The sequence below is a fragment of the Pseudomonas sp. JH-2 genome, from assembly GCF_036231725.1.
GTDB classification, from domain to species: domain Bacteria; phylum Pseudomonadota; class Gammaproteobacteria; order Pseudomonadales; family Pseudomonadaceae; genus Pseudomonas; species Pseudomonas delhiensis.
Map to the genome: position 1 here is coordinate 1 of NZ_JAZAQP010000043.1, position 52,971 is coordinate 52,971.

Annotated in this window: 41 protein-coding genes and 1 pseudogene; 25 read left to right on the forward strand and 17 right to left on the reverse strand. The window is 68.9% G+C overall.

Annotation, left to right across the window (positions count from 1 at the left end):
- Window positions 1–831: 831 nt before the first annotated feature.
- From VV867_RS23810 to VV867_RS23825, 4 genes are all read right to left on the reverse strand, one after another.
- Window positions 832–2,223: a PhoH family protein gene (locus VV867_RS23810; protein ID WP_089389571.1), complete on the reverse strand. Its 1,392-nt coding sequence runs from the start codon at window positions 2,221–2,223 to the stop codon at window positions 832–834.
- Window positions 2,224–2,536: 313 nt separating this feature from the next.
- On the reverse strand, window positions 2,537–3,553 hold the full coding sequence (locus VV867_RS23815) for a histone deacetylase family protein (RefSeq protein WP_109932254.1): 1,017 nt from the start codon (window positions 3,551–3,553) through the stop codon (window positions 2,537–2,539).
- 11 nt (window positions 3,554–3,564) lie between these two features.
- A complete protein-coding gene (locus tag VV867_RS23820; protein WP_328567716.1) occupies window positions 3,565–4,794 on the reverse strand; it encodes a Zn-dependent hydrolase in 1,230 nt (409 codons plus the stop codon).
- Window positions 4,795–4,810: 16 nt separating this feature from the next.
- On the reverse strand, window positions 4,811–6,100 hold the full coding sequence (locus tag VV867_RS23825; protein ID WP_328567717.1) for an MFS transporter: 1,290 nt from the start codon (window positions 6,098–6,100) through the stop codon (window positions 4,811–4,813).
- Between the two features lie 169 nt (window positions 6,101–6,269).
- Between VV867_RS23825 and VV867_RS23830 the strand changes: the two genes are divergently transcribed.
- The 14 genes from VV867_RS23830 (at window position 6,270) to VV867_RS23895 (ending at window position 25,904) form a co-directional block, all read left to right on the forward strand.
- Window positions 6,270–7,226, forward strand: coding sequence for a LysR family transcriptional regulator (locus tag VV867_RS23830; RefSeq protein ID WP_328567718.1), 957 nt, complete (start codon window positions 6,270–6,272; stop codon window positions 7,224–7,226).
- Between the two features lie 57 nt (window positions 7,227–7,283).
- Window positions 7,284–8,063, forward strand: a complete 780-nt coding sequence (gene yaaA / locus VV867_RS23835; RefSeq protein WP_328567719.1) for a peroxide stress protein YaaA — start codon at window positions 7,284–7,286, stop codon at window positions 8,061–8,063.
- 853 nt (window positions 8,064–8,916) lie between these two features.
- Window positions 8,917–10,227 (forward strand): GDP-mannose 6-dehydrogenase, encoded by a 1,311-nt coding sequence (algD, locus tag VV867_RS23840; protein WP_328567720.1) that lies wholly within the window; start codon window positions 8,917–8,919, stop codon window positions 10,225–10,227.
- A gap of 133 nt (window positions 10,228–10,360) precedes the next feature.
- A complete protein-coding gene (alg8, locus tag VV867_RS23845) occupies window positions 10,361–11,845 on the forward strand; it encodes a mannuronan synthase (RefSeq protein ID WP_328567741.1) in 1,485 nt (494 codons plus the stop codon).
- A 58-nt stretch (window positions 11,846–11,903) separates the two neighbouring features.
- Window positions 11,904–13,073 (forward strand): alginate biosynthesis protein Alg44, encoded by a 1,170-nt coding sequence (locus VV867_RS23850; protein ID WP_109932265.1) that lies wholly within the window; start codon window positions 11,904–11,906, stop codon window positions 13,071–13,073.
- Window positions 13,074–13,083: 10 nt separating this feature from the next.
- Entirely contained in the window at window positions 13,084–14,481 is a 1,398-nt protein-coding gene (gene algK, locus VV867_RS23855) for an alginate biosynthesis TPR repeat lipoprotein AlgK (RefSeq protein ID WP_328567721.1), read from the forward strand.
- An 83-nt stretch (window positions 14,482–14,564) separates the two neighbouring features.
- Window positions 14,565–15,998: an alginate export family protein gene (locus VV867_RS23860; protein WP_442965050.1), complete on the forward strand. Its 1,434-nt coding sequence runs from the start codon at window positions 14,565–14,567 to the stop codon at window positions 15,996–15,998.
- Window positions 15,999–16,183: 185 nt separating this feature from the next.
- Window positions 16,184–17,794 carry a mannuronan 5-epimerase AlgG gene (gene algG, locus VV867_RS23865; RefSeq protein ID WP_328567722.1) on the forward strand — a complete coding sequence of 537 codons (1,611 nt, stop codon included), beginning with the start codon at window positions 16,184–16,186 and terminating at the stop codon, window positions 17,792–17,794.
- A gap of 11 nt (window positions 17,795–17,805) precedes the next feature.
- The gene (locus tag VV867_RS23870) at window positions 17,806–19,239 is read left to right on the forward strand and encodes an alginate O-acetyltransferase (RefSeq protein WP_328567723.1); all 1,434 of its coding nucleotides are present in this window, start codon (window positions 17,806–17,808) and stop codon (window positions 19,237–19,239) included.
- Window positions 19,240–19,297: 58 nt separating this feature from the next.
- A complete protein-coding gene (locus VV867_RS23875; protein ID WP_425343514.1) occupies window positions 19,298–20,368 on the forward strand; it encodes a mannuronate-specific alginate lyase in 1,071 nt (356 codons plus the stop codon).
- 283 nt (window positions 20,369–20,651) lie between these two features.
- A complete protein-coding gene (locus tag VV867_RS23880; RefSeq protein ID WP_328567725.1) occupies window positions 20,652–22,214 on the forward strand; it encodes an MBOAT family O-acyltransferase in 1,563 nt (520 codons plus the stop codon).
- 13 nt (window positions 22,215–22,227) lie between these two features.
- The gene (locus VV867_RS23885) at window positions 22,228–23,400 is read left to right on the forward strand and encodes an alginate O-acetyltransferase (protein WP_328567726.1); all 1,173 of its coding nucleotides are present in this window, start codon (window positions 22,228–22,230) and stop codon (window positions 23,398–23,400) included.
- Window positions 23,401–23,429: 29 nt separating this feature from the next.
- Window positions 23,430–24,107 carry an alginate O-acetyltransferase AlgF gene (gene algF, locus VV867_RS23890; RefSeq protein WP_328567727.1) on the forward strand — a complete coding sequence of 226 codons (678 nt, stop codon included), beginning with the start codon at window positions 23,430–23,432 and terminating at the stop codon, window positions 24,105–24,107.
- Window positions 24,108–24,458: 351 nt separating this feature from the next.
- Window positions 24,459–25,904, forward strand: a complete 1,446-nt coding sequence (locus tag VV867_RS23895; protein ID WP_109932280.1) for a mannose-1-phosphate guanylyltransferase/mannose-6-phosphate isomerase — start codon at window positions 24,459–24,461, stop codon at window positions 25,902–25,904.
- A 410-nt stretch (window positions 25,905–26,314) separates the two neighbouring features.
- On the opposite strand, the gene codA is transcribed toward VV867_RS23895, so the two are convergent.
- From codA to codB, 3 genes are read right to left on the reverse strand one after another with little or no spacing between them, the layout of a single operon-like run.
- Window positions 26,315–27,556 (reverse strand): cytosine deaminase, encoded by a 1,242-nt coding sequence (gene codA / locus VV867_RS23900; protein WP_328567728.1) that lies wholly within the window; start codon window positions 27,554–27,556, stop codon window positions 26,315–26,317.
- Window positions 27,553–28,782: a PucR family transcriptional regulator gene (locus VV867_RS23905; RefSeq protein WP_328567729.1), complete on the reverse strand. Its 1,230-nt coding sequence runs from the start codon at window positions 28,780–28,782 to the stop codon at window positions 27,553–27,555. Before VV867_RS23905 ends, codA begins: the two co-directional genes overlap by 4 nt.
- The gene (gene codB / locus VV867_RS23910; protein WP_328567730.1) at window positions 28,779–30,038 is read right to left on the reverse strand and encodes a cytosine permease; all 1,260 of its coding nucleotides are present in this window, start codon (window positions 30,036–30,038) and stop codon (window positions 28,779–28,781) included. The genes VV867_RS23905 and codB overlap by 4 nt, the downstream gene beginning before the upstream one ends.
- Window positions 30,039–30,349: 311 nt before the next feature.
- Here codB and VV867_RS23915 point away from each other — a divergent pair, with 311 nt between their 5' ends.
- The 5 genes from VV867_RS23915 to VV867_RS23935 all read left to right on the forward strand — a co-directional run bounded on the left by VV867_RS23915 (window position 30,350) and on the right by VV867_RS23935 (window position 33,820).
- Complete coding sequence (locus VV867_RS23915) at window positions 30,350–30,814, forward strand: multidrug transporter (protein ID WP_275628746.1); 465 nt, start codon at window positions 30,350–30,352, stop codon at window positions 30,812–30,814.
- 75 nt (window positions 30,815–30,889) lie between these two features.
- Window positions 30,890–31,720 carry an SDR family oxidoreductase gene (locus VV867_RS23920; RefSeq protein ID WP_275628745.1) on the forward strand — a complete coding sequence of 277 codons (831 nt, stop codon included), beginning with the start codon at window positions 30,890–30,892 and terminating at the stop codon, window positions 31,718–31,720.
- Window positions 31,721–31,722: 2 nt separating this feature from the next.
- Complete coding sequence (locus VV867_RS23925; protein WP_328567731.1) at window positions 31,723–32,100, forward strand: hypothetical protein; 378 nt, start codon at window positions 31,723–31,725, stop codon at window positions 32,098–32,100.
- A 97-nt stretch (window positions 32,101–32,197) separates the two neighbouring features.
- A complete protein-coding gene (locus VV867_RS23930) occupies window positions 32,198–32,869 on the forward strand; it encodes a tyrosine-protein phosphatase (protein WP_328567732.1) in 672 nt (223 codons plus the stop codon).
- Window positions 32,870–32,932: 63 nt separating this feature from the next.
- Window positions 32,933–33,820, forward strand: coding sequence for a TIGR01459 family HAD-type hydrolase (locus VV867_RS23935; protein WP_109933318.1), 888 nt, complete (start codon window positions 32,933–32,935; stop codon window positions 33,818–33,820).
- A 310-nt stretch (window positions 33,821–34,130) separates the two neighbouring features.
- Here VV867_RS23935 and VV867_RS23940 read toward each other — a convergent pair whose 3' ends face one another.
- The 6 genes and pseudogenes from VV867_RS23940 to VV867_RS23965 form a co-directional block, all read right to left on the reverse strand.
- Window positions 34,131–35,090: a FecR domain-containing protein gene (locus tag VV867_RS23940; RefSeq protein ID WP_328567733.1), complete on the reverse strand. Its 960-nt coding sequence runs from the start codon at window positions 35,088–35,090 to the stop codon at window positions 34,131–34,133.
- Window positions 35,087–35,596, reverse strand: a complete 510-nt coding sequence (locus VV867_RS23945; RefSeq protein ID WP_328567734.1) for a sigma-70 family RNA polymerase sigma factor — start codon at window positions 35,594–35,596, stop codon at window positions 35,087–35,089. The genes VV867_RS23940 and VV867_RS23945 overlap by 4 nt, the downstream gene beginning before the upstream one ends.
- A 281-nt stretch (window positions 35,597–35,877) precedes the next feature.
- Window positions 35,878–37,011 (reverse strand): ABC transporter permease, encoded by a 1,134-nt coding sequence (locus tag VV867_RS23950; RefSeq protein ID WP_328567735.1) that lies wholly within the window; start codon window positions 37,009–37,011, stop codon window positions 35,878–35,880.
- 9 nt (window positions 37,012–37,020) lie between these two features.
- A complete protein-coding gene (locus tag VV867_RS23955) occupies window positions 37,021–38,193 on the reverse strand; it encodes an ABC transporter permease (protein WP_328567736.1) in 1,173 nt (390 codons plus the stop codon).
- On the reverse strand, window positions 38,175–39,146 hold the full coding sequence (locus VV867_RS23960; RefSeq protein ID WP_328567737.1) for an HlyD family secretion protein: 972 nt from the start codon (window positions 39,144–39,146) through the stop codon (window positions 38,175–38,177). The genes VV867_RS23955 and VV867_RS23960 overlap by 19 nt, the downstream gene beginning before the upstream one ends.
- A gap of 28 nt (window positions 39,147–39,174) precedes the next feature.
- Window positions 39,175–39,706, reverse strand: a pseudogene (locus VV867_RS23965) (phosphate-starvation-inducible protein PsiE).
- A 168-nt stretch (window positions 39,707–39,874) separates the two neighbouring features.
- On the opposite strand from VV867_RS23965, the gene VV867_RS23970 reads away from it, so the two are divergent.
- Entirely contained in the window at window positions 39,875–40,153 is a 279-nt protein-coding gene (locus VV867_RS23970) for a DUF3509 domain-containing protein (RefSeq protein ID WP_328567738.1), read from the forward strand.
- Window positions 40,154–40,393: 240 nt separating this feature from the next.
- Complete coding sequence (locus VV867_RS23975) at window positions 40,394–40,651, forward strand: YebG family protein (protein ID WP_009616064.1); 258 nt, start codon at window positions 40,394–40,396, stop codon at window positions 40,649–40,651.
- A gap of 378 nt (window positions 40,652–41,029) precedes the next feature.
- Here the strand turns inward: VV867_RS23975 and VV867_RS23980 are convergent, their stop codons facing one another.
- Window positions 41,030–42,058: a Glu/Leu/Phe/Val dehydrogenase family protein gene (locus tag VV867_RS23980; protein WP_089389836.1), complete on the reverse strand. Its 1,029-nt coding sequence runs from the start codon at window positions 42,056–42,058 to the stop codon at window positions 41,030–41,032.
- A gap of 173 nt (window positions 42,059–42,231) precedes the next feature.
- Between VV867_RS23980 and VV867_RS23985 the strand changes: the two genes are divergently transcribed.
- A complete protein-coding gene (locus VV867_RS23985) occupies window positions 42,232–43,041 on the forward strand; it encodes a SirB1 family protein (RefSeq protein WP_328567739.1) in 810 nt (269 codons plus the stop codon).
- 642 nt (window positions 43,042–43,683) lie between these two features.
- Here VV867_RS23985 and VV867_RS23990 read toward each other — a convergent pair.
- The 3 genes from VV867_RS23990 to VV867_RS24000 all read right to left on the reverse strand — a co-directional run bounded on the left by VV867_RS23990 (window position 43,684) and on the right by VV867_RS24000 (window position 49,514).
- Window positions 43,684–46,203, reverse strand: a complete 2,520-nt coding sequence (locus VV867_RS23990) for a LuxR C-terminal-related transcriptional regulator (RefSeq protein ID WP_328567740.1) — start codon at window positions 46,201–46,203, stop codon at window positions 43,684–43,686.
- A gap of 159 nt (window positions 46,204–46,362) precedes the next feature.
- On the reverse strand, window positions 46,363–47,733 hold the full coding sequence (locus VV867_RS23995; RefSeq protein WP_089389607.1) for a DUF1329 domain-containing protein: 1,371 nt from the start codon (window positions 47,731–47,733) through the stop codon (window positions 46,363–46,365).
- A 23-nt stretch (window positions 47,734–47,756) separates the two neighbouring features.
- The gene (locus VV867_RS24000) at window positions 47,757–49,514 is read right to left on the reverse strand and encodes a DUF1302 domain-containing protein (protein WP_109933330.1); all 1,758 of its coding nucleotides are present in this window, start codon (window positions 49,512–49,514) and stop codon (window positions 47,757–47,759) included.
- Between the two features lie 228 nt (window positions 49,515–49,742).
- On the opposite strand from VV867_RS24000, the gene VV867_RS24005 reads away from it, so the two are divergent.
- The 3 genes from VV867_RS24005 to VV867_RS24015 all read left to right on the forward strand — a co-directional run bounded on the left by VV867_RS24005 (window position 49,743) and on the right by VV867_RS24015 (window position 52,541).
- Window positions 49,743–50,549, forward strand: coding sequence for an AraC family transcriptional regulator (locus tag VV867_RS24005; RefSeq protein WP_256595932.1), 807 nt, complete (start codon window positions 49,743–49,745; stop codon window positions 50,547–50,549).
- A 184-nt stretch (window positions 50,550–50,733) separates the two neighbouring features.
- On the forward strand, window positions 50,734–52,155 hold the full coding sequence (locus VV867_RS24010) for an NAD(P)/FAD-dependent oxidoreductase (protein ID WP_275628733.1): 1,422 nt from the start codon (window positions 50,734–50,736) through the stop codon (window positions 52,153–52,155).
- Between the two features lie 41 nt (window positions 52,156–52,196).
- Window positions 52,197–52,541: a cupin domain-containing protein gene (locus VV867_RS24015; protein WP_275628732.1), complete on the forward strand. Its 345-nt coding sequence runs from the start codon at window positions 52,197–52,199 to the stop codon at window positions 52,539–52,541.
- Window positions 52,542–52,971 lie beyond the last annotated feature (430 nt).

Here is a 52,971-nt window from a genome sequence, read left to right on the forward strand (position 1 = left end):
CCCTCTCCCGCTTGCGGGGGAGGGTTAGGGAGGGGGGGGCGGAGTCAGGCCCAGCGCCGGTGCATCGTCGAAGTCCGCAACCCTCTCCCCAGCCCTCTCCCTGAAGGGAGAGGGGGCCGTTCGGAGCACTCGGGCAGCACGTCGCTCGCCGGTTGGCCCGGAATCGATCACGGATACCTCCGGCTGGCTGCATGGCCCCTCGTTCTGCCCAACGGTTCTCTCTCCCGCTTGCGGGGGAGGGTTAGGGAGGGGGTGCGGAGTCAGGCCCAGCGCCGGCGTGTCGTCGAAGTCCGCAACCCTCTCCCCAGCCCTCTCCCTGAAGGGAGAGGGGGCCGTTCGGAGCACTCGGGCAGCACGTCGCTCGCCGGTTGGCCCGGAATCGATCACGGATACCTCCGGCTGGCTGCATGGCCCCTCGTTCTGCCCAACGGTTCTCTCTCCCGCTTGCGGGGGAGGGTTAGGGAGGGGGTGCGGAGTCAGGCCCAGCGCCGGCGTGTCGTCGAAGTCCGCAACCCTCTCCCCAGCCCTCTCCCTGAAGGGAGAGGGGGCCGTTCGGAGCACTCGGGCAGCACGTCGCTCGCCGGTTGGCCCGGAATCGATCACGGATACCTCCGGCTGGCTGCATGGCCCCTCGTTCTGCCCAACGGTCCCCTCTCCCGCTTGCGGGGGAGGGTTAGGGAGGGGGGGCGGAGTCAGGCCCGGCGCCAGTGCATCGTCGAAGTTCGCAATCCTCTCCCCAGCCCTCTCCCCGAAGGGAGAGGGAGCTGTCCGTGCAAAGGGGAAGAATCGAGTGAGCCGGCCAGCCCCGCAGGAATCTGGCCGGGCCGGTGCTTACAAATGCGCCTCGGCGAACTCCGCCAGCACCGAGCGCGGTACCCCCTGCAGGGTCACGTGCACGCCGTGGGGGAAGTCCTTGAAGCGTTCGGTCAGGTAGGTCAGGCCGGAGCTGGTGGCCGACAGGTAGGGGGTGTCGATCTGCGCCAGGTTGCCCAGGCAGATCACCTTGGAGCCGTTGCCGGCGCGGGTGATGATGGTCTTCATCTGGTGCGGGGTGAGGTTCTGGCACTCGTCGATGAGGATCAGGCTCTGCTGGAAGCTGCGGCCGCGGATGTAGTTCAGCGACTTGAACTGCAGCGGCACCTTGCTGAGGATGTAGTCGACGCTGCCGTGGGTGCATTCGTCGTCCGAATGCAGGGCCTCTAGGTTGTCGGTGATGGCCCCCAGCCAGGGCTCCATCTTCTCGGCCTCGGTGCCGGGCAGGAAGCCGATGTCCTCGTCCAGGCCCTGCACGCTGCGGGTGGCGATGATGCGCCGGTAGCGCTTGGTGACCATGGTCTGCTCGATGGCCGCGGCCAGGGCCAGGATGGTCTTGCCCGAGCCGGCGGCGCCGGACAGGTTGACCAGGTGGATGTCCGGGTCGAGCAGCGCGTACAGCGCCAGCGACTGGTACAGGTCGCGCGGGCGCAGGCCCCAGGCTTCCTGGTGCAGCAGCGGCTCCTGGTGCAGGTCGAGGATCAGCAGCTCGTCCTGCTGGATGCCCTTGATCCAGCCGACGAAGCCCTGCTCGTCGACGATGAACTCGTTGATGTGCACCGCCGGCAGGTTGTCGGTGAGCTGCACGCGGTGCCAGGTGCGGCCGTGGTCCTGGCGCGTCTCGACCTTGCTGACGCGGTCCCAGAACGAGCCGTTCAGCGAGTGGTAGCCGCGCGGCAGCAGGGCCACGTCGTCGATCAGCTGGTCGGTGTGGTAGTCCTCGGCCGCCACCCCGCAGGCGCGCGCCTTCAGGCGCATGTTGATGTCCTTGGTGACCAGCACCACCCGGCGGCTGCTGTTGCGGCTCTGCAGCTCGACCAGTTGGTTGATGATCTTGTTGTCGTTGAGGTGCTCCGGCAGCCAGGTGATGGGCTCGGCGCGCTTGCTCATGAGGATCGACAGGCTGCCGCAGGGGCCGCTCTTGCCACGCTGGATGGGTACGCCATCCTCCACCTGCTCCGGGCTCGCCTCGCCGAGCACCTGGTCGATCAGGCGGATGGCCTGGCGGCATTCGGCGGCGACGGAGTGCTTTCCGGTCTTGAGCTTGTCGAGTTCCTCCAGCACCGTCATCGGGATGGCGACGTGGTGTTCCTGGAAGTTGAGCAGGGCGTTGGGATCGTGGATCAGAACGTTGGTGTCGAGGACGTAGAAGATCGGCTGGCTGGTGCTGGAACGTCCGTGGTCATCCATACGCGTGTCACCTCATTCTGGGGGCGTTACGACGGAATGCCGTGACAGCGCTCCGCCGTGCGGTGAGACGCCGGCTCTCGATGCCGGGGCTCGAGAGAGGTGCAAGCAAGGGACGGGCCGGGGCCGCCACCTGTCTGCAGGGTTCGGCGGTCTACGGCTCCAGAAATACAGGAAAAAACATGACGATAAAAAGTCTTTTTGCTTCTCAGAAAACTTTTTTTCGTCCGACGACGAAATACCTTGGCGAGGGCCCCGCGGAGCGCTAGTTTTAAAAGTCCTACCGCCCGCGAACCCCCTGCCATTTTTCGGCAAATCAGTCCCTTAGCCCGCCGAAGAACGCCTGTGCGTTGCGCTCGAGCGTCTGCAGGTGGTAGCCGCCTTCCTGCACGATGACCTGCGGCAACCCCAGCGACGCCACCTCGCGCCCGAGCCGGGCGAAGCCCTCGGTGCTCACCGCCACCTTGGACTGCGGGTCTTCGCGGTAGATGTCGAACCCCAGGGACAGCACCAGCGCCTGTGCCCCGAACTGGCGCACCGCCTGCAGCGCCTTGCCCACCTGGGCGAAGAACTCCTCCTCGCTGGCGCCATGGCGCATCGGCAGGTTGAGGTTGAAGCCCTCGCCGCGGCCCTCGCCGCGCTCGTCGTCGAAGCCGGCGACCACCGGGTAGAAGTTGGTCGGGTCACCGTGGACCGAGACGTAGAGCACGTCGTCGCGGCCGTAGAAGATTTCCTGGATGCCCTGGCCGTGGTGCATGTCGGTATCGAGGATGGCGACCTTGCCGAACCGCGCGCGCAGCTCGGCGGCGGCGATGGCGGCGTTGTTCAGGTAGCAGAAGCCGCCGGCGCCCTCCTCCCGCGCATGATGGCCCGGCGGGCGGCACAGCGCGTAGGCCGAGGGCGCGCCGTCGCGCACCGCCCGCGCAGCCGCCACCGCGCTCTGCGCCGACCAGTAGGCCGCGCGCCAAGTGTGCCGGCCCACCGGGCAGCTGCCGTCGGCGAGGTAGCGCGCCGCCTGGGCGAGGATGCCGCGCAGCGGGTTGCCCTCGCGGATGAACACGTTGGACATCACCTCGTCGCCCCAGTCCTCCGGCACCTGGTGCCAACGCTCATAGGCGTGCTCGAGAAAGTCCAGGTAGGCGGCGCTGTGCGCCGCCAGCAGCGGTTCGCGGCCGAAGTCCCGCGGTTCGTCCAGCGCGAAGCCCAGCGCGCGGACGGCCGCCAGCAGGTGCTCGGCGCGCTGCGGGACCTCCTGCGGGGTGCGCATCTGGCCACGGGAAAAGTAGCTGCGCGGCACGTGCAGCAGCTGGTCGGGGTGGAAGAAGGTCTGCATGGCTGTCTCCTTCAGTCGATCCGGCCGGCGCGGGCCAGCACGGCGTTGAGCAGGACGTCGGCACCCTGGGCGGCGTGGGCGGGGATCACGTCCTCGGCCTCGTTGTGGCTCAGGCCGCCGACGCAGGGGATGAACACCATCGCGGTCGGGCAGTTGCGCGCCAGGTGGATGGCATCGTGGCCGGCGCCGCTGACGATGTCCTGGTGCGAGTAACCCAGCGCCCGCACCGCCTCGCGCACGTGGCCGACGCAATCGGCGTCGAAGGGCGTGGCCGGGCTGAGCCAGTGCAGGCCCGCCTCCAGCGCCAGCCCGCGGCGCGCGGCGATGGCCTCCAGCAGCGCACGCGCCTCCTGCTCCATGGCGCCTATCACCTCGTCCTGGTGGTGGCGCAGGTCGATGGTGAAGTCCACCTGCCCGGCGATGGTGTTGCGCGAGGACTTGGCGATCGCCAGCTGGCCCACGGTCACCAGGCCGTGGGGCGCGAAGCGCTGGGCCAGCGCCTCCAGCGCCTGGATCATCTCGGCGGCGCCGAACAGCGCGTCGTGGCGCAGCGGCATCGGCGTGGTGCCGGCGTGGGCGGCCTGGCCGCCCACGCGCACGTCCAGCCAGCGGATGGCCTGGCCGCCGGTGACCACGCCGACGTCGACGGCGTTGTCCTCCAGGATCGGCCCCTGCTCGATGTGCGCCTCGAAGTAGGCATCCAGCCGGCGCCCCAGCGGCAGGTCGCCCTGCCAGCCGAGCGCCCGCAGGGCCTCGCCGACGCTGATGCCCTCGGCATCCCGGGCGTTCAGCGCGGCGTCCAGCGCCATGGCGCCGGTGAAGGCCGCCGAGCCGAGCATGGCCGGGGTGAAGCGCGCGCCTTCCTCGTTGGTCCAGACCGCGACCTCCAGCGGGCGGCGGGTGCGGATGCCCTGGTCATTCAGGCTGCGCAGCACTTCCAGCCCGGCGAGCACACCATACACGCCGTCGAAGCGGCCCCCCTCGGGCTGGGTGTCGAGGTGGCTGCCCATCACCACGGGGTCCAGCCCATCGTCCTCGCCGGCGCGGCGGGCGAACAGGTTGCCCACCGCGTCGCGGCGCAGGCCCAGGCCGGCGTCGCGGCACCAGCCTTCGAACAGCTCGCGGCCGTGGCGATCCTCTTCCGAAAGCGCCAGCCGGCGCGAACCGCCACGGGCGGTGGCGCCCACCCGGGCCATGTCCATCAGGCTCGCCCACAGGCGCTCGGCATCGATCTTCAGCATCAGGGTCTCCTTGGAGTCAGGCGGTGGCCGGCGCGGTGCGCACGCGCAGCCGGCGGTCGAGGCCGACGATGCACAGCAGCGAGAGGCCGGCCAGCAGGGAATAGAACAGCGCCAGGGGCAGCCACTGGCCGTCGAAGCGGTGCGCCAGCCAGGTGCCGATCAGCGGGGTGAGCCCGCCGGCGATGGCGCCGCAGACCTGGTAGGCGATGGAGATCGCCGAATAGCGCACGCGGGTGTCGAACACCTCGCTGACGAACCCGGCGATCACCGAATAGAAGCTGGCCATGCACACCACGGCGGTCGCGATGCCGAGGATGATCGCCAGCGCATGGCCCTGGCTGACCAGCAGGAACATCGGATAGGGCGAGGCCACCGCCAGCAGCGCGGCCAGCTTGAGGAAGCGCGCCGCGCCCATGACTTCGGCCAGCCGCGCGGCCAGCGGCTGCACGCAGAGCTGGATGACCGCCACGTAGAACAGGCAGTCGAGGATCAGCGCGCGGTCGATGGCGAGGTTCTGCGTGGTGTAGGAAATCATGAAGGTGTTGGTGAAGTAGACGCCGGCGATGCCGATGGTGTTGGCGCCGATGCACAGCAGCAGTGGCCGCCAGGCGTTGCGCAGCACTTCCAGTGCCGGCAGCTTGTGCTGCCGGGCCTGCTGCTTCACCCGGGCGAACTCGGGGGATTCGTTGACGCCCAGGCGAATCGCCAGGCCCACCAGCAGCAGCGCCGAGCTGGCCAGGAACGGCAGGCGCCAGCCCCAGTCGAGGAAGACCGCGCCGTCCAGGCTGGTGACGGCCTTGAATGCCAGCAGCGAGAGGATCAGCCCGGCCGGGCTGCCCAACTGGGCGAAGGAGGCGAAGAAGGTGCGCCGGCCGCTGGGCGCGTGCTCGCCGGCCATCAGCACCGCCCCGCCCCACTCGCCGCCCACGGCGATGCCCTGGACGATGCGCAGCGCCACCAGCAGCACCGGCGCCAGCAGGCCGACCTGCCCGTAGGTCGGCAGCAGGCCGATGCACACGGTGGCCACGCCCATCATCACCAGGGTGACCAGCAGCGCCTTCTTGCGCCCGATGCGGTCGCCCAGGTGGCCGAAGATCAGCCCGCCCAGCGGACGCGCGAAGAAGCCCACGGCGAAGGTGCCGAAGGCGGCCATGGTGCTGAGGAACTGGCTTTGCGAGGGGAAGAACAGGGTGCCGAACACCAGGGCGGCGGCGGTGGCGTAGATATAGAAGTCGTACCACTCGATCATGGTACCGATGAAGGCGGCCGTGGCGGCACGGACCGGCTGTGGCGCGGGTTGGGACATGTCAGGCTCCCGATCTTGTGGTTTGTTCTGGGCAGCGGCGGTAGGGCTCGGCGCTCTGCGGCGCCTGTGGACGTTATCGCCCCCGGCTGGATAATCAGTCAATTTTCTAATCATTATTCAAAGAATAATTGCTGCTTATAATCAGCGGATTGCCCCACGGAGCCTCGCGATGGAACTCGGCCGCCACCTCAACGACCGCCTGGACTGGAACCTGCTGCGCACCTGGCTGGTGATCGGCCAGGAACGCAGCATCAGCCGCGCCGCCGCGCGCCTGCACCTGACCCAGCCGGCGGTCAGCCAGGCCCTGCGCCGCCTGGAGGAACAACTCGGCGCCGCCCTGGTGCAGCGGCGCGGGCCGCGCTTCGAGGTCACGGCGCTGGGCGAGGAGATCCTGCGCATCGCCGGTGACATCAACGGCAACGTCTCGCGCCTGGCCGCCGCCCTGGAGCAACCGGCCGACCAGGTGGTGGGCAAGGTCCGCCTGCTGAGCATCAGCCGGATCCAGTCGGACTTCTACGACGGCTTCCTCGCCGACTTCCACCGCGCCCACCCCGGCGTGGAACTGGACATCGAGGTGATGCGCAGCGCCGACGTGCTCAGCGCGCTGCAGCAGAAGACCGCCACCCTCGGCCTGGCCCTGTGCCGCCAGCCCTCGCCGCGCCTGGAGCAGCGCGCCTTCCTGCGCCAGCGCTACGTGTTCCTCTGCGGCCGCCACCATCCGTTCTTCGGGCGCCGCGACCTGCGCCTGGCCGACCTGCAGGGCGAGAACTACGTGACCTTCACCAGCGACCAGATCGGCGAGGTGCTCTCGCCGCTGACCATCTTCCGCGACCAGCAGGGCTTCACCGGCAAGCTGGTGGCTTCCTCGCCCAGCCTGGAGGAAGTCCGCCGCCTGGTGCACTGCGGTTTCGGCATCGGCTGCCTGCCCCGGCACATAGTCGCCGACGACCTGGCCCAGGGCCGCCTCTGGGCGCTGCCGCCGGAGGACGGCGTGGCCGACGTGGACATCCACCTGCTGTGGAACCGCGAGCAGAAACACACCCAGGCCGAGCGCTGCTTCCTCGGCGAACTGCTCAAGCGCATGGAACAGGTGCCGGTGGAACAGCGCCTCCTATCGTCCCCATAGCTGGAGCCGACGCCCGCGACTCCCTACAATCGCCCGACGCTTCGAGGAGACCGCACGATGCTGATGGTGATTTCCCCCGCCAAGACCCTGGACTACGAGACCCCGCCGGTCACCGACCGCCACACCCTGCCGCTGCACCTGGACGATGCCCAGGAGCTGATCGGCGTGCTGCGCGAGATGACCCCGGCGCAGATCGGCAGCCTGATGAGCCTGTCGGACAAGCTCGCCGGCCTGAACGCCGCGCGCTACGCCAGCTGGCACCCCGACTTCACCCCGGCCAACGCCAGGCAGGCGCTGCTGGCCTTCAAGGGCGACGTCTACACCGGCCTTGCCGCCGAGGACTTCGACGACGCCGACTTCGACTTCGCCCAGCGCCACCTGCGCATGCTGTCCGGCCTGTACGGCGTGCTGCGGCCGCTGGACCTGATGCAGCCCTACCGCCTGGAGATGGGCACCAGGCTGGCCAACGCCCGCGGCGCCAACCTCTACGAGTTCTGGGGCGAGCGCATCAGCGCCTGGCTCGGCCAGGACCTCGCCGAGCAGGGCGACGCCGTGCTGCTCAACCTGGCCTCCAACGAATACTTCGGCGCGGTGAAGCGCAAGGCGCTGGACGCCCGCATCATCGATACCGAGTTCAAGGACCTGAAGAACGGCCAGTACAAGATCATCAGCTTCTACGCCAAGAAGGCCCGCGGCCTGATGGCCCGCTACGTGATCAAGGAGCGCCTGACCGACCCCGAGGGCCTGAAGGACTTCGACTACGCCGGCTACCGCTTCGCCGCCGAGGCGTCCTCCGCCGACCGCCTGGTGTTCCTGCGCGACCAGCCCGACGCCTGATTCGCCCCCGAAAGTGGCGGCCAAACGGCCGCCACACCCTCCCCGCGCTACCGTCGATCCCCTTCCGGGCGCCCCGCGCCGTCGAATTACCCACACGGCGAAAATGGTCAAGGCTACCGTTCGTCGGTAACCGTGGGGACTTTGAAAAAAATTTTCTCGCCCCCGTGCGCCATCACCGCCGTGAAAAAGCGCCAGTTTTGCCATCGCGGATGTAATCCATTGGCCATTAAAAGCATCCCGCCATTACATGCAATTCAAGATTGCAAGTTGCACGAAATACCTTGAAACACCCTTCCAGGCATCCTGAACGGTAGCTGAACGAAGTGTAAAACGGCTGAATCACTGCGGAACTTTTCCCAGCCGTTGCATTTTGCAAGCCCGCCGAAAACGACGTTCGCGTTACAAGCTGATATCAAAAGCGCGCTCTTTGATGGCCAATGGATATTTAATTCCGACGGCCTCACAGGATGGGTGGCAGGAACTATCGAGCGGCGTCGAACATCCTACTTCCGCAACGCCCAATCATGGGTTTGTTGCCCATAACAGGTTTTTCGAAAACGCATCGAGCGGCGCTCGACGGCCTCGTTCAACCTGAATAATTTCAATGGCTTATGAAATTAATGCAGAACTCCAAAGCAAACTTTAGTGCATCAGAAGAGTGCAATTAATTCTAACTTTGCAATCCTCCTGAAACATTAAAGTGCATGCCGCGGAACTCTGCCCGAATTGAGTGCAGAAAATTCGAGTCACTCACGGACTGCCTGAAGCGGCGCGCCTGAAAGGGGCGCCGCGACAAAAGGGAATTGGCCAGACGGCCAACTTTTAACAGCTCGACAAAGCAGAGGTGAATACGATGCGTATCAGCATCTTTGGTCTTGGCTACGTCGGTGCAGTATGCGCCGGTTGCCTGTCCGCCCGTGGTCACGAAGTGATCGGCGTGGACGTTTCCACCACCAAGATCGACCTGATCAACCGCGGCAAGTCGCCCATCGTCGAACCGGGGCTGGAGCCCCTGCTGGAACAGGGCATCCGCACCTCGCGGCTGTCGGGCACCACCGACTTCAAGCAGGCGGTGCTGGACAGCGACGTCTCCTTCATCTGCGTCGGCACCCCGAGCAAGAAGAACGGCGACCTGGACCTGGGCTACATCGAGAGCGTGTGCCGCGAGATCGGCTATGCCATCCGCGAGAAGGCCGGCCGCCACACCGTGGTGGTGCGCAGCACCGTGCTGCCGGGCACCGTGAAGAACGTGGTGATCCCGATCATCGAGGACTGCTCGGGCAAGCAGGCCGGAGTCCACTTCGGCGTCGGCACCAACCCGGAATTCCTCCGCGAGAGCACCGCGATCAAGGACTACGACTTCCCGCCCATGACCGTCATCGGCGAGCTGGACGCCCAGACCGGCGACCTGCTGGAGGAAATCTACCGCGAGCTGGACGCGCCGATCATCCGCAAGTCCATCGAGGTCGCGGAAATGATCAAGTACACCTGCAACGTCTGGCACGCGGCCAAGGTCACCTTCGCCAACGAGATCGGCAACATCGCCAAGGCCGTCGGCGTCGATGGCCGCGAGGTGATGGACGTGGTCTGCCAGGACCGCAAGCTGAACCTGTCGCGCTACTACATGAAGCCCGGCTTCGCCTTCGGCGGCTCCTGCCTGCCCAAGGACGTGCGCGCCCTCACCTACCGCGCCGGCCAGCTGGACGTCGAGCACCCGATGATCGGCTCGATCATGCGCAGCAACGCCTACCAGGTGCAGAAGGCCTTCGACATCATCACCGCCCACGGTAGCCGCAAGGTCGGCCTGCTCGGCCTGTCGTTCAAGTCCGGCACCGACGACCTGCGCGAGAGCCCGCTGGTGGAACTGGCCGAGATGCTCATCGGCAAGGGCTACGAGCTGCAGATCTTCGACCGCAACGTCGAGTACGCCCGCGTCCATGGCGCGAACAAGGAGTACATCGAGTCGAAGATCCCCCACGTCTCCTCGCTGCTGGTCTCCGACCTCGACCAGGTGGTGAAGACCTCCGACGTGCTGGTGCTGGGCAACGGCGACGAGCTGTTCGTCGACGTGGTGAACAAGGCGCCCGAGGGCAAGAAGGTGGTCGACCTGATCGGCTTCATGGCCCACGGCTCCGACGAGCGCGCCGAAGGCATCTGCTGGTAAGCGCCACCGGCTCTTCGTAGGAGCGAGCTTGCTCGCGAACGCTGTTCCCCGGCGACAACCGGAGCCGGGGCGGTTCGCGAGCAAGCTCGCTCCTACGGGAGCCACCTGCCCCTTCGACGCAACGACGGACCTCATCATGGACGCATACAAACGAGCCCTCGGCGAAGCCACCGGCTGGCTGGCCTTCCTCTGCCTGCTGATGGGCCTGGCGCTGGTCGTGCCGCCGACGGTGTTCGACCCCAATGCCCGCGACTTCCTGCTGATCATCGGCGCGGTGGGCATCTGGCGCTACTCCATGGGCGGCCTGCACTTCCTGCGCGGCATGCTCTTCCTGCACGTCGTCTACCCGCACTACAAGCGGCGCCTGCGCAAGCTCGGCAAGGCGGCGGACCCGTCCCACGTCTACCTGATGGTCACCAGCTTCCGCATCGACGCCATGACCACCTCCATGGTCTACCGCTCGGTGATCCAGGAGGCCATCGCCTGCGGCTACCCGACCACCGTGGTCTGCTCCATCGTCGAGATGTCCGACCAGGTGCTGATCAAGCAGCAGTGGCACAAGCTCAACCCGCCGGCCCACGTGAAGCTGGACTTCGTGCGCATCCCCGGCACCGGCAAGCGCGACGGCCTGGCCCACGGCTTCCGCGCCATCTCCCGGCACATGCCCGACGAAGGCTCGGTGGTGGCGGTGATCGACGGCGACACCGTGCTCGAACCCGGCGTGGTCAAGGCCACGGTGCGCTGGTTCAAGCTGTTCCCCCGCGTCGGCGGCCTGACCACCAACGAATTCTGCGAGGTGCAGGGCGGCTACGTGATGAGCCAGTGGCACAAGCTGCGCTTCGCCCAGCGCCACATCAACATGTGCTCCATGGCCCTGTCCAAGCGCGTGCTGACCATGACCGGGCGCATGTCGGTATTCCGCGCCGCGGTGGTCACCGACCCCGACTTCATCGCCGACGTCGAGGCCGATCACCTGGACCACTGGCGCCTGGGGCGCTTCCAGTTCCTCACCGGCGACGACAAGTCCAGCTGGTACAGCCTGATGCGCCTGGGCTACGACACCTTCTACGTGCCGGACGCGGCCATCAACACCGTCGAGCACCCGCCGGAGAAGAGCTTCGTCAAGGCCAGCCGCAAGCTGATGTTCCGCTGGTACGGCAACAACCTGCGGCAGAACTCCCGCGCCCTGGCCCTGGGCCCGCAGCGCCTGGGCTGGTTCACCACCGTGGTGCTGTTCGACCAGCGCCTGTCCATGTGGACCTGCCTGCTCGGCCTGGTGGCGGCGATCATCGCCAGCATCAAGTACAGCATCACCTTCCTGCTGGTGTACCTGCTGTGGATCGGCATCACCCGCCTGATCCTCACCCTGCTGCTGTCGCTGTCCGGCCACCCGATCGGCCCGGCCTACCCGCTGATCCTCTATTACAACCAGATCGTCGGCGCCCTGGTGAAGATCTACGTGTTCTTCCGCCTCGACCAGCAGTCCTGGACGCGCCAGAGCACCAAGCTCGACCGCGGCCTGAACAGCTACCAGCGCTGGTTCAACACCTGGTCCTCGCGCGCCATGACCTTCTCTGCCGCCAGTGTGTTCGTCGCCGTACTCCTGACGATCGTATGACCCCTTGAGCAACCGGCCCGCGGCCGATCCGACCCGTTTCGAACATAGGACCGACTTCATGAATACCGCCGTCAACGTCAACGTCGTGCACGAATCCGAAGCCCAGCGCCAGCACGCGCGGGTCAAGCTGCCCGCGCGCATCCGCTACATCGGCGCCAACCGCGAGGGCGTCGACGCAAGGCTGCTGGACCTTTCCGCCGGCGGCTTCGCCTTCACCGCCAGCGGCGCGCCGATCCAGGTCGGCGACATCCACAAGGGCAAGCTGCTGTTCCAGATCGACAGCATCAGCTTCGCCCTGGAGGTGGAGTTCCAGGTGCGCTCCTTCGACCCGGACAGCCGCCGCACCGGCTGCGAGTTCCAGCACCTGAAGCCGCGCGAGGTCGCCGCCCTGCGCTACCTGATCACCGCGTACCTGGCCGGCGAGGTGGTCAGCGTCGGCGACATGCTCAACACCCTGCAGCGCGAGAACTTCACCAAGGCCCGCAAGCACGGCGGCGCCGGCGGCGGCATGGGCTTCTTCGGCCGCGTCCGCGCGGTGACCCTGAGCACCGCCATCTTCGTGGTCGGCGTCGGCGCCTTCGCCTTCATCCTCAACCAGCTGTACAACCTGTACTTCGTCACCCATGCCGACTCCGGCGTGGTCAACATCCCCGCCCAGCAGATCACCATGCCCCGCGAGGGCACCGTGGACAGCCTGGTGCAGCTGGACGCCGAGGTGGCCAAGGGCGCGCCCATCGCCACCTTCTCCACCAGCCTGCTGGACCTGCTCAAGGGCAACCTGTCCGACGAGCAGCTCAACCCCGGCAACATCGAGAAGCTCTTCGGCCACCAGCTCAAGGGCACCCTCACCAGCCCCTGCGACTGCCGGGTGATCGAGCAGCGCGTCGCCAACGGCCAGTACGCCAACAAGGGCGACGTGATCTTCACCCTGGCCCCGCGCGAGGCCAGCGCCACCGTCGAGGCGCGCTTCGCCTACCGCAACGCCGCCGAGCTCTCGCCGGGCACCCTGGTGCACTTCCAGGTCGCCGGCGACAGCGAGGTGCGCAGCGGCCGCATCCTGCGCACCGCGCCGGTGGACGGCGACCTGTCTTCGGAAATCCGCGCGCAGATCCAGCCCGAGCAGCCGCTGGACAGCCAGCTCGCCGGGCGTCCGGCGGAAGTCAGCATCGGCGGCCTGCCCGGCCGCACCCTGCTGAACAAGGCCATGGCCATGGCCACCGCGCGCTGAGGACCGAACCATGAACGCCATCGCCCACCATCCGCTGCGCGGCGCCGCCCTGGCCCTGGCCATCGGCCTGGCCGCCGGCTGCGCCGGCCTGCCGGACCAGCGCCTGGCCGACGAGGCCATGGCCCGCGGCGACATCGCCACCGCCCAGGCCAACTACCAGGCCCTGGCCACCCTCGGCTACACCGACGCGCAGATCGGCCTGGCCGACATGCAGGCCGCCAGCGGCGACAGCGCCGCCCAGGCCAAGGCCGAGAAGCTCTACCGCGACGCGGCCGAGACCTCGCCGCGGGCCCGCGCGCGCCTGGGCAAGTGGCTGGCGGCCAAGCCCGGCGCCAGCGACGCCGAGCACCGCGAGGCCGAGCAGTTGCTCAACCGCGCCTTCAACGAGGGCGAGGACAGTGCCCTGGTGCCGCTGATCGTGCTCTACCTGCAGTACCCACAGGCCTGGCCGGGGGTGAACCCGCAGCAGCGCATCGACCAGTGGCGCGCCCAGGGCCTGCCCCAGGCGGACCTGGCGCAGATCATCCTGTACCGCACCCAGGGCACCTACAACCAGCACCTGGGCGAGATCGAGCAGGTCTGCCAGCGCTGGCTGACGCGCATGGACGTGTGCTGGATGGAGCTGGCCACGGTCTACCAGGTGCAGGGCGACGCGGATAAGCAGAAGGCCCACCTCGACCGCCTGCGCGCCGCGCACAAGGCCGGCCGGGTGCCGCCCGAGCGCGTGGAATCGGTGGCCCAGGTGCTGGCCGACGCCGACCTCGGCAAGCCCGACCCGCAGACCGCCCAGGCGCTGCTCAGCGAACTGGCGCCGAGCTATCCCGCGGCCTGGGTCGACCTCGCCAAGCTGCAGTACGACTACCCCGAGCTGGGTGACGTCGACCAGATGCTCGACTACCTGAAGAAGGGCCAGGACGCCGCCCAGCCGCGCGCCGAACTGCTGCTGGGGCGCCTGTACTACGACGGCAAGTGGATGCCCCAGGACCCGGCCAAGGCCGAGCAGCACCTGCTCAAGGCCGCCGCCAGCGAACCCCAGGCGCACTATTACCTGGGGCAGATCTACCGCCGCGGCTTCCTCGGCAAGGTCTACCCGCAGAAGGCCGCCGACCACCTGCTGATCGCCGCCCGCGCCGGCCAGGCCAGCGCCGACATGGCCCTGGCGCAGCTCTGGTCCCAGGGCCGCGGCGTGCAGCCCAACCGCGTCAACGCCTACGTCTTCGGCACCCTGGCGCAGCGCCAGCAGATACCCCAGGCCGGCGACCTGATGAGCGAACTGCAACCGCAGCTGCAGCCGGCTGAACTGAGCCAGGCGCAGCAGCTGCTCAAGCGCGAGGAACAGGCCCGCGGCGCCAACTGGCAGGCCACCGTCAGCCTCATGCAGAACGAACAGGAACAAGAAAGCCTATGAAGCGCCCCGACCCGACCTCCGCCCCGCTGTTCCAACCGATCCGCCTGGCCCGCGCCATCCGCCGCGCCCGGCTGTTCCCGGCGATGCTCGGCGCCGGCATGAGCCTGGCCGGCACCCTGTTCGCCGCCGGCGCCTGGGCCGACGACACGCCGCCGAAGAACTACGGCATCGACATCAAGATCACCGCCGAGTCCGAGGACGACCGTGACCTGGGCACCGCCCACGGCGGCGACCTCAACGGCATCGGCATCGACCTGCGGCCCTGGGCCTTCGGCCAGTGGGGGCAGTGGAGCGCCTACGTGATGGGCCAGGCGGTGGCCGCCACCGACACCATCCAGACCGACACCCTGCAGTCCGACGAGGTCGACGCCAGCGGCCGCGACAGCAGCGACAACAAGCGCGAACCGGACGACGCCTACCTCGCCCTGCGCGAGTTCTGGGTGGACTACGCCGGCCTCACCCAGTACCCCGGCGAGCACCTGCGCTTCGGCCGCCAGCGCCTGCGCGACGACAGCGGCATGTGGCAGGACACCAACATCGAGGCGCTGAACTGGACCTTCGACACCACCCTGCTGCGCGCCCACCTGGGCGCCGCCCAGCGCTTCTCCGAGTACCGCACCGACATCACCGACCTGGCGCCGGAAGACGAGGACCGCACCCACCTGTTCGGCGACATCTCCACGCAGTGGGCGCCGCACCACTGGGTGGGCCTGCGCCTGCACCACAGCGACGACAGCGGCAACCTGCCGGAGCCGGGCGAGACCATAGACTCGCTGGACAAGCGTTCCACCGGCGACCTCACCTGGGTCGGCGTCGAGGCCAACGGCGACGGCTACAACTACCGCTCGCAGATGCCGCTGAACTACTGGGCCAGCGCCACCTGGCTGACCGGCAACCGCGACCGCCTGACCAGCGCCGCGGTGGACGGCGAACGCGTGGCCACCGGCAAGCAGAGCGGCGACGTCAACGCCTACGGCATCGACCTGGGCCTGCGCTGGAACATCGACGAGCAATGGCGCGCCGGCGTCGGCTACGCCCGCGGCAGCGGCGGCGGCCACGACGGCGAGGACCAGTACGAGCAGACCGGCCTGCAGAGCAACCGCTCCAACTTCACCGGCACCCGCGCCCGCGTGCATCGCTTCGGCGAGGCCTTCCGCGGCGAGCTTTCCAACCTCCAGGACGCCACCCTGTTCGGCGCCTGGCAGCTGCGCGACGACTACGACGCCAGCGTCGTGTACCACAAGTTCTGGCGCGTGGACGGCGACTCGGACATCGGCAACAGCGGCATCAGCGCGCCGCTGGAGAACAACTCCAAGGACATCGGCCAGGAAGTCGACCTGGTGGTCACCAAGTACTTCAAGCAGGGCCTGCTGCCCGCCTCGATGAGCCAGTACATCGACGAGCCCTCGGCCCTGGTGCGCTTCCGCGGCGGCGTCTTCAAGCCCGGCGACGCCTACGGCAGCCACGTCGACTCGACGATGCACCACGCCTTCGTCGATTTCATCTGGCGCTTCTGAGGAGCAGGGCGATGCGAGCTGGCAGTCACTGGTTCCCCGCGTTCGCGGGGATGACGGAACAACCCTCCCGCGTGCGAACGGGCACGGGGAGCGCGGGGGTTCGCATCCCCCGCCCGGCGACCGTCACTCCCGCGCGCGCGGGAGCCCAGCGCCTTCCGGCTCCACGCCCACAGGGAGAACCCACCATGAACCGCCCCCCGCTGCCCCTGGCAGCCCTGCTGCTCGGCGGCCTGCTGGTCGCCACGGGCCCCGCCTGGGCCTCCACCCCGGCGACCAACGCCAAGGACCACGAGGCCAGCGAGCAATCCTCGCCGGCCAACCAGCCCGGCCACGTCCAGGGCCTGAAGGAAACCGGCAACTACACCGTGACCGCGCTGCCCGAGGGCCCGCTGCACCTGGAGCCGCCGAAGCTGCCGGACCTTTCCGGCTACACCGCCGCGGCGGTGGAGCAGAAGATCGTGCGCAAGCCCGGCGGCAAGGCCGTGGTGCAGCGCATGGTGCAGCAGCAACCGCTGAAGGAATTCACCGGCGGCCAGAACCGCCTGGCCGAGTGGGTCAAGCGCCAGCGGCAGATGCCCCAGGCCATCTTCATCGAGGGCGGCTACGTCAACCTCGCGCAGCTCGCCGGCAAGCTCGGCAAGGCGCTGGAACAGGTCGAGCCCGGCGTGTTCGTCGCCCGCCTGCCGATCGTGGTCAGCCAGGGCGCAACCCTCGAGATCGACGGCAAGGTCAAGGAACTGCGCCTGTCCCAGGACCGCGGCGCCTTCCTGGTCAACGACGGCAAGCTGTTCGTGCGCAACACCAAGGTCACCGCCTGGAACGAGGCCAGGGGCGAGCCGGCCTGGTTCAAGAGCCCCAACGAGTTCCGCCCCTTCCTGATCTCCTGGGGCGGCGCCGAGGCGTACCTGGTCGACAGCACCTTCCAAAGCTTCGGCTACAACGCCTCCAAGGCCTACGGCATCTCCATCTCGCAGTACAGCCCGGGCATGGACAAGACCATGAAGCGCCCGCGGCCCAAGGGCTGGGTGATCGGCTCCACCTTCGTCGACAACTGGTACGGCTTCTACTGCTACGAGGCCGACGACCTGGTGGTGCGCGGCAATACCTACCGCGACAACGTCATCTACGGCATCGACCCGCACGACCGCTCGCACCGCCTGATCATCGCCGAGAACACCGTGCACGGGACGAAGAAGAAGCACGGCATCATCGTCTCGCGGGAGGTCAACGACAGCTGGATCTTCCACAACAAGACCTACGACAACCACCTCTCCGGCATCGTCCTGGACCGTAACTCCGAACGCAACCTGGTGGCCTACAACGAGGTGTACCGCAACCACTCCGACGGCATCACCCTGTACGAGAGCGGCGACAACCTCATCTACGCCAACCAGGTGCTGGGCAACCGCCGCCACGGCATCCGCATCCGCAACAGCGTGAACATCCGCCTGTACGAGAACCTCGCCGCCGGCAACCAGCTGCTGGGCGTGTACGGGCACATCAAGGACCTGTCCAACACCGACCGCAACATCGACCTCGACCCCTTCGACACCAAGGTGTCGCTCATCGTGGTCGGCGGCAAGCTGGTCGGCAACGGCTCCGGCCCGCTGTCGGTGGACTCGCCGCTGTCCCTGGAACTGTACAAGGTGGCCATGCTCGGCCCGACCAAATCCTCCGGCATCAGCTTCAACGGCGTGCTCGGCGAGAAGCAGGACCAGATCCTCGACCTGCTCGTGCGCCAGCAGCGCGCCGTGCTGATCGACCCCGTGGAAAGCCAGGCCGAACTGCAGAATTGAGGACCCGTACCATGACCATCCGCCCCCATCATCTGCTGCGCCTGTCGAGCCTCGCCGCCGGCCTGCTGCTGGCCCACGGTGCTCTCGCCGCCGGCGCCGCCGACGCCGGCGCGCCGACCTACAGCGCCCTGCCGGCCGCCGGCCTGTGCCCGGCCGCGGCCGACGACAAGGCCTACAACACCAAGTACCTGGGCTTCTTCACCCACCTGGTGCCGGCCCAGGAAGACTGGCTGTTCCGCACCACCTACGACCTGCGTACCGACTTCGGCACCACGCCCGAGGGCTGGCGCGAGCTCAAGGCGCTGAACGAGGCGCTCAAGCGCCGCGGCGTCGAGCTGATGGTGGTCTACCAGCCCACCCGCGGCCTCATCAACCGCGAGAAGCTCAGCCCCGAAGAGAAGGCCGGCTTCAACTACGAGCTGGCGAAGAAGAACTACCTGGCGACCATCGCCAGGTTCCGCGAGGCCGGCATCTACACCCCGGACTTCTCGCCGCTGTTCGACGAGAAGCAAGCGCACCCCTACTACTTCAAGGGCGACCACCACTGGACGCCCTACGGCGCCATGCGCAGCGCGAAGATCGCCGCCGAAACCCTGAAAGAGATGCCCGCCTACGCGGACATCCCGAAGAAGGAATTCGAGAGCAAGCGCGTGGGCCTGCTGTCCAAGCTCGGCACCTTCCACAAGGCCGCCGCCCAGCTGTGCGGCAGCAGCTACGCGCCGCAGTACGTCGACCGCTTCGAGACCGAGCCGGTGGGCGACAGCGGCGGCGGCGACCTGTTCGGCGACGGCGGCGACCCGCAGGTGGCGGTGGTCGGCACCTCCAACAGCGGCCCGGCGTACAACTTCGTCGGCTTCCTGGAGCAGTACGGCAAGGTCGACATCCTCAACAACGCGGTCTCCGGCGGCGGTTTCGACAGCTCGCTGCTGGCCTACCTGACCAGCAAGGAATTCCACGACAAGCCGCCGAAGATCCTGGTCTGGGAATTCGCCACCCACTACGACATGGCGCAGAAGAGCTTCTACCGCCAGGCCATGCCCCTGGTGGCCAACGGCTGCGCCGAGCAGAAGGCCGTGCTCAGCCGCAAGGTCAAGCTGCACGCCGGGCGCAACGAGGTACTGCTCAACAGCGGCGCGCTGCCGATCCGCAGCGGCAGCTACACCGCCGACGTCACCTACAGCGACCCGGGCATCCACGAACTGAAGAACACCGTCTGGTACATGAACGGCCGCCGCGAGCAATTGAAGATCGAGCAGTCCAAGGCCGTGGACACCGGCGGGCGCTACGTCTTCGAGCTGCGCAACGACGAGGACTGGCCGGACCAGCAGTTCCTCTCCCTGGAAATCGAGGCGCCCGACGACATGCCGGCCGGCCTCGAGGTCGAGGCGAAGCTGTGCCAGACGCCGCAGATCAAGGCCACCGACAGCCGCGTGGCCGGGAGGTAGAACCATGTCCATCCAGCGACTTTCCCGCAGCAAGACCCTGCGCCTGCTCTGGCCGGCCATGGCCCTGGGCAGCCTGGCCAGCCTGTACGGCCAGAGCAGCCAGGCCGCCGACCTGGTGCCGCCGCCGGGCTACTTCGCCGCGGTCGGCGAGCGCAAGGGCGACGCCGACAGCTGCCCGGCGGTGCCCGCGCCCTACACCGGCTCGCTGCAGTTCACCAGCAAGTACGAGGGCTCCGACTCGGCGCGCGCCACCCTCAACGTCGCCGCCGAGGGCAAGTTCCGCGAGCAGATCAAGGACATCACCGACATGGAGCGCGGCACCACCAAGCTGATCACCCAGTACATGCGCAGCGGCCACAAGGGCGACCTGGACTGCGCACTGAACTGGCTGACCACCTGGGCCCGGGCCGACGCCCTGGAGAGCGCCGACTTCAACCACACCGGCAAGTCCATGCGCAAATGGGCCCTGGGCAGCCTGTCCTCGTCCTACCTGCGCCTGAAGTTCAGCAGCAGCCGCCCGCTGGCGGCCTACCCGCAGCAGGCGGCGCAGATCGAACAGTGGTTCGGCAAGCTCGGCACCCAGGTGGTCAGCGACTGGAGCAACCTGCCGCTGAAGAAGATCAACAACCACAGCTACTGGGCCGCCTGGTCGGTGATGTCCACCGCCGTGGTGACCAACCGCCGCGACCTGTTCGACTGGTCGGTGCGCGAATTCAAGGTGGCGGCCAGCCAGGTCGACGCCCAGGGCTACCTGCCCAACGAACTCAAGCGCCGCCAGCGCGCCCTGTCCTACCACAACTACAGCCTGCCGCCGCTGGCGATGATCGCCGCCTTCGCCCAGGTCAACGGCGTGGACCTGCGCCAGGAGAACAACGGCGCGCTGCAACGCCTGGCCGAACGGGTGATGCAGGGCGTGAACGACCAGCAGGACTTCGACCGCCGGACCGGCAACGACCAGGACATGACCGACCTGAAGGAAAACAGCAAGTTCGCCTGGCTGGAGCCCTACTGCGCGCTCTACAGCTGCGCGCCGAAGACCCAGGACTGGCGCAGGAAGATGGAGCCGTTCAACAGCTTCCGCCTCGGCGGCGACGTAACCAAGGTGTTCAACCGCGGCAACGGCAGCTGAGGCAACGGCGGATAACCGCGAACGGTTATTCGCCCTACGTTCGGACTGCCCCCTGGCGTAGGGCGAATAACGCTCCGCGTTATCCGCCGCCTGACCGCCCTTCCCGCACACGCGGGGCCCAGCGATACCCCGACCCAAGCGCACAAGACGCCGGGCGGGCGCACCACCTTAGCGACACAACGGGGAGGAACTGGCGGGTGACACCGGCCTTTTCCTTGCGCGCCAAGCGGCGCCGGAAGGGCTGGAGCCACCCAGGGTACGAAGCTCCAGAGCGAGACGGGCAATGGTCTTTTCTTCCAACGTGTTCCTGTTCCTGTTCCTGCCGATCTTCCTCGGCCTGTACTACCTGAGCGGGAACCGCTACCGCAACCTGTTGCTGCTGGTGGCCAGCTACATCTTCTACGCCTGGTGGCGCGTGGACTTCCTCGCCCTGTTCGCCGGGGTGACGCTGTTCAACTACTGGATCGGCCTGCGCATCGGCGCGGCCGGCGTGCGCACCCTGGCGGCCAAACGCTGGCTGATCCTCGGCGTGGTAGTCGACCTGGCCGTGCTGGGCTACTTCAAGTACGCCAACTTCGGCGTCGACAGCCTCAACCAGATCATCACCTCGTTCGGCCTGCAGCCCTTCGTGCTCACCCACATCCTGCTGCCCATCGGCATCAGCTTCTACACCTTCGAGTCGATCAGCTACATCATCGACGTGTACCGCGGCGACACCCCGGCCACGCGCAACCTCATCGACTTCGCCGCCTTCGTGGCGATCTTCCCGCACCTGATCGCCGGCCCCGTGCTGCGCTTCAAGGACCTGGTCGACCAGTTCAACCACCGCACCCACACCCTCGACAAGTTCGCCGAAGGCTGCACCCGCTTCATGCAGGGCTTCGTCAAGAAGGTGTTCATCGCCGACACCCTGGCGGCCCTGGCCGACCACTGCTTCGCCCTGCAGGACCCGACCACCGGCGACGCCTGGCTGGGCGCGCTGGCCTACACCGCGCAGCTGTACTTCGACTTCTCCGGCTACAGCGACATGGCCATCGGCCTGGGCCTGATGATGGGCTTCCGCTTCATGGAGAACTTCAACCAGCCCTACATCAGCCAGTCCATCACCGAGTTCTGGCGGCGCTGGCACATCAGCCTGTCCACCTGGCTGCGCGACTACCTGTACATCAGCCTGGGCGGCAACCGCGGCAGCACTTTCCAGACCTACCGCAACCTGATCCTGACCATGCTGCTGGGCGGCCTGTGGCACGGCGCCAACGTCACCTACATCATCTGGGGCGCCTGGCACGGCGTGTGGCTGGCCATCGAGCGCGCCCTGGGGGTGAACGCCGCGCCGCGCGCGCTCAACCCGCTGAAGTGGGCCTGCACCTTCCTGCTGGTGATCGTCGGCTGGGTGATCTTCCGCGCCGAGAACCTGCACGTGGCCTGGCGCATGTACGAAGCCATGTTCAGCTTCGGCGACTGGAGCCTGTCCGAGCAGAGCCGCGCCAGCCTCACCGGCCTGCAGGTGGGCACCCTGGTGGTGGCCTACGTGGTGCTGGCCATCTTCGGCCTGCGCCAGTTCTACAACCAGCCGCTGCAGGCCAAGGCGCCGAAGGCCGCGGCCAAGGCCGACGAAGTCGCCGCCGACGGCCCGGCCAGCGCCCAGCCGCGCAGCCCGCAGGACGCCGAGGGCGACCCGGCGGCCATCGCCTACTCGCGCAGCGGCGCCGCGGTGTACCGCCCGCACTGGCTCACCCAGCTGCCCGTGCTGGCCACCCGCGCGGCACTGCTGGCGCTGTTCGCCGCCTCGGTGCTGAAGCTCTCCGCGCAGAGCTACTCGCCCTTCCTCTACTTCCAGTTCTGAGCGAGGCCGGACCATGCAACCGACTATCTCCAGACCTCTGCAATACGCCTACGTCGCCGCCTTCGGTGCTCTGCTGGTCGGCCTGGCCGGCGGGTCGCTGAAGGCCTTCCCGAGCTTCGCCGCCGCCGAAGGCACCACCGTGCTCAACGGCAAGCTGGCCCACGCCTTCGAAGGCCACTACGACGACCAGTTCCCCATCAAGCGCCTGGGCACCAACCTCTGGGCCGCGCTGGACTACGCCCTGTTCGACGAAGGCCGCCCGGGCGTGGTGATCGGCAAGGACGGCTGGCTGTATACCGACGAAGAGTTCAAGCCGGCGCCCAGCCTGACCCAGCTGGACGACAACTGGGCCCTGGTGCGCGGCGTGCAGCAGGAGCTGGAGCGCCGCGGCGTGAAGCTGGTGCTGGCGATCATCCCGGCCAAGGCGCGCATCTACCCCGAGTACCTCGGCAAGGAGCAGCCGGCGCAGCTGCACGTCGGCCTCTACGACGAGTTCCTTCAGCGCGCCCGCCAGGCCGGCATGGCCGCGCCCAAGCTGCTGGACACCCTGGAGCAGGCCAAGGACAACGGCCAGGTGTTCCTGCGCACCGACACCCACTGGACGCCGCTGGGCGCCGAGGCCGTGGCCCAGCGCCTGGCCCAGAGCATCCGCGAGGGGCAGAACCTCGACCTGCCGCAGCAGACCTTCATCACCGACGCCAGCAAGGCCGCGCCGCACAAGGGCGACCTGCTGACCTTCCTGCCCCTGGACCCGCTGTTCAGCGACCTGCTGCCGGCGCCGGACCAGTTGCAGGCGCGCCAGACCCACCCGGCCGAAGACGCCGCGGCCGGCGGCGACCTGTTCGGCGACGGCGCCGAGCCGCAGGTGGCCCTGGTGGGCACCAGCTACAGCGCCAACCCCCACTGGAACTTCGCCGGCGCGCTCAAGCAGGCGCTGTCCACCGACCTGATCAACTACGCCAAGGAAGGCAAGGGCCCCCTCGAGCCCATGCTCGAGCTGCTCAAGGACCCGGGCTTCCAGCAGAAGCCGCCGCGCCTGCTGGTGTGGGAATTCCCCGAACGCTACCTGCCGATGCACAGCGACCTCAGCCAGTTCGATGCCGACTGGCTGGCCCAGCTGCGCGCGGCCGGCAACCGTGACGAACGCCTGGCGGCCAACCCGCCGGGTCTGACCGCGGCGCATTGAGCGCCACGCACAGGGCGCCAGCGCGCCCCATGAAAACAGTGAAGACGGAGGTACACCCCATGACTCGTTCCAAGACCCTCGGCTGGAAGTCCCCTGCCCTGGCACTGGCCCTGGGCCTGGCCGCCTTCGGCGCCCACGCCGGCGAAGCCGCCCTCTACGGCCCGCAGGCGCCCAAGGGCTCGGCCTTCGTGCGGGCCTACAACGCCGGCAGCGGCGAACTCTCGGTGAGCGTCGGCAACGCCCAGCTCAATGACGTCTCGCCCCTGGGCTCCAGCGACTTCAAGTTCCTGCCGCCGGGCAACTACACCGCCAAGGTCGGCGGCCAGAGCCTGCCGGTGAAACTCGACCCGGACGCCTACTACACCCTGGTCAGCCAGCCCGGCGGCCAGCCCAGGCTGGTGCCCGAGCCGCCCTTCAAGAACAAGCAGAAGGCCCTGGTGCGCGTGCAGAACCTCAGCGGCCAGGCGCTGACCCTGAAGACCGCCGACGGCAAGACCGAGGTGGTCGGCAACGTCGCCCCGCAGAGCCACGGCGACCGCGAGATCAACCCGGTGAAAGTGAACCTGGCGCTGTTCGAGGGCGGCAAGAAGGTCAGCGACCTCAAGCCCGTCACCCTGGAGCGCGGCGAAGTGGTCTGCCTGTACGTCACCGGCGAGGGCGGCAAGCTGTCGCCGGTGTGGGTCAAGCGGCCGGTGAAGGCGGACTGAGGCTCACTCCATGACACCCCGGCGCGAGGCCCTAGCCCTCTCCCCCCGCCCTCTCCCTGAAGGGAGAGGGCGCTATCCGTGCAAGCGGAAAGCTCCGCGCAAGCCGGCGAGCGAGGTGGCGCCCCTTCACGCCGAACAACTCCCTCTCCCTTCAGGGAGAGGGCTGGGGAGAGGGGCTCTTAACCACCCCCCCACAAAAAATCACCAAAAAGAACACCACAAGAAGACCGGCCACACCGGCACCCAAAAATCAGCGAGCTGCCAAGACGGCCCGCACGGAGAGGTCACCCGAAACGGTAACGGCGCCCGGCGCCCCACAGAACGCATGAACGCTTTAAGGAGAAACCCCACATGATCCCCGTCATTCTTTCCGGTGGTAGCGGCTCGCGACTCTGGCCCCTTTCCCGCAAGCTGTATCCCAAGCAGTTCCTGGCCCTGGCCGGCGAGCACACGCTGTTCCAGCAGACCCTCGAGCGCCTGGCCTTCGAAGGCATGGAGCCGCCGCTGGTGGTGAGCAACAAGGAACACCGCTTCATCCTCCAGGAACAGCTGGAGCAGCTGAAGCTCAAGACCCAGGGCATCCTGCTCGAACCCTTCGGCCGCAACACCGCCCCGGCCGTGGCCATCGCCGCCATGAAGCTGGTCGCCGAAGGCCGCGACGAACTGCTGCTGGTGCTCCCGGCCGACCACGTGCTGGAAGACCCCCGCGCCTTCCAGCGCGCCCTGGCCCTGGCCACCGTCGCCGCCGAGAAGGGCGAGATGGTGCTCTTCGGCGTGCCGGCCAGCCGCCCGGAAACCGGCTACGGCTACATCCGCGCCAGTGCCGACGACAAGCTGCCCGGCGGCGTCTCGCGGGTCGAGCGCTTCATCGAGAAACCCGACGAGGCCCGCGCCCGCCAGTTCGTCGAGCAAGGCGGGCACTTCTGGAACAGCGGCATGTTCCTGTTCCGCGCCAGCCGCTTCCTGGAAGAACTCAAGCGCCACGACGCCGACATCTACGACACCTGCCTGCTGGCCCTGGAGCGCAGCCAGCACGAGGGCGACCTGGTCAACATCGACCCGGCCACCTTCGAGTGCTGCCCGGACAACTCCATCGACTACGCGGTGATGGAGAAGACCCAGCGCGCCTGCGTGGTGCCCCTGGCCGCCGGCTGGAACGACGTCGGCAGCTGGTCGTCGATCTGGGAAGTGCACGACAAGGACGCCAACGGCAACGTCACCAAGGGCGACGTGCTGGTGCACGACAGCCGCAACTGCCTGGTGCACGGCAACGGCAAGCTGGTCTCGGTGGTCGGCCTGGACGACATCGTGGTGGTGGAAACCAAGGACGCCATGATGATCGCCCACCGCGACCACGTGCAGGACGTGAAGAAGGTGGTCAACGAACTGGACGCCGCCGGCCGCAGCGAAACCCAGAACCACTGCGCCGTCTACCGCCCCTGGGGCAGCTACGACTCGGTGGACATGGGCGGCCGCTTCCAGGTCAAGCACATCACCGTCAAGCCCGGCGCGCAGCTCTCGCTGCAGATGCACCACCACCGCGCCGAGCACTGGATCGTGGTCTCCGGCACCGCCCAGGTGACCTGCGACGACAAGGTGTTCCTGCTCACCGAGAACCAGTCCACCTACATCCCCATCGCCTCGGTGCACCGCTTGGCCAACCCTGGCAAGATCCCGCTGGAGATCATCGAAGTGCAGTCCGGCAGCTACCTGGGCGAAGACGACATCGAACGTCTGGAGGACGTCTACGGTCGAACCGAAGAGAGCGGCATCCGTGCCCAGGTGGCCGCTCGCTAGTTGAAGGACGGCGTCTCCCCCATCGATGCCAATCGCCCCCAGGCCCAGTGCCTGGGGGTTTTTCTTTGTGCGCGGGGAATGGCGTGGGTGGGGCGGCGATGGGTATCGCTTCGCTCAACCCATCCTACGGGGCTGCCTTGCAGGCCACGCCGGGGCTCTTCGTAGGAGCGCGCCCTGCGCGCGAATCGCGGGCAAGGCCCGCTCCTACAACTCAGGCCCCCCGCAGGGCGCATAACGCCAACAGTTCCCGGGAAGCACGGTCGTAGGACCTTGTCCGCGATAGCCGCAGGCCCCGGCGCGATTCGCGGATGAGATCCGCTCCTACGCCGCCCCACCCACGCCATTCCCCTGTAGGAGCGCGCCCTGCGCGCGAATCGCGGGCAGGGCCCGCTCCTACAGGTATCCCGGCATCAACTTTCGAGCAGCTCCACGCTCTCCGGCGCGCGGCGCATCAGCACGCGGCCGTGGCGGATGGAATACAGCGCCCTGGTCTGCTGGCGCACCGCCTCGTAGTCGCTGTCCACGCCCAGCACCAGCAGGTTGGCCGGGCGGCCGGCGGCGATGCCGTAGCGCTCGCCCAGGTTCAGCGCGCGGGCGCTGTTGTCGGTGACCAGGTCGAGGCTGCGCTGCAGGTCGTCGAAGCCCATCATGTGGCAGATGTGCAGGCCGGCATCGAGCACCCGCAGGATGTTGCCGTTGCCCAGCGGGTACCAGGGGTCCTTGATCGAATCCTGGCCGAAGCACACGTTCATGCCGGCGCGGTCGATCTCGGCCACGCGGGTCACGCCGCGGCGTTTCGGGAAGCTGTCGAAGCGGCCCTGCAGGTGGATGCTCTCGGTCGGACAGGAGACGAAGCTGATGCCCGAGCGCTTGAGCAGGCGGAACAGCTTGGAGCAGTAGGCGTTGTCGTAGGAGCCCATGGCCGTGGTGTGGCTGGCGGTGACGCGCGCGCCCATGCCGCGCACCCGCGCCTCTTCGGCGAGCACTTCGAGGAAGCGCGAGCTGGGGTCGTCGGTCTCGTCGCAGTGCACGTCCACCAGGCAGCCGCTGCGCTCGGCCAGGTCCATGAGGAACCTGATCGAGCTGACGCCCTGCTCGCGGGTGTTCTCGAAGTGCGGGATGCCGCCGACCACGTCGGCGCCCAGGCGGATCGCCTCTTCCATCAGCGCGCGGCCGTCCTCGTAGGACTCGATGCCCTCCTGCGGGAAGGCGACGATCTGCAGGTCCACCAGGTGCTTGGCCTCTTCCTTCACCTCCAGCATGGCCTTGAGCGCCGCCAGCGTGGGATCGGTGACGTCGACGTGGGTGCGCACGTGCTGGATGCCGTGGGCGGCGAGCATGCGGATGGTGGTGTGTGCGCGGGCCTTGGTGTCTTCGTGCGTGATGGTTTCCTTGCGCTGCGCCCAACGCTCGATGCCCTCGAACAGGGTGCCGCTCATGTTCCACTCCGGCTCGCCGGCGGTGAGGGTGGCGTCGAGGTGGATGTGCGGCTCGACCAGGGGCGCGATCACCAGTTGCCCGGCGGCGTCGAGGTCCTCGCCGGCGGCGGCGACGCTGGCCGCCTGCGGCAGCACCTCGGCGATGGTCTCGCCCTCGCAGCGGATGGTGAACAGGCCTTCTTGCTTGCGCAGCTTGGCGTTGACGATCTTCATTGTCTTGGCTCCTCGGGCTGGGCGCTGGACATGCGGCGGATGAGCAGCGCCATGGATGCGTTCAGGCGGAACTGCGGGTCGTCGAGGGACTGGCCGCTCAACGACTCGATACGTGCGATCCGCTGGTTCAGGGTGTTGCGGTGGATGCCCAGGCGCTGGGCGGCGCGCAGGGCGTTGCCGCCCTCCTGGAGCAGGGCGTCGAGGGTGTCGACCAGCAGTTGCGGCTGCTTGCGCCCCGGCGCCAGCAGGGCGCCGAGGGTGTCGTGAAGGAACTGCTCGATCACCGTGCGATCGGGAATGGCCCGCAGCAGGCGCAGCACGCCCAGCTCGCGGTAGTCGCAGAGGCCGCCCGGCGGACGCAAGCCCTCGGCCACCTCCAGCGCCTGGCGCGCCTGCAGCAGCGCGCGGGGGAAGTCGGCGCAGTCCGCGGCGGGCGCCGACAGGCCGAGGTAGGCGCGCAACGGCAGCTCCCGCGCCAGTGTCGCCGCCAGCCCTTGCAGGGCGTCGCGCCCGCAGGCCTGCTCGCAGTCGGCCAGCAGCAGCACGAACAGGTCGCCCTGGACGAGGGTCGGCAGCGCGTCCGGCAGGTTGCGCTGCCAGTCCTCCAGGCGGTCGAGCAACTGCTGGCGGTACAGCTGCAGGCGGCGCTCGGCCTCCTCCGGGGCGTGCTCGCGGAACAGCCGGTCGATGCCGGCCAGGCGCAGCGCCACCAGGCGCCGTGGCGCGTCCAGCGGCAGCTGCAGGTGCTCCGCGCGGCGGCGGACGATGGCCAGGCTCGGGCAGTCGCCGCTGAGCAGCTGGCCGAGGATGTCGCGCCGCGAGTGCTTCACCTGGGTCATCTGCACCAGGGCCGTGCCGATCAGGTGGGTGACGATCACCATCTTCAGCGCGTAGGGCTGCTCGATCAGCGGCAGGCCCTCGGCCTCGGCCAGTTCCACCAGCGCCTCGGGGATGCGCTGGATGAACTCGTCGCCGGTGAGGATCACCAGCCCGGCGATGCCGCAGGCGATGCCCTCGCGGGCCAGGCGCAGCAGGTTGGCCTCGTCGCGCGGGTGGTTGATGCCGGTGACGAATACCAGCTCGCCGCCCATCACCCACTCGGCGATGCCTTCGTTCTCCGCCACGTAGGACCAGCGCACGCTGCGCCGCAGGTTGCGCGCGCCGGCCCGCAGGCTCAGGCTCTCCAGCCCCGGCAGGCGGAGGATTTCCTCGACGCTCAGGCTCAAGCGCGCGGCTCCGCCACGCCGGCGCGGGCGCGGGCGATCTCGCCGAGCACGATGTAGCAGGCCGCCGAGGCGCCGATGCCCACCAGCGGGGCGATCCACGGCGAGGCGTAGGCCAGCGCCGCGCCCACCGCATAGGACACCAGGCCCGCGACGTTGAACGCCGGGATGTGCGGGCCGACCAGCGCCGGGTAGTTGCCGCGGTGGCGATGCCAGAAGTCGGCCATGATCACCCCGCCCAGCGGCGGGATGATCGAGCCCAGCAGCACCAGGAAGGGAATCAGCCACTCGTACATGCCGCCGATGGCCAGGACGATGCCCACCCCCGTGGCGAGCAGCGTCATGCTGCGCCGGCGCTCGCTGCGCACCAGGTGGCAGGCCGCGGCGGAGACGTTGTAGATGGTCGGGCCCTGGATGGTCCACAGGTTCAGGCAGAGCATGACCACCGCGGCGAACGACAGCCCCTGCAGGACCATGACTTCGACGATGTCGGCGTTCTGGTAGACGATGGCGCACCAGGCGCCGGCGACTATCATCAGGCCGTTGCCGACCAGGAAGCTGATGACGCTGGCGGCCACTGCGATGCGCCCGCTGCGCGCCATGCGCGTCCAGTTGGTGGCCTGGGTGGCGCCGCTGGCGAAGGTGCCGAAGACCATGGTCACCGCCGCCGAGAAGGTCATGCCGGTGCCCGGCTGTACCGCCAGCAGCCCGGCCCAGCCGCCGGCCTGGTGGGTGGCGATGACCATGGACGCCACCAGCAGGACGAACATCAGCGGCACCGACACCCGTGAGAGCAGGTCCAGGCCCCTGAAGCCGATGATCGCGGTGATGCTGAAGAGCAGGCCGAACAGCACCATCAGCGGAATGGTCAGCCAACCCGGCAGGGCCAGCATCTTCACCAGCACGATGGCCACGGTGGCGGTGCCCCAGGCGTACCAGCCCAGCTCGGCGAAGCCCAGGAGGAAGTCCGACAGCTTGCTGCCGCGCTCGCCGAAACAGAAGCGCCCCATGAGCACGGTGTTCAGCCCGCTGCGCGAGGCGATCAGGCCCAGGGCGGCGGCGTAGACGGCCAGCAGCGTGTTGCCGACGACGGCGACCCAGAGCATGTCGACGAAGTCGAAGGCCATGCCGATCTTGCCGCCGGCGAACATGGTGCCGGTGAAGAAGGTGAAGCTGAACAGGACCATGGCGATGGGCAGCAGCCCTTTGCGCCCTTCCCTGGGCGTGGCGCTCAGGGGGAATTCACTGGGGGAACTCATGGATGTCTCCGCGAGGTGGTTGGATGTCTGTCGGCCTGGAGCAAGGAGCGGGCCGGAAAGGCCGACGGGGAACGACGCGGAAACCTTTGAGCATGACGAACACCGAGTGATGTTCAGAATGCACACTTCCCAAGGGAAATATGCCGCCGCGTGCCTGCTCAAATGTGCATTATGCGGCTTTTCGAGGCAGAAGGCAGCGCCCGGCGCACCAAATCCGCGCAACCTTGACCCAGGTCGCTAGCACGGCTCGAAGTCGTTCGAAGACCGGCGGATTTGCTAGGCTGCTGCGCAAGTCCCCGCTGGAAGCACCCATGTTCTTCGGCATCCTCCTCATCGTCACCTGGATCATCCTCCTGCTGCGCTACCCCGCCCGCGCCCTGCCGATCTCGGCCGCGGCCCTGGTCGGCCTGGGCCTGGTGGCGGCCCTGGCGATCTGGCAGGACAGCCGCGACCAGCGCCGCCTGGAGCGCCTGGAACTGCGCATCCGCTACGCGCCGACGCTGTGCCCGGCCGACCGCCCGCTGCGCGTCGACCTGAAGAACGGCAGCGACGCGCCGCTGCTGGAGCTGCGCTGGAAGGTCGCCGCCTACCGCCCCGGCGACACCACCGACCTGGCCGAGAACCTCTACGAGGCGCCGCGCTACCGCGCCCCCGGCGCGCTGCTCGGCGGTGACGCCTGGAGCGACTGCCTGCCGCTGCCGGCGCTGCGCCCGGGCTACCGCGCCAGCACCCTGGAGTTCCGCGCCGAGCGCATCGAGGGGCGCTTCGGCGATTGAGTTCACCCGCGCGGCGCAATCCGTTAGGGTAGGCGCCGAACACCCATGCCGCCGCGCACGCCAAGGAAAGCCGCCATGCCCCAACCCGTCGCCCTGATCACCGGTTGCTCCAGCGGCATCGGCCGCGCCCTGGCCGAGGCCTTCCAGGGCGCCGGCTACAGCGTCTGGGCCACGGCCCGGCGCGACGAGGACGTGGCCGCCCTGGGCCAGGCCGGTTTCCGCGGCGTGCAGTTGGACGTCGACGACGGCGCCGCCATCACCCGCCTGGCCGAGCAGCTGCGGCGCGAGGCTGGCGGCCTGGACGTGCTGGTCAACAACGCCGGCTACGGCGCCATGGGCCCGCTGCTGGACGGCGGCGCCGAAGCCCTGCGCCGGCAGTTCGAAACCAATGTCTTCGCCGTGGTCGAGCTGACCCGCGCCTGCTTCCCGCTGCTGCGCGAGCGCCGTGGGCTGGTGGTGAACATCGGCAGCGTGTCCGGCGTGCTGGTCACTCCCTTCGCCGGCGCCTACTGCGCTTCCAAGGCCGCGCTGCACGCCATCGACGAAGCGCTGCGCCTGGAGCTGGCGCCCTTCGGCATCGGGGTGCTGGAAGTGCAGCCCGGCGCCATCGCCTCCCGCTTCGGCGCCAACGCCAACCGCAACCTGGATGCCCTGGTGGCCGAAGGCTCGCCCTGGTGGCCGCTGCGCGAGTTCATCCGCGCCCGCGCCGGCGCCTCCCAGGACAAGCCCACCCCGGCCGCCGAACTGGCTCGCCAGCTGCTGGCCGCCGTGCAGCGCCAGCCACGCCCGCGCCTGCTGCGCGTCGGCCACGGCAGCCGCGCCCTGCCGCTGCTGGCCCGCTGGCTGCCCACCGCCCTGCTGGACAGGGCCCTGAAGAAACGCTTCGGCCTGGACGGGAGCCTCTAGCCATGCCCATCCGCACCCGCTACTACGCCCTGGGCGGCATCCTCGTCGCCATGGTCCTCAACGTGCTGCTGCGCACCCTGCTGCGCTACGGCCTGGTGCCGGTGAACCTGCTGGTGGCGCTGGCCATCGGCGCCGGCATGGCCTTCTTCTTCGCCCGCCGCGTGGGCCGCCTGCCCAGCGTCGGCGAGCGCTGGCGCCTGCTCGGCTTCTACGCCGCCGGCCTGGCCCTGCTGTACCTGGCGCTGGTGGCCCTGGCCGCCTGGCGGAACCCGCCGAGCCACGCCGCGCTGCTGCTGTACCTGGTGAACTACCTGGTCTACCCGCTGGCCGCCTGGTGGTTCTTCCGCCCACCGGTGCAGACGCGCTTCCTGCCCCGCTGATCGCCGCGGGGCGCCTTCACGTTTTTTTCACAATCTTTTCATCCGGCCTTTATCGCCCGCCGCCTACTGTCTGCGCTCCGCCAGCCAGGAGGCCGCCATGCGCCCCGCCCTGCCCTTCGCGGCCCTGCGCCGCTGCCTGCTCGCCCTCGCCCTCGTCGCCGGGGCGGCCCACGCCGACCAGCGCCCCGCCGACTGGGCGCAACCGGTGGACAAGTCGTTCAACCTCTACCGCATGTCGCCCACCCTCTACCGCAGCGCCCTGCCCGACGGCCAGGACCTGCCGCTGCTGCAGCAACTGGGCGTGCACACGGTGCTGAGCTTCATCAAGGACGACGACAAGGCCTGGACCGGCGCCGCACCGCTGCAGGTCCTGAGCTTCCCGACCCACGCCGACCGCGTCGACGACGCCGACGTGATCCGCGTGCTCAACCTGCTGCAGGCCGCCCAGCAGCAGGGCCCGGTGCTGATGCACTGCAAGCACGGCAGCGACCGCACCGGGCTGTTCTCCGCCATGTACCGCACGGTGGTCCAGGGCTGGAGCAAGGAGGATGCGCTCAGGGAAATGCGCGAAGGCGGCTTCGGCAGCGCCGACGACATGGCCGACGCCATCCACTACGTGCAGAACGCCGACGTCGACGCCATCCGCCAGGCCATGGCCGAGGGACGCTGCAGCCCCAGCCCGTTCAGCCTGTGCCACCTGCGCGGGCTGGTGGAGGTGCCGGTGGCCCCGGCACCGGTGAGCGTCGCCCAGGCCCATCCGGCCAGCTGAAAGCATTCACCTGCCGGCCCGCGGTGCGCTAGGCTGGGGCTTTTCCCCCGCGACAGGCTTGCCATGACCTCCCCTCGCTTCAGCGCCGTCACCCACACCCGCCTCATCGACCACGCCGGCCTGGATGCCTTCTGCGCCGGCTACGACGGCTTCATCCTCGACCTCTGGGGCGTGCTGATGGACGGCGCCGAGGTCTTCCCCGGCGCCCTCGCCTGGCTCCGCCGGCGCGCCGCCGAGAGCAGGCCGGTGTGGTTCCTCAGCAACGCCTCGCGCAGCGTCGCGGAAATGGCCGACACCCTGGCGCGCCTGGGCGTGCCGCGCGAGCTGTACACCGGCATCACCACCTCCGGCCAGTTGGCCATCGACGCCATCGAGCACGATGCAGGGCTGCAGGACGGCGGCATCTACATCGCCGGCGTGGGCGATGCCCTGGAAACCTGGCCGAAGCACATCCGCGAGCGCTTCGATGCGGATATCCACAAGGCCAGGGCGATCCTCGGCGTCGGCAGCTTCCCCCAGGACGAGCTGGAGGCGCGCTTCGAACCGCTGCGCCAGGCCCTGGAGCTGCCCTTCCTCTGCGCCAACCCGGACCGCGTGGTGGTCTCCGCCGGGCGCACGGTGTTCGGCGCCGGCCGCCTGGCCGAGGCCTTCGCCGAGGAAGGCGGCGAGGTGCGCTGGTTCGGCAAGCCGGACCCGGCGGCCTTCCGCATCGCCGAACGGCAGCTGCAGGCCCGCGGGGTGCAGAACATCCTGTTCGTCGGCGATTCCCTGGTGACCGATGTGCCCGGCGCCCTGGCCGCGCGCATCGACACCCTCTGGCTGGCCGCCACCGGCATCCACCGCCAGGCCCTGGGCCTGCCCTTCAACGGCGAACTGGATGCGGACAAGGTGCAGGCGCTGCTCGACGGCTACGCAGTCCGACCGCACTTCGCGGCGCCCGGGCTGGTCTGAAGCAGGGACGACAGCTGCGGGAAACCGCCCCATGCCGGGCTTCGCGATCAGGAGCGGAGCGTCCCGGACGGGCGCTTCGGGTTCGCCTTCGCAGCGGCCTGCGGCCAAGGTCAAACGGCGTATAACCGCGAACGGTTATACGCCCTACGCTCAGGTGGCGTCGTTGGCCAGCCCCGTAGGGCGCATAACGCCTACGGCGTTATCCGCCGCCATCGCCGGGCGCCGATGTTCCAGCCGGCGGCTACAGCCAAACGGCGTATAACCGCGAACGGCTATACGCCCTACGCTTGCGCGGCGCGGACGGGGCTGCCTAGGCCGGCACCAGCGTCACCCAGTAGCGGGTGCGGTACAGCGCGCGGACCGGCAGGCTGCGCTGCAGGGCGGCGATGGCCTGCTCCGGCTGGTCCAGCGGGAACACCCCGGAAATCGCCAGGCCGGCCACCGCCGGGTCGCAGCGCAGCACGCCCGGCCGGTAGCGCGACAGTTCCGTGCACAGGCGCCCGAGGGTCCATTGCCGGGCCACCAGGTAGCCGTCGCTCCAGGCCAGGGCGTCGGCGTCCAGGTCATCGACGCCATACAGCCCCTGGCGGTCGAAGCGGGCCTGCTGGCCGGCCTGGACCACCCCGGCGACATGTCCGCCATCGCCCGGCGAGACGGCTACCGCGCCCTGCTGTACCGCCAGCAGCGCATCGTGGCTCTCCAGGCGCACGGCGAAGCGCGTGCCCAGGGCCTGCAGGCGGCCCTGGGCGGTGTCCACCCAGAAGCCGCGGCCGGCGGCGTCGTGGCCGGTCTGCACGAGGATTTCCCCGGCCAGCAGGCGGATGCGCCGGCTGTGGGCGTCGAAGGCCAGGTCGATGGCGCTGTCGGTGTTCAGCTGCAGCCAGCCGCCATCGGGCAGCTCGATGCGCCGGCGCTCGCCGACGCCGGTGCGCGCCTGGGCCAGCCAGCGCGAGTCGCGCAGGCCGTAGGCGCCGCTGCCGAGCACCGCGGCACAGCCGGCCAGCAGCATCAGGTTCTTCAGCGCGCGGCGCCGCGTGGGGTCGAAGGCGGCCTGGCGCAAGGCGCTGCTGGCAGTTTCCGGCGCCACGCCGGCCAGGCGCCCGTCGAAGAAGTCCAGGCGCTGCCAGGCCTGCTCGTGGCTCGGGTCGGCGGCGCGCCAGCGCTGGCAGGCGGCCTGTTCGTCGGCGCCGGCCAGCCCCGAGGCCAGGCGCACGCGCCAGCCGATGGCCTGCTCGACCACGCCGTGTTCCAGCGGCTGCGCCCGGCTCATGAATACAGCGCCTGGTAGCAGTGGGCGAAGGCCTGGGTCATGTACTGCTGCACCGAGCTGAGCGACACGCCCAGCTGCTCGGCGATCTGCGGGTAGGTCAGGCCGTCCAGCTGCGACAGCAGGAAGGCGCTGCGTACCTTGGGCCTGAGGCCGTCGAGCAGGCGGTCGATCTCCATCAGCGTCTCCAGCACCAGGGCGCGCGCCTCGGCCGAGGGCGCCTCGGCCTCCGGCTGCTGCGCCAGGCTGTCGAGCCAGGCGCGCTCCAGGCTCTGTCGGCGGAAGTGGTCCACCACCAGGCCGCGGGCCACGGTGGCAAGGAACGCGCGCGGTTCGCGCAGGCCCTTCAGCTCGCGGCGGCCGAGCAGGCGGACGAAGGTATCCTGGGCCAGGTCGGCGGCCTGCTGGTGGCATTCCAGGCGGCGGTAGAGCCAGCCCAGCAGCCAGTGGTGGTGGCCGGCGTAGAGTTCGCCGACCTGGGAATGGGTGGAAGCGGACGGGGACGACACGGGAGCCCTCTGCGCCAGGTGGCGCGTTGCACCGGGGGTGCGCCTGTGAACACCCCTCAAATGCGAAGCCTTATCATTTGCGCAAAGATGCCATGAGTGCGTCATCCCGGCAAGGGGCGGCGATGGATGGAAAGGCATTCCCGAGCCGCGTCGACTCGCAGGATGGGTTGAGCGAAGCGATACCCATCGCCATGGCCGCGCACCGCGCCCTTGTAGGAGCGCGCCCTGCGCGCGAATCGCGGGCCGGGCCCGCTCCTACAGGTGCGGGAAAACGCCGGTGCTCACCAACCCTTGAGCTGGTCCCAGCGCCAGTTGCGGAACTGGTAGATCAGCGTGCCCAGCAGGCCGTAGGCGGCGGCCATGCCGAGCAGCACGAGGATGCGGTCGGCAACCGCCGAGAGCGGCAGGTTCATCTGGTTCATCTCCACCACCGCGCGGATCGCCCAGGTGGAGGGGATGCCGTTGGCCAGCCACTGCACCCAGGCCGGCATGGCCTGGGGCGGCCAGGTGAAGCCGGCCATGTAGAACAGCGGCAGGGTGATGAAGGTCATGGTCAGGTACACCGCCTCTTCCGAGGGCAGCAGCTCGGCGAGGAACTCGCTCAGGGCGATCACCGCCAGCAGGAAGGGCAGCACCAGGCCCATGAGCATGAAGAACGAGGCGGTCTGGCGGTAGCCCATCAGCCACGGCCAGATCACGTAGAAGAGCATGCCCAGCACCGTCCAGATCATCAGTTGCGCGGCATAGCGGCCGAAGCGCGTGGACGGCGGCTGGCGCAGCGAGCGCGGGGTGCCGCCGCGCAGGTTGAGGTTCACCCGGGTGCAGGACAGCAGCAGGCTGTGCTGCAGGATCAGCGTCACCAGCCCCGGCAGGACGATGGCGGCGAAGCTGGTGCCGGGGTTGAACAGGTCGGTGAGCTGGCCCACCACCGGGCTCAGCAGCACCTCGGCCTGGCCCGCGGTGAAGCCGTTGCGCAGCAGCAGCGCGGCGTTGTAGCGCAGCGTCAGCTCGTTGTAGGTGGCGCTGATGTCCTGCTGGATCTGCCCGTTGGCCATGCGGTTGGTGGCGTCGCCGAAGATCGGCACGCTCACCGCCTCGCCGCGCAGCACGCGCTTCTCGAAATCCACCGGGAGGATGACGATGCCGAACAGCTTGCGCCAGGCCAGGTCGTGCTGCGCCGTGGGCAGTTCGCTGTAGCTGCGCACGGCGATCTTGGGCGCGGCGTCGAGCAGGCGGATCAGCTCGCGGGAGGCGGCGCTGTGGTCCATGTCGATCACCGCCACCGGCAGGTCGTCCATGGTGCGGTGGGCATAGGGCAAGGTGGTCAGCGCCACCGACAGCACGGTCAGCAGCCACAGCGGCTTGCCGAGCATGTTCTTCAGCGTCTGCCTGAGGACGTTCCAGAAGTTCTCCATGGCGCCTCCTCAGGCCGGGCTCAGGTCGAGGCGCCGGCGCAGGCGCAGCTTGGCGATCATGTAGGCCAGCAGCGGGTAGACCAGCAGCCGGCAGCAGGCGTACAGCCCGGACTCCGGCGGGGCCTGGCGCAGGAACTGGTCGAACAGGCCGTGCAGGGTGTGCGTCAGCGGCTCGGCCAGGCTGATGAAGCGGGCGATCTCGGGCATCGCCAGGTCCGGCAGCAGCACCCCGGAATAAGTCTGCGCCACGCCGATCAGCAGGCCGATCAGCGAGTAGGCGCTGAAGCGGTTGGCGGTGAAGATGAACAGCACCAGGCCGACGCTCTGCGCGGCCATCACGTAGCACACGGTGATCGCCAGCATCCACAGCGGGCTGCCGTTGATCTTCGCGCCGTTGAGCGTCACCAGCAGGAACAGCTCCAGTATCAGCAGCGCGCTGAACAGCAGGGTGTAGGGCGCCAGCTTGCCCAGCAGGCGCACGCCCAGGGCGCGGGCGCGCAGGATGTGCGGCGAGGAAGCGCGCAGTTCCGGCGCCTCGCGGGCCAGCACGTGGACGGTGGCGACGATCACGAACAGCTGCAGCAAGTGCACGATGGCGGCGAACTGCTGGTAGTAGATGTAGTTGCCGCTGGCGTTGAACAGGCTCTCGTAGGCCACGCTGACGCTCGCCAGCTTCGGCAACGGGGCACCCGCGCCCGCGGCCAGGTAGGGGCGCAGGTCCTGGTTGACGCCGCTGACCAGGCCGCTGAAATCCTGGGTGGAGTAGAAGCCGGCGGAATAGAACAGCGAGTTGTAGTAGAGCACCGCGCGCGGCTGGCGCCCGGCCAGGGCGTCGGCCTCGAAGTCGCGGGGGATGTACAGCAGCGCGTAGTCGTCGGCCGCGCGCAGGCGCCGCAGGCCTTCCTGCAGGCCGCCGCCGAGCACCTCGACCCGGGCGTGGGAGCCGGCGTCCAGCTCGCGCACGACGCGCCGCGACAGGTGGCTGTGGTCGGCGTCGACCACGGCTACCGGCATGTCCAGCAGGGTGCCGGCCTGGTAGATGCCGCTGATCAGGGTGAACAGCAGCAGCGGCCACAGCCAGCCGAGCCAGTGGATGGTCCAGCTGCGTACGGCGATGCGCGTCTCGGTGTTGAACGCCTGGGCGAAACGCAGCAGGTTGCGCCTTACTGCTGCCATTGCCACAGCGCGCTCATCCCCGGGCGCAGGCCCTGCACCGGTTGCAGCGGGTACAGGCGGACCTCGAAGGTTTTCAGGTCGAAGTCGCCGGTGGCGCGGGTGGCGCGCTTGGTGGCGAAGTCGCCCAGCGGGGCGATGTAGCGCACCTCGGCCTCCACCTCGGCGTTCTCCAGCGCCGGGATGCGCAGCTTCACCCTGCCGCCCTTGCGCACCTTGGCGAGGATGTCCTCGCGCAGGTTGAACACCAGGTAGCTGTCGGACAGCCGCACCAGGGTCAGCAGCGGGCTGTAGGCGTTGATCAGCTCGCCCTCCTCCGCCGGGATCGGCCCGACCTCGCCATCCACCGGGGCGAGCACCGCCAGGTCGTCGGTCTGCGCCTGCAGCTCGGCGATCTGCGCGTCGGCGCGGCGCACCGCGGCCTGCAGCGCGCGGCGGCGCTCCTCGCGGTCGCCCTGGGTACCCTCGTCGAGGTTGGCCTGGGCCTCGGCCACGCGATTGCGCGCCACGTCGCGGCCGCGGCGGGTCAGGTCGAGCTGGGCCTGGGAAACGAAGCCGCGCCCTGCCAGCTCTTCGTTGCGCTGGAAATCCAGCTCGGCATTGCGCAGCTCGGCCTGGGCCTGCAGCAGGCTGGCCTGGAGCGCGCGCAGGGTTTCCTCGCGGGTGCCGTGCAGGGACTCGTCGAGCTGCGCCTGCACCTGGCTGCGCGCGGCGCGCAGGGAGTCCAGCTGGGCCTGCAATTCGGGGCTGCTGAGGCTGATGAGCAACTGGCCCTTCTGCACGTCGTCGCCACGCCGCACGTGCAGGTGCTCGACGCGGCCCTTGGCCTTGGAGGCGACTATGACCTCGATGGCGTCCGCCTCGCCCTGCAGCAGCAGGGGCTGGGTGTGCAGACGCAGGTACAGGGTGATGGAGATGATTACCAGGAGCAGCAGGGGTGCGAACAGCTTCCAGCCCTTCATCGTGCGGGTCTTCCCTCGGCGGCGCGAATTATTCCGATGTTAGTGCATCGCGGCCGCCAAGGGGGCCATTGCCGTTCGAACCGCCGTCAGCGCTCGTCGTCCTGCAGCAGCGCCTGCTCGCCCCTGCCCGAGGGCGCCGAGGGGAAGCGCGAGGAGGCGTAGCGCACCACCAGGATGGCCAGGGCCAGCAGCAGCAGGGCCACCGAGACCAGGATGATGCCGTCGTCGGGCACGTGGTTGTGCTGGATGTCGGCGATCATCAGGCGCGTCAGCGCGGTCATCGCCACGTAGATCAGGAAGCGCACCGGCATGTGGTTGGTCTTGAAGTAGATGCCGACCATGGCGCCCAGTTCGAGGTAGATGAACAGCAGCAGGATGTCGTCGATGCTCGCGTGGCCCTTCTCGAACATCTCGACGAAGGCCACCGCGGCCGACCAGAACACGGTGCCGCCGATGGCGAACAGCGCCAGGTAGTGGAACCCCTCCACCAGCAGGTTGCCCAGCGACTCGGCCGTGCCGTGCATGTGCTGGCGTATACGTTCGGCCCATTGCAGTTTCATCCGTCGACTCCTGGTTCGCTGAAGCGATTGTTGGCTTGGTACGTGCAAGACACACGCCATTGACCTCCGGCAGCAATAGCCTGCCGAGGCTGCGGCAATATGAATGCGAACTTTGCTGACGCCTTCCAGTCCATGAAGGGTCACGCCACCACGCAGGCAGGATCGAAGATGGAAAGCCCGTTCCAGGTACTCACCGATGCATTCCAGGCCCAGTTCCGGGTCAACTTCAGCCTCGAACGGCCGGACGGCAGCATCGTCCTGACGCTTTCCACCGAGGCAGGCGTGGCGGCCAAGCGGCTCATCCGCAATGCCCAGCTGCAGGACGCGGAACAGCTGCAACGCCTGATCCAGAGCATCCGCTTCGGTATCGCCATCGAGCAGGGCGACAGCGCCCCGCGCCTGCTGGCGGACATGACCACCGGCCGCACCCTGCGCATCGCCTCCTGAAGCCTGCCCCTGCGTGCCCGGCCAGCATGCCGGGCGCCGACGCCCCGCGCCATCCTTCCACCCCGCGCCAACTTGTCGCATGCCCTGCCATGGCCCCGCGTGCCCCGAAGCGGTTCGCCGGCCATACTGGCCTTCTGCAATTCCCCTCTTCCCAGGAGCCGGGCGATTGCCTTATGCTTGACTGTATAAATAAACAGTACTTGTTCCCCCCAGACAGCAAGAAGGCATACGAGGTGATGAATGGCCGTCGAAGTGGTGTACCGCAGCAGCCGCGATCCGGAGCGCCTGTTCATGGATAAGGCAGAAGCCGACCGGCACGACAAGATGCTCGAACTGGCGGAGAACCTCGCCGCCGTCCTGCACAAGGCGGTGCCCTCGCTGAACGAGGAGCAGGTGGAGGAAGTCGGCATCTTCATGGCCCGCCACCGCGACACCTTCGCCCGCGCCTTCAAGAACCAGCCCGACGCCCTCGGGGAACTGTTCGCCGAAGGGGAATGAGCCACGCCCGGAAAGACCTTTCGTAGGGCGAATAACGCGTCAGCGTTATCCGCCGTTTTGCCATGATCCCCGGCGGCTCCGAGATTGACCTGGGCATTGGCTGTGGCCCCGGCGTATCGGCGTATAACCGCGAACGGTTATACGCCCTACGGGAAATCCCGTGCTTCCCGGCTACCTGCTGTCTACTGGGGGCTCTTCGTAGTAGGACTCCGTCCGCGATTACCCGCGCACACCGGCCTGCCGGCCGGATCGCGGATGAATCCGCTCCTACGCCGCCCCACCTTCGGTATTCCCCTGTAGGAGCGGGCCCTGCCCGCGAAATCGCGCGCAGGGCGCGCTCCTACAGGGCGTCTATCCCAATGCCCCTACTGCAGCCTGTCATCCCCCATGCCCGTAGAGAATCCGCTCTGCAAGCATGTCGGCCACCCGCGCCGGCGAGCGGTGGTCGGCCTGGGCGTGGGCGAACACCTCGGTGAGGCGGTTGCCGATCTGCGCCAGGTGCGCGGTGATCGCCGGCAGCTCCTGGCCCTGGTGCTGCAGGGCGACGTAGATCAGCCCGCCGGAATTGATCACGTAGTCCGGCGCGTAGAGGATGCCGCGGGCCTCCAGCTCGTCGGCCACGTCCGGGTGCGCCAGCTGGTTGTTCGCCGCGCCGGCCACCACCGCGCAACGCAGCTGCGCCACCACCGGCGAGCTGAGCACCCCGCCCAGGCCGCAGGGCGCGAGTATGTCGCAGGGCGTGGTCAGCAGCGCCTCGTTGGCGATGGGCTGGGCGCCGAACTGTTCCACGGCCAGTTGCACCTTGCCCGGGTCCAGGTCGCTGACCAGCAGTTCGGCGCCGGCCGCGTGCAGGTGCTCGCACAGCGCGAAGCCCACGTGGCCCAGCCCCTGCACGGCGATGCGCAGGTCCTCCAGGTCGTCGCTGCCCAGGCGCGCCTGGGCACTGGCGCGGATGCCGGCGAACACGCCCAGCGCGGTGTGCGGCGAAGGGTCGCCGCCGCGGGTGGTGCTGGTGACGTGCTCAGTGTGCTGGGCGATGCAGTCCATGTCGGCACTGGAGGTGCCGCTGTCCACCGCGGTGACGTAGGCCCCGCCGAGGGACTCGATGAAGCGGCCGAAGGCTTCGAACAGCGCGCCGCGGTTGTCCACGTGGGGCGCGCGCAGGATCACCGCCTTGCCGCCGCCCTGGCGCAGGCCGGCCAGGGCCGCCTTGTAGCTCATGCCCTGGGCCAGGCGCGCGGCGTCGCGCAGGGCGGCCTCGTCGTTGGGATAGGGCAGGTAGCGGCAGCCACCCAGGGCCGGCCCCAGGCGGGTGCTGTGGATGGCGATGACGGCCCGCAGCCCGGTGGCCGGGTCGTAGGCGAGGTGCAGTTTCTCTAGCCGGGTGGCTTCCATCATGTCGAACATGGCGGCGCTCCCTTGCTGGCGCGTGGAAGCCGGCCGGCGGCTCCTGCCGCGGCCGGCTCCCTCAGTATAGGCAGAGGCGCCGCGGGCCAGCGGCGCCGCCGACGACCAGCCGCGGCGGCGCTGGACGGCGCCCCGGCGCTGCGGGTAAAACGCAGTATCAGCCGGAGAACGCCATGGACCCGCGCCAAGCCTGCCTCGCCTGCCTTGCCCAGGAGCCACCAGCGCTGTTCGAGGCGGCCCTGTGGATAGCCGCCGAGCACGAGCCGCACCTGCCGCCCGCGCAGTCCCTGCGCGTGCTCGACGGGCTGGAGCGGCAACTGCAGGCGACGCTGCCGGTGGCCACCAGCGACACCGAGCAGGCCCAGCTGCTGTTGCGCCGGCTGAGCGAGCTGGGCTTCGCCGAGGATGACAACGTGCCCCTGCTGGCCCGCGCCGCCCTGCTGCCCCAGGTCCTGCAGCGGCGCCGCGGGCAGCCGCTGTCGCTGGCGCTGGTCGCCCTGGAGCTGGCACGCCGCCTGGGCATCGCCCTGCAGGGGGTGAACTTCCCCGCGCGCTTCCTGCTGCGCGTGCCCGGCGCCGACCACCTGCTCGACCCCACCACCGGCCGCCGCCTCTACCCCCGCGACTGCCGCGACCTGCTGGCCCGCCACCTGGGCCCGAACGTGGAGCTGAGCGCCGCCTTCCTGCGCAGCGCCGAGCCGCGCGAAATGCTCCAGCGCCTGTCGCGCAACCTGCGCCAGCTGCACCAGAGCGCCGGCGAACACCTGGCCGCCCTGAAGGACGCCCAGCGCGTGCTGGAACTGGGCGCGGCCAACGCCGCCGACCACCTGGCCCGCGCCGACCTCTACCACCAGCTGGAATGCCCCCAGGCCGAGCGCTACGACCTGGAGCGCGCCCTGCTGCTGAGCGACGACCCGGCCGTGCAACTGCGCCTGGGCCAGCGCATCGAGGCGATCGCGGTGCAGAAGAAGGCGTTGCACTGAAGCAAGCAATCGCATGGGTTGTAGGGCGAATAACCGTTCGCGGTTATCCGCCGATACGCCGGGGCCACAGTCAATGCCCAGATCAACCCCGGGGCCGCCGAGGGTCACGGTCAAACGGCGGATAACGCCGTAGGCGTTATTCGCCCTACGCCAGGCCCACCCGTGACGTAGGGCGAATAACCGTTCGTGGTTATCCGCCGATGCGCCGGGGCCACGGCCAATGCCCAGGTCAACCCCGGGGCCGCCGAGGATCACGGTCAAACGGCGGATAACGCCGTAGGCGTTATTCGCTCTACGCCGGGCCCACCCGTGACGTAGGGCGAATAACCGTTCGCGGTTATCCGCCGATGCGCCGGGGCCATAGCCAATGCCCAGGTCAACCCCGGGGCCGCCGAGGGTCACGGTCAAACGGCGGATAACGCCGTAGGCGTTATTCGCTCTACGCCGGGCCCACCCGTGGCGTAGGGCGAATAACCGTTCGCGGTTCTCCGCCGATGCGCCGGGGCCACGGCCAATGCCCAGGTCAACCCCGGGGCCGCCGAGGGTCACGGTCAAACGGCGGATAACGCCGTAGGCGTTATTCGCCCTACGCCAGGCCCACCCGTGACGTAGAGAGAATAACCGTTCGCGGTTATCCGCCCTTCACGCCTTCAGCAGCCCCAGCTCCTTGGCCCGGGCCACGGCCTGGGTGCGGCGTTCGACGCCGAGCTTGCCGTTGATGCGCCGGGCGTGGGTCTTCACGGTGTGCAGGGAGATGAACAGCCGTTCGCCGATCTCCAGGTTCGAGCAGCCGCGGGCGATGAGTTCCAGCACCGACAGTTCGCGCAGGCTGAGCAGCGGCGCGGAGCGCTCGCCGGCCTGTTCGGCGAAGCGTTCCGGCAGGTGCCGGCGGGCGTCGTCCAGTATCGTTTCCAGCCCGTGGTGGCGGGCCAGGTGCAGGCCCTCCTGCCAGCAGGCCCGCGCCTGCTCGTCGGCGCCGGCGGCGGCGTGGGCCAGCGCCAGCCCCAGGAGGATCTCGCAGACCAGCGCCATGCGCCCCTGCCGGCGCATGTCCGCCAGCATCGCGCCGAGCCGCTCCAGCGCCTGCTGCACCTGGCCGTCCTGGGCGTCGACCAGGGCCAGCTGGCACTCCACCCGCAGCAGCAGGTCCGCCGCCGAGGCCGGTGCGCTGCGGCCATCCTCGCGGTAGCGGCCCAGCACCCGGCTGAAGATTTCCCGCGCCTGGGCGGTGCGCCCCTGGCGCAGGCTCAGGGTGCCGCTGGCCAGCAGCAGCGGGCCGCGGTAGACCGCCTCGGGCACGTGCTGCAGCTGCATCTGCCGCTCGGCTTCGAGCAGGCGGTTGAAGGCGCTGTCGAACAGCCCCTGGCGCGCATCCAGCATCGCCAGGCCGATGTAGCCGTAGATGACGCAGGAGTCGAGGCTGCGGCGGGCGCCGCGCAGGCCCTCCTGCAGCAGCTGGCGCGCCTCGGCCGGGCGTGCCTGGTGGTAGCACAGCCAGCCCAGGCGCAGTTGCGCGCGGCTGGCCACCGGGCAACCGGCCTGGCGTTGCTCGGCCAGGGCGTCGAGCACGCGGCGCAGCAGGGTCTCGGCGCGCAGCAGCTCGCCGCGCTGGGCCAGCAGGTAGGCGTGGTCGATCTCCAGGTAGGCCTCGAAGATGGCGCTGCCCTGGGCGCGGGCCAGCTTGAGGGCGTCGCGGTTGAGCAGGCGCGCCGCGTCCAGGTGGCCGTCGATCAGCGCCACCTGGCCGAGGCCGGACAGGCAGAGCAGGCGCTGCGACCAGGCCTCGTCCGGCAGGTCGTCCAGGGCCGCCTGCAGCAGCGGCCCGGCCTCGCGCTGGCCCCGGGCGTGGGCGAGCATGCCGGCCAGGCCCAGCCACTGCGCCACCAGCGTGCGCTGGCGGGCCGCGCTGGGCATCGGCAGGAAGCGGGCGAAGCGTTCCAGGAGGGCTTCCACCTCGTCCAGGCGCCCGGCGAAGAGCAGCGCCCAGGCGTTGAGGATCAGCAGGCGCGGCGTGCTCGACAGCAGTTCTTCCGGCAGTTCCTCGCGCAGACGCAGCACCCGGGCGACGTTGTGCCCCTGCAGCAGCTGGTCTTCGGTCAGGCGCTGCAGCAGGCTGGCGGCGACGTCGGGCTGGTCGGCGCGCAGCGCATGCTCGAAGGCGGCGTGGAGGTCGCCCTGCTGGCTGTACCACTGGCAGGCCCGGCGGTGCAGGCCGCAGGGCGAGCCATGGCCCATGTCGGCGAGTTCGCCGGCCAGCAGCGGCGGCAGGCGGTACCAGGCGCCGGCAACCTCCTCCCGATGCAGGCCGACGCCTCGCTCCAGCAGGGCGTCGAGGATGCCGGGCTGTTCCTCGAAGAGGTATTCGGCCAGGGAGGTGCAGCAGCGGGTGAGCCGCGCCAGGTCGCAGAGCACTTCCGCCTGCGGCGCGGGCAGGGCGTCGAGGATTTCCCGCTGCAGGTATTCGCGCAGCAGCGGGCGGCCGGCCTCGGCCAGTTGCCCGGGCGAAGGCGTGCCCGCCTCGGCCGGCCAGCCGAGCAGGCGCAGGCGTACCCCGGCGCACCAGCCATCGGTCTGTTCCAGCAGCGCCAGGCGCAGCTCCTCCGGCCAGTCGCGGCCGTTGCGCAGCAGGAAGGCCTCCAGCTCGGCGGCGTCGAAGCCCAGTTCCGCCTCGCCCAGTTCCAGCAGTTCGCCTTCCAGCAGCAGGCGCGCCAGGTTGCACGCCGGGCGCCGCCGGCTGGCCAGCCACCAGGACACCCAGGGCGAGGCCTGGGCCAGCAGGCGGTCGAGGCAGGCGTCCAGCGCGGCATCGGGTTCGCGGGGGTAGTCGTCGAGCATGATCCACAGCGGCTCGCGGCAGTCGCGCAGGCGGCCCAGCACCTCGGCCTCGCCGGCTGGCCCCAGGCCCAGGGCCTCGCCCAGGCGCCGGCACAGGGCCGCAGCGTCGAGCGGTTCGCCGCCCAGCGCCAGCCAGGCGACGCGGGTGCCGGCCGGCGCGGCGCGGGCGCACTCGCCCAGCAGCACGGTCTTGCCGTGCCCCAGGGGGGCGAGCAGCAGGCGCAGGCGGTGCTCCTCGAGCAGCAGGGCCTGGCGCAGGCGTGCGCGCGGCAGGTGCTGCGGGGGCAGGCGGGGTAGCGAGGCGAGCGGGGTGGCAGCGTCGATCATGGGCAGGGGTCCGACCGATCCTGACGTTCGAGACTAGTCAGGGGGCCGCCCCCAGGGAAGGGCTATCAGCCGGATGTATGTAGCGACATATCATCCTTTGGCATTACAGAAGGGTACATGGCCGGCGGCAGCCCTCGCCGCCGCCGGCCATGGCCCGGCTCAGCGCACGCCTTCGTTGCGCAGCGCCGCCGGGGTGTAGTCGGCCATGCTGGCCTTGATGCCGAAGCGGTAGCCGCTCTTCTCCTCGTTGAACAGGCCCAGGGCCAGGTAGCGGCCGGCGATCACGTCGTAGATCACCTCCGGCACGTAGCCGCCGGCCTGGTGCGCGTAGTTGAACATCTGGTGGCCTTCGGAAACGCGCCACAGCTGGCCACGGCCGTCGTAGTGGTCGACCTCGGCGATCTGCCAGCTGTCCTCGTCGATGTACATGTGGCGCTTGGCGTAGATGTGCCGCTCGCCCGGCTTCACGGTGCCCACCACTTCCCACACGCGGTGCAGCTCGTAGCGGGTCAGGTCCTGGTTGAGGTGGCCGGCCTTGACGATGTCGTCGTACTTGTAGGTGGGCAGGCCCAGCTTGTAGCTGTTGTAGGGGATGTACAGCTCCTTCTTGCCCACCAGTTTCCAGTCGTAACGGTCCGGGGCGCCGGAGAACATGTCGAAGTTGTCCGAGGTGCGCAGGCCGTCGGCGGCGGTGCCGGGGCCGTCGTAGGCCACCTGCGGGGCGCGCCGCACGCGGCGTTGGCCGGCGTTGTAGATCCACGCCAGGCGCGGCTCCTTGACCTGGTCGAGGGTCTCGTGGACCAGCAGCACGTTACCGGCCAGGCGTGCCGGCGCCGTTACCGACTGCTTGAAGTACAGGAGGATGTTACTGACCTTGGCGAGGTCGACGTCACCCATGTTCTGCGGGAAGGCCACGGTCTCCTCGAAGCGGATCGGCGTGTAGCTGCCGTTGGTCTGCGGGGTGACCTGGACCACGGTGCGCGCCAGGTTGCCGCCGCGGTAGCGGGTGATGTGGTTCCACAACACCTCGACGCCGTTCTTCGGCAGCGGGAAGGCGTAGTAGCGGCTCTTGTCGAAGTTGGCCAGGCCGTTGCCGTCGTTGATCGGCTGCACGTTGACCGCGCTGGTCTTCACCGCCTGGTAGATTTCCGCCGGCTGCGAGAAGGTGCGGTGGGTCTTGTACACCGGGATGCGGTAGGTGTCCGGGTAGCGCTTGAACAGCGCCACCTGGCCATCGGTGAGCTTGTCCTTGTACTGGTCGACGTTCTGCGCGGTGATGGTGAACAGCGGCTTCTCGCCGGCGAAGGGGTCGCTGAGGAAGCCGCGGGCGTCCTCGCTGCCGGCGCTCTTGTCGATGCCGCCGGTCCAGGCCGGGATGCTGCCGTCGGCGTTGCCTTCCTTCTGCGCGCCCATGGGCGTGAGGCTGGTGCCGAGCTTGGCCGCCTCGTCCGCCGACACCGCCGCCATCACGGCACCGGAAAGCAGGCTCAGGGCCAGGGCGCCGCATTGCAGGATTCGTATCTTGTTCATCTTTCCTGTCCTTGACTGGCCGATCAGAAGTTCACGCCGAAGCTGACGGCGATGAAGTCGCGATCGTTGATCGGGTTGTAATCGCCACCGAAGAAATCGGTATAGCTGATGCTGGCGGTATAGGTGTTCTGGTAGTCCGCATCCAGGCCGACGCTGACCGCCTTGGCGCCCTCGCTGAAGTTCGGCCCGTAGCCGTGCACGTCGTGGGACCAGGCCAGGTTCGGCTTGAGGTTGATGCCGGCGATCACGTTGGGGTAGTCGAGGATGCCGCGCAGGCGGTAGCCCCAGCTGCTGGTGGTGTAGAAGCCCTTGTTGTTGCACTCGCCGGGGTTGGCGGTGTTCAGCAGGCCCTGGCACAGGGAGTTGTTGGGCAGCTCGCCGATCCCCCAGATGGAGTCGCGGCCGAAGCGCAGCTCGCTGTCGTCGATGCCGCTGATGTGGTTGTAGCCCACCTCGCCCACCAGGGTCAGGCGGTCGGCCGCCAGCACCTGGTCGAAGAACTGCGTCACGGTCACCTGTGCCTGGGTCACCGGCTTGCGCACGTAGCCGTGGATCACCTCGCCGGCGCTGGGCGTGGCGAAGCCGCTGGAGTAGATGGGGTTGCCGAACAGCGTGGTCGGGTAGAGCGCGGCCACGGTCAGGTCGGTGCTGTTGAGCTGCAGCGGCATGTTCGGCCGGTAGCTGACCTCGCCGGCCACCGAGGTGCCGCCGATGTTGGTCTGGAAGCTCAGGCCGTAGAGGCGGATGTCTTCCGGGTACTCGATCAGGTACTGCGCGCTGGCCGCGCCGGTGACCGGGTCGGCGGTGGCCAGGCCCTGGCCGGCGACGGTGCTGAAGACCGGGTTGCGGCTGTGGTAGTTCATCACGTACGCGCCGAACTCGGTGTCGTTCAGCTCCGCCGCGTACCAGCGCAGGGCCAGGCCCCACTGGCCGCCGTCGCTCGGCGTGTTGTCGCCGGTGCGCGCCAGGTAGCGGTAGCCGCTGGCCGGGTCGGGGTCGAAGTCGCTGCCGGCGAAGGCCAGCTTGTTGCAGCCGTTGGCGGCGACGTCGGTGGTGGAGAAGAAGGTGCCGCAGTTGTCGACCACCGTCTTCTCCCACTTCAGCTGGTAGAAGCCCTCGGCGGTGAGGCTGTCGGTCAGGCCCTGGGACATGTAGAACATGCTCACCGGGATCAGGCCTTCCTTGATCTCCGCGCCGGGGCGGCGGAAGGCGGCGACGTCGACCGGGTTGATGCTGTTGATGGAGTTCTGGATGAAGGTGCTCTCGCCCCAGCTCACCACCTGCTTGCCCAGGCGCACGGTGCCGGGCAGGTCGCCGATGCTGTACTTGTGGTAGATGAAGGCGTCGAGCAGCTCGGCGCCGGAGGAACGCGCGCCCATGCTGCGGCCTTCGTCGCTGATGTCGTAGAGCTCGCGGTGCTCGTCCTTCAGCTCGAAGTCGTACCAGTACTTGCCCCGGACGAAGACGCCGGTGTCGCCGTACTTCAGCTCCAGGTCATGGATGCCCTTGAAGATCTTCGAGAAGGTCTCGCCCTTCTTGAAGTTGAGGCGGCCGTCGTCGGACGTCTGCGACGAGGCGCGGCCACCGTTGCGGGCGCCGACGTATTCCGAGTCGGCGTCGCGCAGCCCCCAGCTGGCCCCCACGGACAGCGTCGAATCGAGCTGTCCCTCGATTTCCCCGATGTTGAACGAGACGGCCCCGGCCTGGGTGGCGCAACCCAGGGCTACAGCGGCGGCCAGCAGTTTCGGTTGGAACGATACGCGCCTTGTTTTTGTTGTCATTCGGCACTCCTGACGGTGTCTAGGCGGCTACACGCTACTCAGCCGGGTGCCGCGCGACCAAGCGCACCAAGGAGGTATTTGCACGTTCAGCCGAAAGAGTGAATCCCCCCTCTGCGACGGCCCCGGGCGGCCACCATTGACGCCAGGCATGGCCCGTCATGCGGCAGCTGGATGACGTCACCCCCTCCCCCCTACCCGAGCGCGCCGCTCTGCGGCATCCTGTGCGCCATGCAAGCGACCCACCCGACCCCGGCCGACGGCCACCTCACCCCGAGCACCCGCGACGTGGTGCAGCGCTACCACGACAGCTGGAAGCGCCGCGACCTGGACGCGGCGCTGGCGCTCTACCATCCCGAGGTGGAATACAACGACTACTTCCAGAACCGCCGCATGGGCCTGGCGGACCTGCGCGAGTACGTCAGCCAGACCATGCCCAGCCGCCCGGACGAGTTCCTCGACCACATCGACCGCATCCGCGTGGACGGCGACACGGCCTTCATCCAGTACCGCACCGCCATCACCCTCAGCGGGCGCCTGGCGGTGTTCCACTCCAGCGAAGCCATCAGCGTGCGCGACGGGCTGATCTGGCGCATCAACGAATACGCCACCCTGGTCCGCGAGGACGCGCCGGGCGCCGGGCGCACCGCCGCCGACAGCCGCCCGCCGGCCAGCCGCCTGGGCCTGTCGCCACGCCAGCTCAGCCAACTGGCCGGCGACCTGGAAGAATACTTCCACAAGGCCCAGCCGTACCTGGCGCCGGACCTGGACCTGTCCCAGGTGGCCGGCGCCACCGGCTACACCCGCAACCAGATTTCCTACCTGCTCAACCAGGTGATGGGCCTGAGCTTCTACCAGTACGTCAACCAGAAGCGCCTGCAGCACCTGCTGGAGCAACTGCGCCCGGCCACCTCGGCGCGCATCGACGAGCTGGCCTTCTCCGCCGGCTTCAACTCGCTGTCGGCCTTCTACCGCTGCTTCCGCCAGCAGACCGGGCTGTCGCCGCGGGAATACCTCAAGCGCATGGAAACCCCGTAACGCCGAGGCGCTCTTCGTAGGAGCGCGCCCTGCGCGCGAATCGCGGGCAGGGCCCGCTCCTACAATCCTCCTGACAACGCCACGCCCCCGGCTTTTCCCCGCGTACCCGCGCGCACGACAGGAATGCCGGGCGCTTCTAGGCTTGCGCACATTCCCCATCACCCTTCTGCCCGGAGTCGCCCCTATGTCGGCATGGCGCCATATCAGCCTGTGGATGAACCAACTGGATGACGACTTCATCGCGCGCCCGGCCCTGGAAGGCGCCCTGGACGTCGACGTGGCCATCGTCGGCGCCGGCTACACCGGGCTGTGGACGGCCTACTACCTGAAGCGCCGCGCGCCGCAGCTGAAGGTCGCCATTCTCGAGGCCGAGACCGCCGGCTTCGGCGCCTCCGGGCGCAACGGCGGCTGGCTGATGGGCGCGCTGCTGGGCGAGGACCGCCTGGTGGGCAAGCTGCCCGAGCCGCGCCGCCGCGAGAGCTGGGACCTGCTGCACGGCATCCCCGACGAGGTGGCCGGCGTGCTGGCGCGCGAAGGCATCGACTGCGACTACCGCAAGGGCGGCGCGCTCTACTGCGCGGCGCGCTACCCGGAGCAGGAACGGCGCCTGCGCCAGTACCTGGCCGACCTGCGCCACGAAGGCCTGGGCGAGGACGACTACCGCTGGCTGTCGAAGGCCGAACTGGCCGAGCAGTTGCGCATCCCCAGCGCGCTGGGTGCGATCTACACACCGCACTGCGCCACCATCGACCCGGCCAGGCTGGCCCGCGGCCTGGCCCGGGCCGTGGAGCGCATGGGCGTGCAACTGTTCGAGAAAAGCCGCGTCAGCCACTGGCAGCCCGGCCTGCTGCGCACCGACAAGGGCAGCGTGAAGGCCCAGTGGATAGTGCCGGCGGTGGAAGGCTACGCCGCCGCCCTGCCCCCCCTGGGCAACTACCAGTTGCCGGTGCAGAGCCTGCTGGTGGCCACCGAACCGCTGCCGGAATCGGTATGGGCGGAGATCGGCCTGGAACGCGGCCAGGCCTTCAGCGAGTTCAGCCGCCAGGTCACCTACGGCCAGCGCACCCTGGACAACCGCCTGGCCTTCGGCGCCCGCGGCGGCTACCGCTTCGGCGGCAAGCTGCGCAGCGACTTCAGCCTCACCGACGACGAGGTCGGCCTGCGCCGCTACCTGTTCGGCGAACTCTTCCCGCAGCTCAGGGACGTGAAGATCACCCACACCTGGGGCGGCAACCTGGGCATGTCGCGGCGCTTCCACCCGCACATGCTGGTCGACCGCCGCAACGGCATCGCCCTGTCCGGCGGCTACGGCGGCGAGGGCGTGGGCGCCACCAACCTGGGCGGGCGCACCCTGGCCGACCTGATCCTCGGCCAGGAAACCCCGGAAACCCGCCAACCCTGGGTGATCCACGACCGCGCCCTGACCGACGCCCTGCGCGCCTGGGAGCCCGAGCCGTGCCGCTGGCTGGGCTACAACGCGATCATCCGCAGCTTCGTCCACGAGGACGAGGTGCTGGCCAACCCCCATACCCCGGCCTGGCGCCGGCAGCTGGCGGAAAAGCTGGCCGCCAGCATGGAAGGCCTGATGACCTGGAAGGTCGGCTGAAACGCCGGCCGCCCCTTTCCCACCGACACCCTGGAGCCCCGATGAAGATCACCCACCTCAAGGACACCCCCAACGCGCCCCTGGGCGAAGCCAACCCGGTCGCCGTACCCCTGGGCGAGCCCGTCTCGCACACCCGCGTGACCGAAGTGGAACGCCCCGACCAGGTCGACACCGGCATCTGGGAATGCACCCCGGGCCGCTGGCGCCGGCAGATCGTCGAGCAGGAGTTCTGCCACTTCATCAGCGGCCGCGGCACCTTCACTCCGGACGACGGCGAGCCCATCGCCTTCCAGGCCGGCGACGCCTTCCTGCTGCCGCAGAACAGCCTGGGGGTGTGGGACATCCAGGAGACGGTGCGCAAGACGTACGTGATCATCAAGCGCTGATTCCCAGGGTTCGCCACGTAGGGCGCATAACGCCTACGGCGTTATCCGCCATTGCCCTCGGCACCGGCGCACCGGCCGGCGGCGGATAACCGCGAACGGTTATTCGCCCTACGGGGCTGCTCGCGAATGGTGTTTCCTGGAACGCCGCGGCATGAGGGTAGCGCCTTTCCCTCTCCCTAACCCTCTCCCTGAAGGGAGAGGGGACCGTTGGGCAGATGCTGATATCTCGGCGTTAGCCGGCTAGCACAATAATTACCGGCTGAAACCACTCCTCCTCTCGGCACGGACTAGCCCCCTCTCCCTTCAGGGAGAGGGCTGGGGAGAGGGAACGGAGTCAACCCAACACACCAGAGCCGCCGGGAAACACCGTTCGCGAGCAAGCTCGCTCCTACGAAAAGCAACCCCGCCCCACCCCTCAAAACTTCCCGTG

Coding starts and splice junctions, on each gene's coding strand:
- VV867_RS23810 (WP_089389571.1), bottom strand. CDS start 2,223: ATGGATGACCACGGACGTTCCAGCACCAGCCAGCCGATCTTCTACGTC.
- VV867_RS23815 (WP_109932254.1), bottom strand. CDS start 3,553: ATGCAGACCTTCTTCCACCCCGACCAGCTGCTGCACGTGCCGCGCAGC.
- VV867_RS23820 (WP_328567716.1), bottom strand. CDS start 4,794: ATGCTGAAGATCGATGCCGAGCGCCTGTGGGCGAGCCTGATGGACATG.
- VV867_RS23825 (WP_328567717.1), bottom strand. CDS start 6,100: ATGTCCCAACCCGCGCCACAGCCGGTCCGTGCCGCCACGGCCGCCTTC.
- VV867_RS23830 (WP_328567718.1), top strand. CDS start 6,270: ATGGAACTCGGCCGCCACCTCAACGACCGCCTGGACTGGAACCTGCTG.
- yaaA (WP_328567719.1), top strand. CDS start 7,284: ATGCTGATGGTGATTTCCCCCGCCAAGACCCTGGACTACGAGACCCCG.
- algD (WP_328567720.1), top strand. CDS start 8,917: ATGCGTATCAGCATCTTTGGTCTTGGCTACGTCGGTGCAGTATGCGCC.
- VV867_RS23850 (WP_109932265.1), top strand. CDS start 11,904: ATGAATACCGCCGTCAACGTCAACGTCGTGCACGAATCCGAAGCCCAG.
- algK (WP_328567721.1), top strand. CDS start 13,084: ATGAACGCCATCGCCCACCATCCGCTGCGCGGCGCCGCCCTGGCCCTG.
- VV867_RS23860 (WP_442965050.1), top strand. CDS start 14,565: ATGCTCGGCGCCGGCATGAGCCTGGCCGGCACCCTGTTCGCCGCCGGC.
- algG (WP_328567722.1), top strand. CDS start 16,184: ATGAACCGCCCCCCGCTGCCCCTGGCAGCCCTGCTGCTCGGCGGCCTG.
- VV867_RS23870 (WP_328567723.1), top strand. CDS start 17,806: ATGACCATCCGCCCCCATCATCTGCTGCGCCTGTCGAGCCTCGCCGCC.
- VV867_RS23875 (WP_425343514.1), top strand. CDS start 19,298: ATGGCCCTGGGCAGCCTGGCCAGCCTGTACGGCCAGAGCAGCCAGGCC.
- VV867_RS23880 (WP_328567725.1), top strand. CDS start 20,652: ATGGTCTTTTCTTCCAACGTGTTCCTGTTCCTGTTCCTGCCGATCTTC.
- VV867_RS23885 (WP_328567726.1), top strand. CDS start 22,228: ATGCAACCGACTATCTCCAGACCTCTGCAATACGCCTACGTCGCCGCC.
- algF (WP_328567727.1), top strand. CDS start 23,430: ATGAAAACAGTGAAGACGGAGGTACACCCCATGACTCGTTCCAAGACC.
- VV867_RS23895 (WP_109932280.1), top strand. CDS start 24,459: ATGATCCCCGTCATTCTTTCCGGTGGTAGCGGCTCGCGACTCTGGCCC.
- codA (WP_328567728.1), bottom strand. CDS start 27,556: ATGAAGATCGTCAACGCCAAGCTGCGCAAGCAAGAAGGCCTGTTCACC.
- codB (WP_328567730.1), bottom strand. CDS start 30,038: ATGAGTTCCCCCAGTGAATTCCCCCTGAGCGCCACGCCCAGGGAAGGG.
- VV867_RS23915 (WP_275628746.1), top strand. CDS start 30,350: ATGTTCTTCGGCATCCTCCTCATCGTCACCTGGATCATCCTCCTGCTG.
- VV867_RS23920 (WP_275628745.1), top strand. CDS start 30,890: ATGCCCCAACCCGTCGCCCTGATCACCGGTTGCTCCAGCGGCATCGGC.
- VV867_RS23925 (WP_328567731.1), top strand. CDS start 31,723: ATGCCCATCCGCACCCGCTACTACGCCCTGGGCGGCATCCTCGTCGCC.
- VV867_RS23930 (WP_328567732.1), top strand. CDS start 32,198: ATGCGCCCCGCCCTGCCCTTCGCGGCCCTGCGCCGCTGCCTGCTCGCC.
- VV867_RS23935 (WP_109933318.1), top strand. CDS start 32,933: ATGACCTCCCCTCGCTTCAGCGCCGTCACCCACACCCGCCTCATCGAC.
- VV867_RS23940 (WP_328567733.1), bottom strand. CDS start 35,090: ATGAGCCGGGCGCAGCCGCTGGAACACGGCGTGGTCGAGCAGGCCATC.
- VV867_RS23950 (WP_328567735.1), bottom strand. CDS start 37,011: ATGGAGAACTTCTGGAACGTCCTCAGGCAGACGCTGAAGAACATGCTC.
- VV867_RS23960 (WP_328567737.1), bottom strand. CDS start 39,146: ATGAAGGGCTGGAAGCTGTTCGCACCCCTGCTGCTCCTGGTAATCATC.
- VV867_RS23970 (WP_328567738.1), top strand. CDS start 39,875: ATGGAAAGCCCGTTCCAGGTACTCACCGATGCATTCCAGGCCCAGTTC.
- VV867_RS23975 (WP_009616064.1), top strand. CDS start 40,394: ATGGCCGTCGAAGTGGTGTACCGCAGCAGCCGCGATCCGGAGCGCCTG.
- VV867_RS23980 (WP_089389836.1), bottom strand. CDS start 42,058: ATGTTCGACATGATGGAAGCCACCCGGCTAGAGAAACTGCACCTCGCC.
- VV867_RS23985 (WP_328567739.1), top strand. CDS start 42,232: ATGGACCCGCGCCAAGCCTGCCTCGCCTGCCTTGCCCAGGAGCCACCA.
- VV867_RS23990 (WP_328567740.1), bottom strand. CDS start 46,203: ATGATCGACGCTGCCACCCCGCTCGCCTCGCTACCCCGCCTGCCCCCG.
- VV867_RS23995 (WP_089389607.1), bottom strand. CDS start 47,733: ATGAACAAGATACGAATCCTGCAATGCGGCGCCCTGGCCCTGAGCCTG.
- VV867_RS24000 (WP_109933330.1), bottom strand. CDS start 49,514: ATGACAACAAAAACAAGGCGCGTATCGTTCCAACCGAAACTGCTGGCC.
- VV867_RS24005 (WP_256595932.1), top strand. CDS start 49,743: ATGCAAGCGACCCACCCGACCCCGGCCGACGGCCACCTCACCCCGAGC.
- VV867_RS24010 (WP_275628733.1), top strand. CDS start 50,734: ATGTCGGCATGGCGCCATATCAGCCTGTGGATGAACCAACTGGATGAC.
- VV867_RS24015 (WP_275628732.1), top strand. CDS start 52,197: ATGAAGATCACCCACCTCAAGGACACCCCCAACGCGCCCCTGGGCGAA.